The organism is Gymnodinialimonas sp., from assembly GCF_059726805.1.
On sequence record NZ_AP041059.1, the window covers coordinates 1,676,345 to 1,730,127 of the forward strand.

At 64.7% G+C, this 53,783-nt stretch carries 57 protein-coding genes (1 of these 57 cut by a window edge); 28 read left to right on the plus strand and 29 right to left on the minus strand.

Going from position 1 to position 53,783, the window contains the following annotated elements; genetic code table 11:
• From recJ to AC6I9R_RS08285, 6 genes are all read right to left on the minus strand, one after another.
• Nucleotides 1-792 carry the start of a single-stranded-DNA-specific exonuclease RecJ gene (gene recJ / locus AC6I9R_RS08260; protein WP_461425094.1) on the minus strand. 948 nt of this gene lie to the left of the window's left edge, so only the first 792 of its 1,740 coding nucleotides appear in the window; its start codon is at nt 790-792; its stop codon lies off the left edge, out of view.
• Nucleotides 789-1,346: a cysteine hydrolase family protein gene (locus AC6I9R_RS08265; RefSeq protein WP_461425095.1), complete on the minus strand. Its 558-nt coding sequence runs from the start codon at nt 1,344-1,346 to the stop codon at nt 789-791. The genes recJ and AC6I9R_RS08265 overlap by 4 nt, the downstream gene beginning before the upstream one ends.
• Nucleotide 1,347: 1 nt before the next feature.
• Nucleotides 1,348-2,310, minus strand: a complete 963-nt coding sequence (glpX, locus tag AC6I9R_RS08270; protein ID WP_461425096.1) for a class II fructose-bisphosphatase — start codon at nt 2,308-2,310, stop codon at nt 1,348-1,350.
• A gap of 122 nt (nt 2,311-2,432) precedes the next feature.
• Entirely contained in the window at nt 2,433-3,857 is a 1,425-nt protein-coding gene (locus tag AC6I9R_RS08275; protein ID WP_461425097.1) for an alkaline phosphatase D family protein, read from the minus strand.
• Nucleotides 3,858-3,862: 5 nt separating this feature from the next.
• A complete protein-coding gene (locus AC6I9R_RS08280) occupies nt 3,863-5,149 on the minus strand; it encodes a homoserine dehydrogenase (protein WP_461425098.1) in 1,287 nt (428 codons plus the stop codon).
• 93 nt (nt 5,150-5,242) lie between these two features.
• Nucleotides 5,243-5,437 (minus strand): hypothetical protein, encoded by a 195-nt coding sequence (locus AC6I9R_RS08285; protein ID WP_497863089.1) that lies wholly within the window; start codon nt 5,435-5,437, stop codon nt 5,243-5,245.
• A 144-nt stretch (nt 5,438-5,581) separates the two neighbouring features.
• On the opposite strand from AC6I9R_RS08285, the gene AC6I9R_RS08290 reads away from it, so the two are divergent.
• On the plus strand, nt 5,582-6,163 hold the full coding sequence (locus AC6I9R_RS08290) for a TetR/AcrR family transcriptional regulator (protein ID WP_461425100.1): 582 nt from the start codon (nt 5,582-5,584) through the stop codon (nt 6,161-6,163).
• 18 nt (nt 6,164-6,181) lie between these two features.
• Here AC6I9R_RS08290 and AC6I9R_RS08295 read toward each other — a convergent pair whose 3' ends face one another.
• A complete protein-coding gene (locus AC6I9R_RS08295) occupies nt 6,182-7,228 on the minus strand; it encodes a fatty acid desaturase (RefSeq protein WP_461425101.1) in 1,047 nt (348 codons plus the stop codon).
• A gap of 247 nt (nt 7,229-7,475) precedes the next feature.
• Between AC6I9R_RS08295 and AC6I9R_RS08300 the strand changes: the two genes are divergently transcribed.
• The 3 genes from AC6I9R_RS08300 to AC6I9R_RS08310 all read left to right on the plus strand — a co-directional run bounded on the left by AC6I9R_RS08300 (nt 7,476) and on the right by AC6I9R_RS08310 (nt 9,172).
• Nucleotides 7,476-8,075, plus strand: a complete 600-nt coding sequence (locus AC6I9R_RS08300; protein ID WP_461425102.1) for a TetR/AcrR family transcriptional regulator — start codon at nt 7,476-7,478, stop codon at nt 8,073-8,075.
• Between the two features lie 86 nt (nt 8,076-8,161).
• A complete protein-coding gene (locus AC6I9R_RS08305) occupies nt 8,162-8,839 on the plus strand; it encodes a PspA/IM30 family protein (RefSeq protein ID WP_461425103.1) in 678 nt (225 codons plus the stop codon).
• Between the two features lie 57 nt (nt 8,840-8,896).
• Entirely contained in the window at nt 8,897-9,172 is a 276-nt protein-coding gene (locus AC6I9R_RS08310) for a YiaA/YiaB family inner membrane protein (protein ID WP_461425104.1), read from the plus strand.
• Between the two features lie 119 nt (nt 9,173-9,291).
• Here the strand turns inward: AC6I9R_RS08310 and glyA are convergent, their stop codons facing one another.
• Entirely contained in the window at nt 9,292-10,587 is a 1,296-nt protein-coding gene (gene glyA / locus AC6I9R_RS08315; protein WP_461425105.1) for a serine hydroxymethyltransferase, read from the minus strand.
• 191 nt (nt 10,588-10,778) lie between these two features.
• On the opposite strand from glyA, the gene AC6I9R_RS08320 reads away from it, so the two are divergent.
• The 9 genes from AC6I9R_RS08320 to AC6I9R_RS08360 all read left to right on the plus strand — a co-directional run bounded on the left by AC6I9R_RS08320 (nt 10,779) and on the right by AC6I9R_RS08360 (nt 21,368).
• Entirely contained in the window at nt 10,779-11,546 is a 768-nt protein-coding gene (locus AC6I9R_RS08320; RefSeq protein WP_461425106.1) for an NAD kinase, read from the plus strand.
• Between the two features lie 64 nt (nt 11,547-11,610).
• Complete coding sequence (locus AC6I9R_RS08325; protein ID WP_461425107.1) at nt 11,611-13,887, plus strand: NADP-dependent malic enzyme; 2,277 nt, start codon at nt 11,611-11,613, stop codon at nt 13,885-13,887.
• A gap of 127 nt (nt 13,888-14,014) precedes the next feature.
• Nucleotides 14,015-15,538, plus strand: a complete 1,524-nt coding sequence (locus tag AC6I9R_RS08330) for a response regulator (RefSeq protein ID WP_461425108.1) — start codon at nt 14,015-14,017, stop codon at nt 15,536-15,538.
• Nucleotides 15,539-15,604: 66 nt separating this feature from the next.
• A complete protein-coding gene (locus tag AC6I9R_RS08335; RefSeq protein ID WP_461425109.1) occupies nt 15,605-16,003 on the plus strand; it encodes a cytidine deaminase in 399 nt (132 codons plus the stop codon).
• Entirely contained in the window at nt 16,000-17,310 is a 1,311-nt protein-coding gene (locus AC6I9R_RS08340; RefSeq protein WP_461425110.1) for a thymidine phosphorylase, read from the plus strand. Before AC6I9R_RS08335 ends, AC6I9R_RS08340 begins: the two co-directional genes overlap by 4 nt.
• Before the next feature lies 1 nt (nt 17,311).
• Nucleotides 17,312-18,550: a phosphopentomutase gene (locus AC6I9R_RS08345; RefSeq protein ID WP_461425111.1), complete on the plus strand. Its 1,239-nt coding sequence runs from the start codon at nt 17,312-17,314 to the stop codon at nt 18,548-18,550.
• On the plus strand, nt 18,547-19,518 hold the full coding sequence (locus AC6I9R_RS08350; protein WP_461425112.1) for an adenosine deaminase: 972 nt from the start codon (nt 18,547-18,549) through the stop codon (nt 19,516-19,518). The genes AC6I9R_RS08345 and AC6I9R_RS08350 overlap by 4 nt, the downstream gene beginning before the upstream one ends.
• Nucleotides 19,515-20,147 (plus strand): uracil phosphoribosyltransferase, encoded by a 633-nt coding sequence (upp, locus tag AC6I9R_RS08355; RefSeq protein WP_461425113.1) that lies wholly within the window; start codon nt 19,515-19,517, stop codon nt 20,145-20,147. The genes AC6I9R_RS08350 and upp overlap by 4 nt, the downstream gene beginning before the upstream one ends.
• Before the next feature lie 72 nt (nt 20,148-20,219).
• Nucleotides 20,220-21,368 (plus strand): SPOR domain-containing protein, encoded by a 1,149-nt coding sequence (locus AC6I9R_RS08360; protein WP_461425114.1) that lies wholly within the window; start codon nt 20,220-20,222, stop codon nt 21,366-21,368.
• A 67-nt stretch (nt 21,369-21,435) separates the two neighbouring features.
• Here AC6I9R_RS08360 and AC6I9R_RS08365 read toward each other — a convergent pair whose 3' ends face one another.
• Both AC6I9R_RS08365 and AC6I9R_RS08370 read right to left on the minus strand, forming a co-directional pair.
• Entirely contained in the window at nt 21,436-22,455 is a 1,020-nt protein-coding gene (locus tag AC6I9R_RS08365) for a hypothetical protein (RefSeq protein ID WP_461425115.1), read from the minus strand.
• 50 nt (nt 22,456-22,505) lie between these two features.
• Nucleotides 22,506-24,137 (minus strand): AMP-binding protein, encoded by a 1,632-nt coding sequence (locus AC6I9R_RS08370; RefSeq protein WP_461425116.1) that lies wholly within the window; start codon nt 24,135-24,137, stop codon nt 22,506-22,508.
• A gap of 326 nt (nt 24,138-24,463) precedes the next feature.
• Between AC6I9R_RS08370 and AC6I9R_RS08375 the strand changes: the two genes are divergently transcribed.
• On the plus strand, nt 24,464-25,030 hold the full coding sequence (locus tag AC6I9R_RS08375; RefSeq protein WP_461425117.1) for a porin family protein: 567 nt from the start codon (nt 24,464-24,466) through the stop codon (nt 25,028-25,030).
• Nucleotides 25,031-25,193: 163 nt separating this feature from the next.
• Here AC6I9R_RS08375 and AC6I9R_RS08380 read toward each other — a convergent pair whose 3' ends face one another.
• From AC6I9R_RS08380 to AC6I9R_RS08430, 11 genes are all read right to left on the minus strand, one after another.
• Entirely contained in the window at nt 25,194-25,559 is a 366-nt protein-coding gene (locus tag AC6I9R_RS08380; RefSeq protein WP_461425118.1) for a DUF2200 domain-containing protein, read from the minus strand.
• Nucleotides 25,560-25,697: 138 nt separating this feature from the next.
• Nucleotides 25,698-27,899, minus strand: a complete 2,202-nt coding sequence (locus tag AC6I9R_RS08385) for a 3-hydroxyacyl-CoA dehydrogenase NAD-binding domain-containing protein (protein ID WP_461425119.1) — start codon at nt 27,897-27,899, stop codon at nt 25,698-25,700.
• Nucleotides 27,896-28,837 carry a nuclear transport factor 2 family protein gene (locus AC6I9R_RS08390; RefSeq protein WP_461425120.1) on the minus strand — a complete coding sequence of 314 codons (942 nt, stop codon included), beginning with the start codon at nt 28,835-28,837 and terminating at the stop codon, nt 27,896-27,898. The genes AC6I9R_RS08385 and AC6I9R_RS08390 overlap by 4 nt, the downstream gene beginning before the upstream one ends.
• 13 nt (nt 28,838-28,850) lie before the next feature.
• Nucleotides 28,851-29,294, minus strand: a complete 444-nt coding sequence (locus tag AC6I9R_RS08395; RefSeq protein ID WP_461425121.1) for a hypothetical protein — start codon at nt 29,292-29,294, stop codon at nt 28,851-28,853.
• Nucleotides 29,295-29,321: 27 nt separating this feature from the next.
• Nucleotides 29,322-30,533 carry an acetyl-CoA C-acetyltransferase gene (locus AC6I9R_RS08400; RefSeq protein ID WP_461425122.1) on the minus strand — a complete coding sequence of 404 codons (1,212 nt, stop codon included), beginning with the start codon at nt 30,531-30,533 and terminating at the stop codon, nt 29,322-29,324.
• Nucleotides 30,534-30,747: 214 nt separating this feature from the next.
• Nucleotides 30,748-31,368, minus strand: coding sequence for a glutathione S-transferase family protein (locus AC6I9R_RS08405; RefSeq protein WP_461425123.1), 621 nt, complete (start codon nt 31,366-31,368; stop codon nt 30,748-30,750).
• The gene (locus AC6I9R_RS08410; RefSeq protein WP_497863090.1) at nt 31,365-31,994 is read right to left on the minus strand and encodes a hypothetical protein; all 630 of its coding nucleotides are present in this window, start codon (nt 31,992-31,994) and stop codon (nt 31,365-31,367) included. The genes AC6I9R_RS08405 and AC6I9R_RS08410 overlap by 4 nt, the downstream gene beginning before the upstream one ends.
• A gap of 92 nt (nt 31,995-32,086) precedes the next feature.
• Complete coding sequence (locus tag AC6I9R_RS08415; protein WP_461425125.1) at nt 32,087-32,299, minus strand: hypothetical protein; 213 nt, start codon at nt 32,297-32,299, stop codon at nt 32,087-32,089.
• Nucleotides 32,299-32,508, minus strand: coding sequence for a hypothetical protein (locus AC6I9R_RS08420; protein WP_461425126.1), 210 nt, complete (start codon nt 32,506-32,508; stop codon nt 32,299-32,301). Before AC6I9R_RS08420 ends, AC6I9R_RS08415 begins: the two co-directional genes overlap by 1 nt.
• Nucleotides 32,508-34,283 (minus strand): acyl-CoA dehydrogenase C-terminal domain-containing protein, encoded by a 1,776-nt coding sequence (locus tag AC6I9R_RS08425; RefSeq protein WP_461425127.1) that lies wholly within the window; start codon nt 34,281-34,283, stop codon nt 32,508-32,510. The genes AC6I9R_RS08420 and AC6I9R_RS08425 overlap by 1 nt, the downstream gene beginning before the upstream one ends.
• Nucleotides 34,284-34,312: 29 nt before the next feature.
• Nucleotides 34,313-34,702 (minus strand): MerR family transcriptional regulator, encoded by a 390-nt coding sequence (locus tag AC6I9R_RS08430; RefSeq protein ID WP_461425128.1) that lies wholly within the window; start codon nt 34,700-34,702, stop codon nt 34,313-34,315.
• 280 nt (nt 34,703-34,982) lie between these two features.
• On the opposite strand from AC6I9R_RS08430, the gene AC6I9R_RS08435 reads away from it, so the two are divergent.
• Entirely contained in the window at nt 34,983-36,194 is a 1,212-nt protein-coding gene (locus tag AC6I9R_RS08435) for a glycosyltransferase family 61 protein (RefSeq protein WP_461425129.1), read from the plus strand.
• Here the strand turns inward: AC6I9R_RS08435 and AC6I9R_RS08440 are convergent.
• Entirely contained in the window at nt 36,191-36,556 is a 366-nt protein-coding gene (locus AC6I9R_RS08440; RefSeq protein ID WP_461425130.1) for a MerR family transcriptional regulator, read from the minus strand. The two genes, AC6I9R_RS08435 and AC6I9R_RS08440, sit on opposite strands and share 4 nt — an antisense overlap.
• Nucleotides 36,557-36,700: 144 nt before the next feature.
• On the opposite strand from AC6I9R_RS08440, the gene AC6I9R_RS08445 reads away from it, so the two are divergent.
• From AC6I9R_RS08445 to AC6I9R_RS08455, 3 genes are read left to right on the plus strand one after another with little or no spacing between them, the layout of a single operon-like run.
• Nucleotides 36,701-37,192 (plus strand): PaaI family thioesterase, encoded by a 492-nt coding sequence (locus tag AC6I9R_RS08445; RefSeq protein WP_461425131.1) that lies wholly within the window; start codon nt 36,701-36,703, stop codon nt 37,190-37,192.
• A gap of 4 nt (nt 37,193-37,196) precedes the next feature.
• Nucleotides 37,197-37,700 carry a PaaI family thioesterase gene (locus AC6I9R_RS08450; protein ID WP_461425132.1) on the plus strand — a complete coding sequence of 168 codons (504 nt, stop codon included), beginning with the start codon at nt 37,197-37,199 and terminating at the stop codon, nt 37,698-37,700.
• Between the two features lie 6 nt (nt 37,701-37,706).
• Nucleotides 37,707-39,041 carry an MATE family efflux transporter gene (locus tag AC6I9R_RS08455; RefSeq protein WP_461425133.1) on the plus strand — a complete coding sequence of 445 codons (1,335 nt, stop codon included), beginning with the start codon at nt 37,707-37,709 and terminating at the stop codon, nt 39,039-39,041.
• Nucleotides 39,042-39,120: 79 nt separating this feature from the next.
• Here AC6I9R_RS08455 and AC6I9R_RS08460 read toward each other — a convergent pair whose 3' ends face one another.
• Both AC6I9R_RS08460 and AC6I9R_RS08465 read right to left on the minus strand, forming a co-directional pair.
• A complete protein-coding gene (locus AC6I9R_RS08460) occupies nt 39,121-40,179 on the minus strand; it encodes a quinone-dependent dihydroorotate dehydrogenase (protein ID WP_461425134.1) in 1,059 nt (352 codons plus the stop codon).
• Nucleotides 40,180-40,515, minus strand: coding sequence for a DUF952 domain-containing protein (locus AC6I9R_RS08465; RefSeq protein ID WP_461425135.1), 336 nt, complete (start codon nt 40,513-40,515; stop codon nt 40,180-40,182). It abuts the gene before it with no gap.
• Between the two features lie 125 nt (nt 40,516-40,640).
• Between AC6I9R_RS08465 and AC6I9R_RS08470 the strand changes: the two genes are divergently transcribed.
• The 3 genes from AC6I9R_RS08470 to AC6I9R_RS08480 all read left to right on the plus strand — a co-directional run bounded on the left by AC6I9R_RS08470 (nt 40,641) and on the right by AC6I9R_RS08480 (nt 43,284).
• Nucleotides 40,641-42,251 carry a bifunctional metallophosphatase/5'-nucleotidase gene (locus AC6I9R_RS08470; RefSeq protein ID WP_461425136.1) on the plus strand — a complete coding sequence of 537 codons (1,611 nt, stop codon included), beginning with the start codon at nt 40,641-40,643 and terminating at the stop codon, nt 42,249-42,251.
• Nucleotides 42,252-42,431: 180 nt separating this feature from the next.
• Nucleotides 42,432-42,599: a hypothetical protein gene (locus AC6I9R_RS08475; protein ID WP_201178946.1), complete on the plus strand. Its 168-nt coding sequence runs from the start codon at nt 42,432-42,434 to the stop codon at nt 42,597-42,599.
• Between the two features lie 22 nt (nt 42,600-42,621).
• On the plus strand, nt 42,622-43,284 hold the full coding sequence (locus AC6I9R_RS08480; protein ID WP_461425137.1) for an SOS response-associated peptidase: 663 nt from the start codon (nt 42,622-42,624) through the stop codon (nt 43,282-43,284).
• On the opposite strand, the gene AC6I9R_RS08485 is transcribed toward AC6I9R_RS08480, so the two are convergent.
• Genes AC6I9R_RS08485 through AC6I9R_RS08495 form a run of 3 tightly spaced genes read right to left on the minus strand, consistent with a single transcriptional unit; the run spans nt 43,281 to nt 45,202 of the window.
• Nucleotides 43,281-44,231, minus strand: coding sequence for an SLAC1 anion channel family protein (locus AC6I9R_RS08485; protein WP_461425138.1), 951 nt, complete (start codon nt 44,229-44,231; stop codon nt 43,281-43,283). The two genes, AC6I9R_RS08480 and AC6I9R_RS08485, sit on opposite strands and share 4 nt — an antisense overlap.
• Nucleotides 44,228-44,779: a carboxymuconolactone decarboxylase family protein gene (locus AC6I9R_RS08490; RefSeq protein ID WP_461425139.1), complete on the minus strand. Its 552-nt coding sequence runs from the start codon at nt 44,777-44,779 to the stop codon at nt 44,228-44,230. The genes AC6I9R_RS08485 and AC6I9R_RS08490 overlap by 4 nt, the downstream gene beginning before the upstream one ends.
• A gap of 27 nt (nt 44,780-44,806) precedes the next feature.
• Nucleotides 44,807-45,202 (minus strand): cupin domain-containing protein, encoded by a 396-nt coding sequence (locus tag AC6I9R_RS08495; RefSeq protein WP_461425140.1) that lies wholly within the window; start codon nt 45,200-45,202, stop codon nt 44,807-44,809.
• Between the two features lie 80 nt (nt 45,203-45,282).
• Here AC6I9R_RS08495 and AC6I9R_RS08500 point away from each other — a divergent pair, with 80 nt between their 5' ends.
• Nucleotides 45,283-46,467: an FAD binding domain-containing protein gene (locus AC6I9R_RS08500; RefSeq protein ID WP_461425141.1), complete on the plus strand. Its 1,185-nt coding sequence runs from the start codon at nt 45,283-45,285 to the stop codon at nt 46,465-46,467.
• Here AC6I9R_RS08500 and AC6I9R_RS08505 read toward each other — a convergent pair.
• Both AC6I9R_RS08505 and AC6I9R_RS08510 read right to left on the minus strand, forming a co-directional pair.
• Nucleotides 46,464-47,057, minus strand: a complete 594-nt coding sequence (locus AC6I9R_RS08505) for a glutathione S-transferase family protein (RefSeq protein WP_461425142.1) — start codon at nt 47,055-47,057, stop codon at nt 46,464-46,466. The genes AC6I9R_RS08500 and AC6I9R_RS08505 overlap by 4 nt on opposite strands.
• Before the next feature lies 1 nt (nt 47,058).
• Nucleotides 47,059-48,015 (minus strand): cyclase family protein, encoded by a 957-nt coding sequence (locus tag AC6I9R_RS08510; protein WP_461425143.1) that lies wholly within the window; start codon nt 48,013-48,015, stop codon nt 47,059-47,061.
• A gap of 88 nt (nt 48,016-48,103) precedes the next feature.
• Between AC6I9R_RS08510 and AC6I9R_RS08515 the strand changes: the two genes are divergently transcribed.
• The 6 genes from AC6I9R_RS08515 to AC6I9R_RS08540 all read left to right on the plus strand — a co-directional run bounded on the left by AC6I9R_RS08515 (nt 48,104) and on the right by AC6I9R_RS08540 (nt 53,620).
• Nucleotides 48,104-48,589, plus strand: coding sequence for an OsmC-related (seleno)protein (locus AC6I9R_RS08515; protein ID WP_461425144.1), 486 nt, complete (start codon nt 48,104-48,106; stop codon nt 48,587-48,589).
• Nucleotides 48,586-49,224, plus strand: a complete 639-nt coding sequence (locus AC6I9R_RS08520; protein WP_461425145.1) for a TetR/AcrR family transcriptional regulator — start codon at nt 48,586-48,588, stop codon at nt 49,222-49,224. The genes AC6I9R_RS08515 and AC6I9R_RS08520 overlap by 4 nt, the downstream gene beginning before the upstream one ends.
• 85 nt (nt 49,225-49,309) lie before the next feature.
• On the plus strand, nt 49,310-50,131 hold the full coding sequence (locus tag AC6I9R_RS08525) for an FAD binding domain-containing protein (protein ID WP_461425146.1): 822 nt from the start codon (nt 49,310-49,312) through the stop codon (nt 50,129-50,131).
• Nucleotides 50,132-50,134: 3 nt separating this feature from the next.
• Nucleotides 50,135-50,605 carry a (2Fe-2S)-binding protein gene (locus tag AC6I9R_RS08530; RefSeq protein WP_461425147.1) on the plus strand — a complete coding sequence of 157 codons (471 nt, stop codon included), beginning with the start codon at nt 50,135-50,137 and terminating at the stop codon, nt 50,603-50,605.
• Nucleotides 50,602-52,977 (plus strand): xanthine dehydrogenase family protein molybdopterin-binding subunit, encoded by a 2,376-nt coding sequence (locus AC6I9R_RS08535; protein ID WP_461425148.1) that lies wholly within the window; start codon nt 50,602-50,604, stop codon nt 52,975-52,977. Before AC6I9R_RS08530 ends, AC6I9R_RS08535 begins: the two co-directional genes overlap by 4 nt.
• Before the next feature lie 19 nt (nt 52,978-52,996).
• Entirely contained in the window at nt 52,997-53,620 is a 624-nt protein-coding gene (locus AC6I9R_RS08540; protein ID WP_461425149.1) for a glutathione S-transferase family protein, read from the plus strand.
• Nucleotides 53,621-53,783 lie beyond the last annotated feature (163 nt).

Consider the following 53,783-nt stretch of genomic DNA (forward strand, 5'->3'; position numbering starts at 1 on the left):
CCGCGCCATCACTTTCAGGCCTTGCACCACCAGCGCGCGGTTCACGCCGATCAAGGGCGCAACGTCGGCCACTGTCGCCAGCGCCACCAGATCCAGCAAGCCCATCAAATCAGGGCCCTTTTCGCCGGACTCCCGCATCCGGCGGTTGGCGTCGACCAGTACCAGGAACACGACACCTGCGGCGCAGAGATGCCCGTTGGCGCCGTCTTCATCCAACCGGTTGGGGTTCACCACGGCCAGACACTCCGGCAGGTCTGCTGCCGCGAGGTGGTGATCGAGAACCATCACATCCGCGCCCTTGGCGGCCGCGATCGGGCCATGGGACAGGGTCCCGCAGTCGACGCAGATGATCAGGTCGTGGTCTTTCGCCAAAGCGGCCATTGCCTCATCGTTGGGGCCATATCCTTCGTCAATGCGATCAGGGATGTAGAGCGTTGCTTTGCGCCCCAGCGCCCGCAGCCACCAAATCAAAAGCGCCGCCGATGACCCGCCATCGACATCGTAATCGGCGAAGATCGCGATGCGCTCGCCCTTGCGGGCGGCTTCGACCAGCCGGGTGGCGGCGGGGGCCATGTCCTTGAGGGTCATCGGGTCGGGAAGAAGGTCGCGCAGGGAGGGGGCGAGGAAGCTGACGACCTCCTCTGGCTGCACCCCGCGTCGCGCGAGAACGGAAGCTACGGCGGGCTCCACATCGGCGCGTTGGATCAGGGTTTGCGCAAGGCGCTCCACATCGTCGGAGGGGCCGACCCAGCCGCGGCCTGTCAGGGAGGTCTCGACGCCGAGATAGCTCATGGGCCTTCCAACAGGATAGCGTCGGTGGTCAGGGCGCGCGCGAATTCGCCGTGCAGATGACTGATCGCCGTGTCGTGGATGACCTGCGGCGACAGGGGGGCCATGCCGTCTGCCCATGTGGTCGAGGCATTGGCCGCGAAAGCGGCGCAGGCGTCATGGGCCAGCCGCACGCCGAAGCCCAGGTTCGCGGCCATGCGGGTGGTTGTGGAGACGCAGTGGGGCGTGGTCAGGCCGCAGATCACCAGATCCCCGAGGGAGGAATGGGTCAGGTGATCTTCCAGCTCGGTCCCGATGAAGGCGGAGTTCACGGATTTCTCGAACACCGGCTCGCCGTCTTTTGGGGCGACGGCAGCCTTGAATTCCGCGCCGTCGCCGACCAGCGGGCTACCGGGTTCCACGCTGACATGTCGGATGTGGCAGATTGGGGCGGAGGCCTTGCGCCACGCCGCCAGAAGGCGCGCGGCGTTCGCCTCGGCGCCCGGGTTGTTGCGCGCGCCCCAGACAGGGCTGTCAAAGCCCTGCTGGATGTCGATCAGAATGAGCGCCGAGGCCATATCAGCCCTTGGGATTGCGGTAGCTCATCCGCCGCACGGATCCGGTCTTGGAGCGCATCAGGATCGTTTCGGTCGTCAGATGCCCCGGTTCGCGCTTGATGCCCGGCAGGATGGAGCCATCGGTGACGCCGGTCGCGGCAAAGATCACATCCTCTGTCACCATGTCGTCGCGTGAATAGATCCGGTCGAGGTCCGTAATTCCCGCCTTCGCGGCACGGCCCTTCTCGTCATCGTTGCGGAACGTCAGGCGGCCCCACATTTGCCCGCCCATGCACTTCAGTGCGGCGGCGGCCAGAACGCCCTCGGGGGCGCCGCCCGAGCCCATGTACATATCGATGCCCGTCGTCTCGGACTCGGCGCAGTGGATCACGCCCGCGACGTCGCCGTCGGTGATCAGCCGGATCGCCGCGCCTGTGTCGCGCAGCTCGGCAATCATCGCTTCATGGCGGGGGCGGTCCAACACGCAGACGGTGATATCCGCCGTGGTGCATTGTTTGGCCGCGGCCAGCAGGCGCACCCGCTCGGCCGGGCTTTGATCCAGCGACACGATGCCTTCGGGAAACCCCGGGCCAATCGCCAGCTTGTCCATGTAGACGTCGGGCGCGTGCAGCATGGAGCCGCGTGGGCCCATGGCGATCACAGTCAGGGCGTTGGGCATGTCCTTGGCGGTCAGCGTGGTGCCTTCCAGCGGGTCCAATGCGATGTCCACGTCGGGGCCGACGCCGCTGCCGACCTCTTCGCCGATGAACAGCATCGGGGCTTCATCCCGCTCGCCTTCGCCGATGACGACGACGCCTTTGATGTCCAACTTGTTGAGCTGTTCGCGCATGGCGTTGACCGCCGCCTGATCCGCAGCCTTCTCATCCCCGCGCCCGATCCAGAGCGCCGAAGCGATCGCCGCGCGTTCTGACACACGGGCCAAGGCGAGCGAAAGGTTACGGTCGTTGAAGTCGGTCGTGGCCATAAGGATAGTCCCTGAAAGAAATGAAGCGTCTGGTCTCGCCATAGCGGGCGCGGGGCAGGGCGACAAGGCTGGGGGCGCTAACGGGGCCATATCTGTTGGCAGTGGGCGCGCCGCCCTTCGGGTTAAATGGGGAATGCTGGCGAGGGGCCGCTGTGCTCAAAATGCCAGACCGCTTCCCAGGTGTCGCCGCGCCGTTCCAGCACCAGCGCATTGCGCTCGGCCACATAGCGCAGGGCCTGCCCGGGGATGCGCCGGATGCGGATGCGGTGGCCGGGCAGGGGCGCTTCGCCCAGGCGCGAAAGTGCCCCCAGCGTCCGCGCCCAGGCGCGCGGCGGCGGGCGGTGCGTGATGCCTGAGGCGACCAACTGGTGCAGCATTTGCCCATTGCGCGCGGCCATCGTGGCGCGGGTGGCCAGGTGGATCTCGCCCGATAGAATGGTGACGTCCTGCCCCTCTTGCTCCTGCATCTGCATCATTGCGCGCAGCATACGGCGCCAGCTGTCGCGGTGCGCGCGGCTTTGCCATTGGTCGCGCAGGTCGTCCTCGTACTTCTGCATCTTGGGCGTCAGCACCATCAGTGCCTCCAGAACCGACAGGCGTGGCCCGAGCAGGGGGACAGAGGACATCACCAGTGTCCGGCCTTCGAACTCGGCCTTCGCGTGGGCCTCCACATCCGCCCACCCGCCGTCGTCCATCACCTGCCTGCGCGTCCTCTCGGATCGCAGGTCCGGTCCCAGCAGGCGCAGGCCCGGAGCTTCTACCGCCCAGTTGAGGTGATATCCTTCAGGGTCGGCAAAGCGCGGCGGCAAGTCGCCCGACACGGTGCCGTGCTGGAACGCAAGCGCCGCTTCTTTGGCGACCTCGAAAAGTACCTTCCCCACAGCAGAATAGGTGCGCGATCGCGGCAGCGATCCCCATCCGTCGCAGATGTCATGGTCATCCCACTGCGCCAGACTTGGGGCACGGGCCACGAGCCAGGCGTAGTCAGCATGCTGCAACTGCGTGATGTAGCGCTCTGCGAAGCCCTCCCGCAGGTGGGTGCGCAGATCGTCAAGATCATGGGGCAGCGGATCACGGGGCAGCTTCTCGGGCCAATCCTCCGAAAGCGGATGGCCCTTTGTGGCCTCATCGGCATAGACCTGATCGCCGCCGTGCAGCAGCAGCGCAAAGGGCGCTGCGCGGTGTTGTACTGCCAGATGGGCCCACATGGCGTTGCGCTCATCCTCATCGCGGTCCAGGTCGCCGTGCTCTTCGCCGTTGCACGAGGCATAGGCCAGGCGCAGATCCCCGCTGAGGTTGCTTGCGATGTCGAACCTGGTGCCGTCCCACTCATAGGCGGAGGGCGCGTCGGCGGGCAGGGTGAAACGCGCGCGCCACAGTTGTGCTGGGCCGTAGGCGATCAGCGGCTGCACGGGCACGTCAATGCCCGCAATCCGGATCGGTGGGACGGGCTGCCCCGGAGGTGCCACAAACACAGCCGCAAGGTGCATTCGCCCCTCGGCGATTTGGTCGAGGATCAGAAGGGGGCCGAGGGTGCGGTCAACCACCGACGCTACACGTCCTCAATCCGTAGCGCGACCGGCGCGCCCGCGACGACGCCCGTGTCCGGCAGCGCCGCCAGGGCCGCGTCCAGATCGGGTCGTGCGCTTTTGTGGGTGATGATCAGGACCGGCGCGTTGGTGCCGTCATGGTCGTACTGGCGCATCCGATCAATGGAGATGCCGTTTTCGCCCAGGGCCGTCGCGACCTTCGCCAAGGCGCCCGGCTTATCGATCAACTCCATGCGCAGGTAAAAACAAGCCGGGCTTTCCGCATTTGCGGGCGGCGCTGTCGTCAGGCTACCTGCGGGCTGGCCAAAGACCGGCAGCCGCAAGCCGCGCGCGATATCGCAGATGTCGCCGACCACGGCGGAGGCCGTCGGGCCTTCGCCCGCGCCGGGGCCGCGCAGCACGATTTGCTCGACCGCGTCGCCCTCGATCACCACCATATTGGTGCCGCCGACGAGCTGTCCCAAAGGCGACGTCGCTGGGACAAGACAGGGCGTCATGCGCTGCTCCAACCCCCGGCCAGTCATCTGGGCCACGCCCAACAGCTTGATCTTGTAGCCTAAATCCCCCGCGCGCCGGATGTCATCGATGGAGACCGCGCCGATGCCCTCCAGTCGCATGTCGTCGAAAGCGACCTTGTTGCCGAACGCGATGGAGGCCAAAAGCGCCAGCTTGTGGCCCGCGTCGATGCCGCCCACGTCGAGGTTCGGGTCCGCCTCTAGGTATCCCAACCCATCGGCCTCATCGAATGCCTCTTGGTACGAAAGCCCGGCCTCGTCCATCCGCGTCAGGATGTAGTTGCAGGTGCCGTTCATCACGCCCATGACGCGGGTGATGCGGTTGCCCGCGAGCCCCTCGGTCAAGCTTTTGATCACCGGAATGCCGCCCGCCACGGCGGCCTCATACCGAAGGGCCACGCCCTGTTCCTCGGCCAGTTCCGCCAGCGCTTGCCCGTGGTGGGCCAGCAGCGCCTTGTTGGCCGATACCACGTCCTTGCCTGCCGCGAGGGCGGCCTCGGTCGAGGCTTTTGCCGGCCCATCCTCGCCGCCCATCAGCTCCAGAAACACATCAACATCGTCGCGCTTGGCCAAAGCGACCGGGTCATCTTCCCAGGCATAGGCCGATAGGTTCACGCCGCGATCCTTGTCGCGCGACCGCGCGGAGACGGCGGAAATCGTGATGTCGTGACCTGTGCGCGCGGACAGCAGTGCCGCCTGTCGCTGGACGATCTTCACAACGCCGATGCCCACGGTGCCAAGCCCTGCGATGCCAAGTCTGAGAGTGTCGGTCATGGGGGCCTCCGGGCGCATCTGGTTCAATCGCGCCGGGTGTAGCGGCTTCGCCTTAGCGCTGCAACGCGCGCGCGGCGCTAAAGTGCGATCAGGTCACAAAGACATCGCCCGCAGCCAGGCCGCGCGGCGGCGCAGATCCTCGGCGCGGGCCTCCAGACTGCTGCCTTCGGAGGCTGCCGTGCGAACCAAAGGCGCCTCGGCCTGGGCCAGCAGCGGGCCAAGGGGGACAAGGCTGGGAAATCCGGCGGCGCGTGCCTCCGGGCTCAACTCGCCCTGCAGGTCAGGCATGGCGGGGCCACAGGCAAGGGGCAGCAGACAAAGGAGCAGGGCAGCGGATCTCATGGCTCAGGCGTAGCGGATGGGTGGGGGGCAAGTCCAGATGGGACCGTTATCGCAGTTGAATTGAACGCATGTTCATATAATCATCCGGCCATGGCACGCACCCAAGGCAGTCACGCGGGCACCACCGGCCCAAAGGTCCGCGAAACGGCCCTACGCCTTTTCGCGCAGCACGGCTATGCCGCCGTTTCCATGCGCCAGATCGCCCGTGAGGTGGGGGTTCAGGCGGGCGCGCTCTACCTCTATACGCCTGACAAACAAGCGCTTTTGTTCGAGCTGATGCGCGGCCACATGGAGGAACTGCTGGCCGATTGGACGCCGCCGGGCGGCGGCCCGCTGGCCGAGCTAGAGGATTTCGCCCGCCACCATATCCGCTTTCACCTCGACCGGCCCGACCTGGTGTTCATCGCTTATATGGAGCTGCGCAACCTGACGCCCGAGAACTTCGCCGTCATTGAGGGACTGCGCGGCACCTATGAGGCGCGGCTGGAGGACATTTTGCGTGCAGGCGTTGCCGAGGGCGCCTTTGACGTGGCCGATCTGCGGCTGGCGACCATGGGGCTGATCTCGATGCTGACAGGCGTGACGACGTGGTTTCGCGACGGCGGGCGGCTAACGCGCGCCGATGTGGAGACGATTTATTGGGATATGGTGCGCCGGGCTGTCGGCGCCTAAGTGTCTGACGGAAGGCGGTTATTCTGCAGGAACCACGGGCACTCGCTGTTCTTGCGTGCGCGGGAAGGCCACCAGCCGTCCTTGATCTTCGTCCCACAGCTTCAAGGTGAACGAGCGCAGCGCCTCCCGCCAGCCGATGGTCTGCACCTCGTAATGCTGTCTCAGCGCGCGATGGCAGGCGCGCAGGCGGTAGCTAGGTATATTGGCGTTGAAATGGTGGATGTCGTGATAGGTGATGTTGGCCACGGCCAGGTCAAACCACCACCCCAGATCGAGCGCGGAAGATCCCTGCAGCGCCGCGCGTGCGGGGTTCAGGGTCGGCTTGCGGTCCCACCAGGTATCCTCGAAATTATGCTGCAGGTAGACGAGGAACACACCCAGGCAGCCCGCCCAAAAGACGGTGCCCGCATAGATGATCAGGCCCGGAACGCCCGCGACATACCATAGGAAAGTGACCCAGCCCGCGAGGCCGAGGTTATGGGCAACAACTTGAAAAGGTGCGATTTTCGCGGCGTTCTTGGGCCAGCGGTAGGCCAGCGCGTAGGTGTAAAGCCCACCCAGGGGGATCAGGATCAACGGGTTGCGGTAAAGGCGATATCCCAGGCGTTTCCAGAAACCCGCTTCCTGCCATTCGCGCAGTGTCATCGTGAAAATCTCGGTCGTGTCACGCTCTTCCAGATTGCCCAGATGGCTGTGATGCTCATTATGATTGTGCTGCATGACCGCGAATGGGGTGAGGGTAAACACGCTGAGGGCATGTCCCGCGATGGTGTTCAGACGCGAGGTTGAGAACAGCGAATTATGGCCGGTGTCGTGCTGCAACACATAAAGCCGGACCCCGATTGTGGCGTTTACCATGATCAGCGGCACCACGAGCCAGGCGTTGGGCCAGGCCCATATGGTGAGGGCAAGCGTCGCAAAATAAGCAATGAAAGTAAGGATGTAGCTGGCAGCGGCCAGCCTGTCGTCGCGCGCGGTCCAGTCGCGGGTGAAGCGCCTGATCTCGCGCTCCGCCTCGCGGCGGTAATTCGGGGTGATCTCGGGAAGGGACGATGTGGCGTGCATGGGTCCGGTCCAGGTCTCAGATGGTTTGAATTAAGATGTCTCTACTTTGGTAAATGGAGGGGCGTTTCCCGTTGGATGATATTTAGGAAGCCACTTTGGGCCTTCAACGTGTCATGGCGGGAAAAACCGCGCAACGAGGCCGCCTAATTCTTACGCAGTTGCGCAGAATTCGGCGCAAAGGAATTAGGGTTTTCCTCGGGATGCCTGCGCTGATATGGGTTTGAACGGCGTTCAAGGAGGTCCTTCGGTGGCAGGAAAAGTAGAGGCCCGCAAAGCGGCGTTGCGCGAAAAACTGATCGATCTGGCCGAGGCTCAGATCGAGGCAGAGGGGTTGGCGTCCTTGCGCGCGCGCGAACTGGCGCGGCAAGCGGGCTGTGCCGTGGGCGCGATTTACACGCATTTTGAAGACCTTAACGCCCTGACCCTGGAGGTTAACGGGCGCACCTTTACGCGTCTTGGTGCGGCAGTCGGCGCGGTTGTGGATGATGGCGCGGGGCAGGCGCCCAACGCGCGCCTGATCGCGATGTCCCATGCCTATCTGGCGTTCGCGCGCGAGCACCCGAAACTGTGGCGCGCGCTTTTCGACGTAGAGATGCGCAGCGATGGGCCGGTGCCGGAATGGTACGGGCGCGCGATGGCGCAGCTTTTTGCCTATATTACGGAGCCTTTGGCCGAGATCTTCCCGGATTTCGACGCCGCAGGGTTGGACCTGATGACGCGCACGCTGTTCTCTAGCGTGCATGGGATCGTGCTTCTGGGCCTGGAAAACCGCATCTCTGGCGTGCCGGGAGAGCAATTGAAGACGATGATCCGCCTGCTTCTGGAGCAAGTCGGTCAGAAAAAGTGAACGCTGTTCAAAATAGTTCTTGAACAGCGTTCACAGAATCGCCTATATCCAATTTGTGAACGATGTTCATTATTTGGAGAGCTAGGATGTTCAGAACTTTGACGACCCTCGTGAACGGCGCCAATACCCGCGCGGAAGAGCGGGTGAGGGACCACTACAGCATTGAACTTATTGACCAAAAGATCCGCGAGGCAGAGGCGAGCCTGAAGGCGGCGAAGTTTTCGTTGGCCTCGTTGATCCAGCGCGAACGCTCGGAAATGCGCCAGGTTGAGGCGCTGGAAAACCGGGTCACGGACCTGACAAGCCGCGCCAAACTGGCGCTGGCGGATGGGCGCGAAGATATGGCGACGGAGGCCGCGGGCGCGATTGCGCAGCTGGAGAATGAGCTGGCCGTGCGGCGCACCACGGTGGAGCGGCTGGAGACGCGGATCTTGAAGCTGCGCCACTCGGTCGAGGGCGCGAGCCGCCGAATTACCGATCTAAAACAAGGGGCTATCGCCGCGCGAGCGGCGAAGAAAGAGGCCGATATCCAGCGCCATCTGGGCCGCCACGTGTCCCAGGACACGGCGTTCGAGGAGGCGGAAGAACTGATCGCCCGGGTCCTAAACCGCGATGACCCGTTCGAGCAGACGCAGATCCTGCGCGAAATCGACGAGGGGCTGGACCGGTCCGATATGACCGAGCGCCTCAGTGATGCGGGCTACGGCGACCCGCTGAAATCAACCGTCGCCGACGTGATGCAACGCCTGCGCGCGAACACCTGAATTCAATTGGCCTGCCGCGCATTGCGCTACTTGAGGCCGTTCCAAAGGAGAAGACCTATGATTGATCGTCACCACAACACCCTGATTATGAATCTGAATTTCCTGGGCGTCGCCGTCGCCTACGGGCTGCTTGGCATGTCGCTTTGGCTGTCCACCGACGTGCCGCTGGCCACGAAAGGCTATTGGGGGATGGGCATTCTGCTGCTGACCCTGAGCCTGATCAACGTGGTGAAATACCGCTTCGACATGCGCTTCAGCGACGACCGTTTGCGCAAGATCGAGGACGCGAAGAACGAGAAGCTGCTGGAAGAGGCGCTGAAAGAAGAGGTCTGACGGGCACCGTCGAGCGTAAAAGAATGGCCGCTGGGGGAGTTCCTCGGCGGCCATGTCCGTCTGTCGTTAACCATGATCCCAACCCTGGCGGGTATATCAATGGTATATCAATTGCTGTGTCACAGGTTCGCGTAGATCGGGAAACGGTCGCACATCTCCTGCACCTCGGCGCGGACCTTGGCTTCGACCGCCTCATTGCCGTCCTCGCCATGGGCCGCGAGACCGTCGACAACCTCGACAATCCAATCGGCGATCTGGCGGAACTCAACCTCGCCAAATCCGCGCGTCGTTCCGGCGGGGGAGCCGAGCCGCAGGCCGGAGGTGATCATCGGCTTCTCGGTGTCGAAGGGAATGCCGTTCTTGTTGCAGGTGATGTGGGCGCGCCCCAGGGCCTTCTCGGCGGCGTTGCCCTTGACGCCCTTGGGGCGCAGATCGACCAGCATCAAATGCGTGTCGGTGCCGCCGGTAACGATGTTCAAACCGCCCTCAATCAGCTGCGCGGCCAGCGCTTTTGCGTTGGCGATGACCTGGGTTTGGTAGTCCTTGAACTCGGGGCGCAGGGCCTCGCCAAAAGCCACGGCCTTACCGGCGATCACATGCATCAGCGGACCGCCCTGGATGCCGGGGAAGATGGCGGAGTTGCATTTCTTCGCAATCGCCTCGTCATTGGTGACGATCATTCCGCCGCGCGGGCCGCGCAGGGTCTTGTGGGTCGTGGTCGTGGCGACATGGGCGTGGGGGAACGGCGAGGGGTAGTGGCCAGAGGCGACCAAGCCCGCGAAATGCGCCATGTCCACCAGCAGATAGGCGCCCACGGTATCGGCAATCTCGCGCATCTTCGCGAAATCAATCACCCGGGGAATGGCAGAGCCGCCCGCGATGATCATCTTCGGCTTATGCTCCGCGGCAAGGGCCGCGATCTGGTCGTAGTCAATCTCCAGATCGCTTTCGCGCACGCCGTATTGCACCGCGTTGAACCACTTGCCCGACTGGTTGGGCCGCGCGCCGTGGGTGAGGTGCCCGCCGGCGTCAAGCGACATGCCAAGGATCGTATCGCCAGGCTGCAAGAGGGCCGTGAAGACCCCCTGGTTGGCCTGGCTGCCAGAATTCGGCTGGACGTTGGCGAAGTCGCACCCAAACAGCTGCTTGGCGCGATCAATTGCCAATTCCTCTGCGATATCAACATATTGACAGCCGCCGTAGTAGCGGCGGCCCGGATAGCCTTCGGCGTACTTGTTGGTCATCACGCCGCCCTGGGCCTCCATCACGGCGGCAGAGACGATGTTCTCGGACGCGATCAGCTCGATCTCATCGCGCTGGCGGCCAAGTTCTTGGCGGGTGGCGGCGAAAATCTCGGGGTCGCGGGTCTCAAGGCTTTCGGTGAAAAAGCCAGCGTCACGATGTGGGGCGTTCATGGGAAGCTCCTGCCTTGGGGAAACGGTTGCGGGGGATGTAGGCCAGAATGGGCCCTCGGGAAAGCCCGGATTGCGGCGCGATGCCCAGTAAAAGCGGCAAAACCGGTGCCGTTTGGGGCGTAAGCGGGATTGTGTTTCCCATAGGCGCGCGCAAGGGTGGGGCGGTAAGTCATTGATTGAAAGGGGCGTCCATGCCCTCGGCCCGCAACATCGCGTTCCTGGCGTCCGACACGCCGCTGGCCCAAGAGGCCAAGGTGGCGCTGGAGGCGCGTTATGGCGCTTTTGCGCCGGTGGACGCCGATGTGATCGTGGCCTTGGGGGGCGACGGCTTCATGCTGTCGACGCTACACGGCACCCGCGCGTTGCCCGCGCCGGTCTATGGCATGAACCGCGGCACGGTGGGGTTTTTGATGAACGCCTACGCCGAGGAGGGCCTGATCGGACGGCTGGAAGCGGCGGAAGAGGCGGTGATCAACCCGCTGCACATGCGCGCGGAATGCGTCGATGGCAGCGTGGTGGATGCGCTGGCGATCAATGAGGTGAGTTTGCTACGCGCAGGGCCGCAAGCGGCGAAATTGCGGATCTTCGTGGATGGCAAGTTGCGGATGGAGGAATTGGTCTGCGACGGCGCGCTGCTGAGCACGCCTGCGGGCTCCACCGCCTACAATTATTCGGCCCACGGGCCGATCCTGCCGATTGGTTCGGACGTTTTGGCCGTTACAGCAGTCGCGGCGTTCCGGCCCCGGCGCTGGCGCGGCGCGCTGCTGCCGAAATCGGCGCTGGTGCGGATCGAAGTGGTGGACCCAGACAAACGCCCGGTGATGGCAGACGCGGACAGCCGCTCCGTCAAAGGCGTAGCGGCGGTGGAGATCCGGTCCGAGCCGTCCGTTTCGCACCATCTGCTGTTCGATCCGGGCCATGGGTTGGAAGAGCGGTTGCTGCGCGAGCAGTTCCAGTAGCGGGTCCCAGGGGACCATGTTAGAGATTGTTGAGCGTTAAACTAATTTCCGGGAGGGTGTTGGGATGAGTGACGACAAAAAGGACGGTTTGCGCGAGGCCGCACTGTTCTATCACGAGAACCCCCGCCCCGGTAAGCTGGAGATCCGTGCCACCAAGCCGCTCGCCAACGGGCGCGATCTGGCGCGCGCCTATAGCCCTGGCGTGGCCGAGGCGAGCCTTGAGATCAAGGCCGATCCGGCCAATGCGGCGCGCTACACGGCGCGCGGGAACCTCGTCGCCGTGGTGTCAAATGGCACCGCCGTTTTGGGCCTCGGCAATATCGGGGCGCTGGCGTCTAAGCCGGTGATGGAGGGCAAGGCGGTTCTGTTCAAGAAGTTCGCCAACATCGACTGTTTCGACATCGAGGTGAATGAACCGGACCCGGAAAAGCTCGCCGATATCGTCTGCGCGCTGGAGCCGACATTCGGCGCGATCAACCTGGAAGACATCAAGGCGCCCGATTGTTTTATCGTTGAACAATTGTGCCGCGAGCGGATGGGAATTCCGGTTTTTCATGATGATCAGCACGGCACCGCCATTGTCGTCGGAGCGGCGGCGACCAATGCGCTGCGGGTGACGGGCAAGTCCTTTGACGAGATCAAGGTCGTCTCGACCGGCGGCGGGGCGGCGGGGATCGCTTGCCTCAACATGCTGCTGAAACTGGGCGTGCGGCGCGAGAACGTGTTCCTCTGCGATATCGACGGGCTCGTGTATGAGGGGCGCGGCGGTTCCACGCCGCAGAAAGATGCTTATGCACAGGGGACCGAGGCGAAGGGCCTGGGCGATGTGATCGCGGGCGCGGACCTGTTCCTCGGTCTGTCCGGGCCGGGCGTCCTGACGCCCGAGATGGTCGCCAAGATGGCGCCCGCGCCGATCATTTTCGCCCTCGCCAACCCCACCCCCGAGATCCTGCCCGATGATGCGCGTGCCGTGGCGCCCGATGCGATCATCGCCACGGGGCGCAGCGATTTTCCCAATCAAGTCAACAACGTGCTGTGTTTCCCCTTCATCTTCCGCGGCGCACTGGATGTCGGCGCGACCGAGATCAACGACGCCATGCAGATCGCCTGCATCGAAGGCATCGCGGCCATGGCGCGGGCCACAACCTCGGCAGAGGCCGCCGCCGCCTACCAGGGCGAGCAGCTGACCTTCGGGCCCGAGTACCTGATCCCGAAGCCCTTCGACCCGCGCCTGTCGGCGGTGGTCGCCAGCGCCGTGGCCAAGGCGGCAATGGAATCCGGCGTCGCGACGCGGCCCATCGAGGACCTCGACGCCTACCGGGCCAAGCTGAACCAGTCGGTGTTCAAATCAGCGCTTGTGATGCGGCCCGTGTTCGAGGCGGCGGCGACGGCGAAACGGCAGATCGTCTTCGCAGAAGGCGAGGATGAACGCGTGCTGCGCGCGGCCCAGGCGATGGTGGAAGAAACGACGGATATGCCGATCCTGATCGGCCGCCCCGAGGTCATCGACGCGAGGATTGAGCGGGCGGGGCTGGTGATCAGGCCCGGTCGGGACTTTCAATTGGTCAACCCTGAGAACGATCCCCGCTACCGCGATTATTGGGAAACATATCATAGGCTTATGGCCCGCAGTGGCGTGTCGCCGGATCTGGCGCGGGCGATCATGCGCACGAATACGACTGCAATCGGCGCCGTCATGGTGCAACGCGGCGAGGCCGATAGCCTGATTTGCGGGACGTTTGGGCAGTACCTCTGGCACCTCAACTACGTCACACAAATCCTCGGCGGAGAGGGGCACAAGCCGGTGGGCGCATTGAGCCTGATGATCCTGGAGGACGGCCCGCTTTTCATTGCGGACACCCAGGTGCATCCCGTGCCGACGCCCGAGCAGATTGCGGAAACCACGGTTGGCTGCGCGCGCCATGTGCGCCGCTTCGGGGTGGAACCCAAGATTGCGCTGTGTTCCGGCAGCCAGTTCGGCAACCTCGACAGCGCGTCGGGGCGGACGATGCGTGCCGCCCTCGACATGCTCGACAGCGAGGCGCGCGGCTTTGTTTATGAGGGCGAGATGCATGTCGACAGCGCGCTCGATCCTGAGTTGCGCGCCCGCGTGTTCCCCGATTGCCGCCTGGAAGGGGCCGCGAACGCGCTGATCTTCACCTCGACCGACGCGGCGAGTGCAACGCGTAACATCCTGAAAATGAAGGCGAATGCGCTGGAGGTCGGGCCGATCCTGATGGGGATGGGCAACCGCGCACATATCGTGACGCCCTCCATCACGGCGCGGGGCTTGCTGAATATCTCGGCCCTCGCAGGCACGCCCGTCAGCCTTTACGGCTAGCTGTGGAAAAACCTGTGGATAGCTTGTGTATATCTGCATCACACAGTGCCCTGTGACGGGCCCGAGTGTGGCGCGAAGACGCGCGATCTGGTAAGGGTGTAGCCCTACTCCTTCATGTCGGTGCCCCATGTCTGCCGAGGTTTTTCCCCTGTCCCACGATCCGTTTGCAGAGGATGCCAGCCGCCGCCCGTCGCAGGCGTTGCAGCAGTTGTCCCACGACATCCGCTCGGCCATGTCGGACGTTTTGGGTGGCATTCGACTGGTCGAGACGGCGCGACTGGATCCCCAGACACAGACCCAGATCGACCGGGTGCGCGCCGCCGCCGACACGCTGGCGGCGCTGGTCGATGACGCCCTTCTGACCGCCGCCGGTGAGACGTCGGTCGGCAATGAATTTGCCGCCGTCAACGTGGCGGAATGGGTGCGGGCGCTGGACCGCCGCTGGCGCGGGCGTGCCGCGGAGCGGGGGAGCCACTTCGCGATCCGTCCGGACGGTGACTTGCCAGAGCGGCTGAACGTCTCGGCAATCACCCTAGACCGGATCGTGGGCAATCTTGTGGGCAACGCCCTGGTCCATGCGGCTGGCGGCGATGTTGTGGTGGATCTGTCGTGTGATCCTGACAAGGGCTTCGAGATTAGCGTGACGGATCAAGGGCCTGGCTTCCCGCCGCATGTCCTGGGGCCGGACCACGGCCCCTCGGCCAGCAGCACCGGAAGCGGGTTGGGCCTGCAAATCGTGCGCGAGTTAAGCGCCGTATTGCCCGCTCGTCTTACCCTTACGAACCTGGCGCCCGAGGGCCAGGGATGCGCCCGCCTGGTGATCCCGCAAGACAAGGTGGATTGGGTCGCTGGTGGCCCGGCGCCGGTCGCGCCGCCGGATCTGGCGGGCCTGCGTATTTTGGTGGCCGAGGATAACCTGACCAACCAGACCATTCTGCGCCAGATGCTGGCGGCGATGAACGCCGAGACGCTTTTCGTGGCCGATGGCGTGGCGGCGATGGACGCCTTGGGGCGGGAGGAATTTGACATCGGGTTGATCGACATCGAGATGCCGCGGATGTCGGGCCTTGAGGTGATGGAGCAGGTGCGCGCCACACCCGATGCCCGCGCGAAGATGCCCCTGGTGGCGATCACCGCATACGTTTTGCGGGACAACCGGGAAGCGATTTACGCGGCAGGCGCCGACGGGATCATTGGCAAACCGATCGCCTCGAGCGCAGAGTTTGGCCGCACGATCCTGCGTCATGTGGGGCGACCCGCGGGGGAGCCTGACGCCGAAGATGTGCTTATGGGCCAAGGACTTGGGCCACAGATGGACGAGGCCAGGCTGGACCGTCTGCTGGACGCCGCCGGTGGGCCGGGCAGTGCGGAACTGCTCGACCGTGTGGTCGAAGATCTGACCGCGGTGCAGGTCGCGCTGGAGCGCGGGGTGGCAGAGGCCTCCGTCGCCGAGATCCGGGCGCAGACCCATATCCTCATCGCGATTTCTGGGGCTGTCGGGGCCGACCGACTGTGCCAGATGGCAGAGGTGCTCAATATTGCCGCCAAGCGCCAAAAGCTGGACCAACTGGGGCAGACCCATAAGCATCTGAAGCCGGATCTCGCGGACCTGCTGGAGCTGATCGGCAAGCGGCGGGCGACGCTGGGGTAAGGGCGCTTGCGCTGGCGCGCGCAACGTCCCACATTGCCTCGGACACGTCCCGCGAGGAGCCTTCCGATGGCCGACGAAACCTTAATCCAGCACGCGGCCCAAGTGCGTCTGAACGCCCATGCGCCGTATTCGAACTTCAAAGTTGGCTGCGCGATCCGCTCGGTGGAGGGAAACGTCTTTCTGGGCTGTAACGTCGAAAACGTGGCCTATCCTGAGGGCACCTGCGCCGAAGCGGGCGCCATTGCGGCCATGATCGCGGCGGGCGACACGCGCATTGCCGAGGTCGCGGTGATTGCCGACAGCCCCACGCCGGTGCCGCCCTGCGGTGGCTGTCGCCAGAAGCTGGCGGAATTCGCGCAGGGCGACGTCACGGTGACGCTGGCCACAACTCAAGGACCCACGGAGCGCACCGATGTGGCCACGCTTTTGCCGGGCCAGTTCACCGCCGCCCATATGGCGTCATGAGTGACGCGCGCACGATTCTGGCAAAGCTGCGCGATGGCGCGCGGCCGACGGAGGCAGAGTTGTTCTGGTTTGCCGAGGGCCTTGCTACCGGCACCGTCAGCGACGCCCAGGCGGGAGCCTTTGCCATGGCGGTCTGCCAGAAGGGCCTGGGCGACGAAGGACGGGTACAGCTGACCCGCGCCATGCGCGAGACCGGGCGCATCCTGCAATGGCGCCTCGACGGGCCGGTGATCGACAAGCATTCCACCGGCGGCGTGGGCGATTGTGTGTCGCTTCTGCTGGCGCCTGCGCTGGCGGCCTGCGGCGCGTTCGTGCCGATGATCTCGGGGCGCGGTCTGGGCCATACCGGCGGCACGCTCGATAAGCTGGAGGCGATCCCGGGCTATAACACGCAAGTGTCGCCCGACGATTTGCAAGAGATCGTGGCCGACATCGGCTGCGCCATTGTCGGGGCGTCAGACGATATCGCGCCAGCGGACAAACGGCTTTACGCGGTGCGTGATGTGACCGGAACCGTCGCCTCCATCGATCTGATCACGGCCTCGATCTTGTCAAAGAAGTTGGCGGCGGGGCTGGAGGCGCTGGTGCTGGACGTCAAGGTCGGCTCGGGCGCGTTCATGGGCTCGGAAACAGAGGCGCTGGCGCTCGCGCAAGCGCTGGTGGCCACGGCGCAGGGCGCGGGGTGCATGACGACCGCGCTTGTCACGGACATGAACCAGCCCTTGGCAGTTGCAGCGGGGAATGCACTTGAACTCATTGAAGTGATGAAGGTTTTGACCGGCGCGCAGCGCGACACGCCGCTTGAAAAGCTGACCGTGGCGTTGGGCGGAGAGCTGTTGGCCCTGGGCGGATTGGCGGCAGACGCGGCGGATGGCGAGGGGCGCATCATCGGCGTGCTGGAAGACGGCTCTGCGGCAGGTGTCTTCGCGGAAATGGTGGCGGAACTGGGCGGCCCGGTGGATTTCGTCGACCGCTGGCCGGACCGGTTGCCCGCCGCCCCGGTGATGATGGATGTGCATCCGGGCCAAGGCGGCTACGTGACCGCCATCGACACCCGCGCCTTGGGTGAGATCGTGGTGCAACTGGGCGGCGGACGGATGCGGGAGGACGACAGGATCGACCCGGCGGTCGGCCTCTCGGACATCGCGCGGCTGGGGGCGCGGGTGGACGACGCGACGCCGCTGGCGCGTATCCACACCGGCGACGAGGACAAGGGCCGCGCGGTCGCGGCGCGCCTGCGGCGGGCGTTCACCCTGTCCGATACGGCGCTGGAGGTGCCGCCCCTGATCCACGAGAGGATTGCCTGAGATGTCTCGTGCTTTCCTTGTGGTCATGGATTCCGTCGGCATCGGCGGTGCGCCGGATGCGGCGGAGTTCTTTAACGGCGATCTGCCGGACACCGGCGCCAACACCTTGGGCCACATCGCGAAGGCCTGCGCCGAGGGCGCGGCGGAAGAGGGTCGCAGCGGTACGTTGCGGATGCCCACGCTCGACGCCCTGGGCCTCGGGGCCGCGTTGGAACGGGCCAGTGGCGTGACCGTAAAGGGCCTTAGCGCTAAGCCAGACGGGCTCTGGGGCGCGGCGGAAGAGGTTAGCGCGGGCAAGGATACGCCCTCGGGTCACTGGGAACTGGCGGGCCTGCCTGTGCCGTGGGATTGGGGCTACTTCCCTGACAAGACGGACAGTTTCCCCCAGGACGTGTTGGAAGCGGTCCAGCGGTTGGCGGGCACGGACGGCGTTTTGGGCAACGTTCACGCCAGCGGCACCGAGATCATCGCGCGCCTAGGTCAGCAGCATGAGGAGACCGGCTGGCCGATCTGCTACACTTCTGCCGACAGCGTGTTCCAGATCGCCGCCCATGAGGAGAGCTTCGGGCTGGACCGCCTCCTGCGCCTGTGCAAAGACCTCGCGCCGCTGCTCCATGAACGCCGTATCGGTCGGGTGATCGCGCGGCCGTTCACAGGCCCGCCCGGCGCCTACGCGCGCACCGGCAACCGTCGCGATTATGCCATCGAGCCGCCGGGGCCGACGCTTCTGGATGCGGCTGCCGATGCCGGGCGCGAGGTGATTACCATTGGCAAGATCGGCGATATTTTTGCGGGTCGGAACACCGGAACAATGCTCAAAGGCACCGATGCGGTCTTGATGGACCACCTGGCGCAAAGCGTGGAAACGGCACCGGACGGTGCGCTGGTCTTCGCCAATTTCGTGGAGTTCGACAGCCTCTATGGCCACCGCCGCGATGTCTCGGGCTATGCGCGGCATCTGGAGTGGTTTGACGCAGCGATTGCGCCGGTCCTGGCGCGGCTGCGCGCGGATGATCTGATGATCCTGACGGCAGACCATGGCAACGATCCGACGTGGCCCGGCACGGATCACACGCGCGAACGCGTGCCGGTTCTTGCCAAGGGTCCGGTTTCCGGGCAGGGACGCGCGAAGCAATCGGGGCCGAGGGAAATCGGCGTGGTCGGGTTCGCCGATGTCGGTGCCTCGGTGGCGGCCCATCTGGGCCTGCCCTATCGTGGAGCGGGGAAGAGTTTTCTATGAGAGATCTGCCAAAGATCGAGCTGCATCTGCACCTGGAAGGGGCCGCCCCGCCTGCGTTCATCCGGGGCCTCGCCCAGGAAAAGCGCATTGATATCAGCGGGATATTTACCGAGGACGGCGGCTATGCCTACCGCGACTTCAACCACTTTCTTGAGGTCTATGAGGCGGCATGCTCGGTCCTGACAGGCCCGGAAGAATTCGCCCGCCTGACCCGCGCGGTCCTGGAAGAAAGCGCATCGCACGGCATTGTCTACTCCGAGGTCTTCCTGTCGCCCGATTTCTGCGGCGGCTCGGACATCACCTTGTGGCGTGAGTATCTCGCTGCCATCGAAGAGGCGGCGCAAGCCCTGCCCGAGGTCACCCTGCGCGGGATCATCACCTGTATCCGCCATTTCGGGCCCGAGCAGGCCAAGAAGACCGCCGCCTGCGCCGCCGATACCGCTGGCGATTTCATCACCGGCTTCGGCATGGGCGGGGCCGAGGACGTGGGCGCGCCCGGCGATTATGCCTGGGCGTTCGATTGCGCACGCGAGGCCGGGCTGCAGATCACGACCCATGCGGGCGAATGGGGCGGCGCAAAGTCCGTGCGGGACAGCATCGACGCGCTCAACCCGGTTCGGATCGGCCACGGGGTGCAGGCCATTGACGACCCCAGCCTGTGCGATCTGATCGCCGAGCGGGGCATCACGCTGGAGGTCTGCCCAGGTTCTAACGTGTTTCTGGGCGCCTACCCGAGCCTTGATAAACACCCGATTGAGCGTCTGCGCGAACGCGGCGTGAAGGTGACCGTGTCCACCGACGACCCGCCGTTCTTCCGCACGACGATGACGCAAGAATACGAAAATCTGGCCCGGACCTTCGGCTATGACGAAGCCGTTTTCGCCGAGTTGAACCAGACCGCGCTGGACGCGGCGTTCTGCGACGCGGCCACCAAAGAGATGATCCAAAAGAGGTTGAAGACGCCATGAGTGAACACCTTACCGTCGTTGATCACCCGCTTGTGCAGCACAAGCTGACCCTGATGCGCGATGAGGACTGCTCGACCAAGTCGTTCCGGCAACTCTTGCGCGAAATCAGCCACCTGCTGGCCTATGAGGTGACGCGCAACCTGCCGATGACGACGGTGACGGTGAACACTCCGCTGGAACCGATGCAGGCCCCCGCGATCAAGGGCAAGAAGCTGGCGCTGGTGTCGATTCTACGCGCGGGCAACGGGCTTTTGGACGGCATTCTTGAGCTGATCCCCAACGCGCGGGTCGGATTCGTGGGCCTCTACCGCGATCCCGAGACGCTGCAGCCGGTGGAATACTACTACAAAGTGCCCGAAGCCATGGAAGATCGGCTGACGATTGTGGTCGATCCGATGCTGGCCACGGGCAACTCGTCGGCTGCGGCGGTGACGCGGCTGAAAGAGGGCGGCGCGCGCAACATCCGGTTCCTCTGCCTTCTGGCGGCACCAGAAGGTGTGGCGCGGATGAAGGAAGCGCACCCCGATGTGCCGATTGTGACCGCCGCTTTGGACAGCCATTTGAACGATCACGGCTACATCGTTCCGGGCCTGGGCGACGCTGGCGACAGGATGTTCGGAACCAAATAATCGTTTGAGAGCCTTTACTTGGCGGCGCGACTCGCCCAAGATATCCACAAGCGTTTATCTGGGGGATATCGCATGTCTAACAAGCAATGGCACCTTGCCATGGTCTTGAGCCTGTCTGCAGGGCTCGCTCTTCCCGGTGCAACTTATGCACAGGGTGTTCCGGCGGAGACGCCGTCCTCGTCCTACACAGGCGACCAATATGTCGACAGCCGGGGCTGCGTTTTCGTGCGCGTCGGTTTCGGGGCGGCCACCGAATGGGTGCCCCGCGTGGGCCGTGACCGGGATCAGGTCTGCGGCATGGCGCCGACCCAGGGCGTGGCCCAGACCCAGCCGGATTTGGCCGCCACTAGCGGCGTGACCGTCATTGGCGGTGCGGCGCCTGCGCCTGCTGCAGCACCCGCGCCCGCGCCGGTCATCCAAACCGCCCCCGTGGTTGCTGCCGCACCCGCGCCGGTCGTGGTGCCCCAGGTTCAGGTGCAGACCGCGCCGATCACCATCCAGGCGCCCTCGGGTGCCACGGGATGCCCCAACATGCCGGCCGCCCATCAGCCCTACTTCACCGGTGAGGGCGTGCGCTGCGGCCCGCAGGCGAACTTCCCGGGCTATGTCGTCGGCCCTCAGTCGAGCCTTGGGGGCGCCGCCGCCGAGCCGCGCACGGGCACCCCACGCAGCTTCGCGCTCAGCGCCCCGCCGCCGGGCTATGAGCTGGCATGGGACGATGGCCGCCTGAACCCCTATCGCGGCATCGGGACGGCCCAGGGCGAGGCGCAGATGGCGCAGGTCTGGACCAATACCGTTCCCCGCCAGATCGCATCGGTGCCGCTGACCCATGGCACCCAGGTGATCACCCGCCGCCAGGCCGCCGCGGCTGCCCTTGCGGCGCGCAACGCCACGCCGGATCCAACCGCCGTGCCCCGCGCGCCGGTCACGCGCGCCCGCCTTCCGGTGGCCGAGCAACCTGCCGCGCCGTCCAATGAGGTGCGCGTGGGTGCTAACCATCGCCACGTGCTTGCAGGGACCTTCCAGGGCCCGGGTGAGGCGACCAGCGCCTATTCCCGCTTGGCCTCCGCCGGGCTTCCGGCCCGCATCGGACAGGTGCAACGCCAGGGTCAGACGCTTTACGTCGTGATGGCAGGGCCCTACGGCGATCCGCAATCGCTGGGTCGCGCCTTGGTGCAAACCCGGGGTGCCGGGTTCTCGGGCGCGATCACGCGTAACTGAGCCAGGTCAAAGAGTTTCGGAAGAGGGCGCCCCTGTGGCGCCCTTTCTCGTTGGGCCATAAAGCGGCCTAGCTCGAACAGATCTCTTGCAGGCTGACCCAATCCGCGTCGTTCAACACGACTGGCCCCGCGCCGCCGCGCAAGGGGTCGGCCTCGATCAACCCCAGCACCGACTCGCCCGAGACATCGCGGGCAAACGCGTAGTGTTGTGACGAGATTTCCGCCGCCTCGAACCGCGCCAAAAGCGCGCTTTCCGCCACCGGCACCGTGTCGCGCGACAGCAGGCGCGCGGCATGGGCGTGGATCGCCTCATCGGCGATCTCTCCGGTGGTCAGCAGGCGGAAAGTGACGCCCAACCCGGCCTCCGACAGGAAGGTTTCCAGCGGGTCCTGCACGGCGCGTCGGGCGGCTTCGGCCAGCAGGTAGCCGGCCAGCACCTCTGGCGTCTCGAAGTCTTCAGCCAAGGCCGCAGAGGCCGCAATGATGTTGCCGGGCAGGCTGAGGGTATCGGGGATGGTGGTGGGGAACAGCACCAGCTGCGGCGCGTCCTCGGTGCCAAACGCGCGCACCGACAGCCGCATCAGCGCGGTGCGCCCCCCGCGCCCGGTGCAGGGACGGCCCGCGATGTTGGTCATCTGCCCCAGCAACTGCTGGCCAATCTCGACCCGCTTGGCCTCGGGCAGCAGTGATACGGTCTGACGCGTCAGCGCGTCGGGCAACCAGAAGACGCCCAGGCCCACCGCCGCCGCGGTGAAGCCCACGCCCAGGGCAAGGCGCAAGCGGCCCGGACGGGGGCGGGCCTTGGCGATGGCGGTGCGGATGCGTTCAATGGCCTCGACCATATCGGCGTCGGCAATCTCCAACTCTTCATCGCTGTCGCGCGCGGGCGCGTAAAGGGCGGGGGATTTTCCGGGGTTCAGGCGCTCCACGGCGGGCAGGGACCAGTGGCCGATTGCGTCGCCCGAGGCCTGGGACATCACAAGCGTCGCCTCGCCCAACGCCACGACAACCTCGCGCCGCTGGTCCTCGGACCTCTCGCGCCAGAGGCCGAGGGCCTCCAGCCGCTTGTATTCGTTGAGGGCGGTCATCCGCTGCCAATCGCCTCTTAGCGTTCTGCTCGGACCAGCTATAGCACGGGTCAGAGGGCCTTGGCGACGCCGCGCAATTCGAACTTCTGGATCTTGCCGGTGGAGGTTTTGGGGAGCTCCTTGAACACCACGCGTTTGGGCGTCTTGAAACCTGCCAGCCGCTCGCGGGCGAAGGCGATGATCTCGGCCTCCGTGGCCTCTGCGCCCTCTTTCAGTTCAATGAACGCGCAGGGGATCTCACCCCATTTGTGATCGGGCTTGGCCACCACGGCACAAAGCAGCACGGCGGGGTGGTGCATCAGCACGCCTTCAACCTCAACGGACGAGATATTCTCGCCGCCCGAGATGATGATGTCCTTGGCCCGGTCGGCGATCTGAATGTAGCTGTCGGGGTGTTGCACGGCGATGTCGCCGGTGTGGAAATAGCCGCCCTCAAATGCCTCGGCGGTGGCTTTGGGGTTCTTGTAGTAGCCTTTCATGACGACGTTTCCGCGCATCATGATCTCCCCCGTGGCAGAGCTGTCCATCGGGATCTGCTCCATCGTCTCGGGGTCCATGACCGTGATGTGGTGCATGTTCGGCAGCTCCACCCCCTGACGGGCCTTGATGCCCGCGCGCGCCGCTGCATCCAGATCGGACCAATCGCTGTCCTGCCAGACGCATTCGGTGGCGTGGCCGTAGGACTCGGTCAGCCCGTAAACTTGGGTGACGTGGAAACCCATCGTCTCGATCGCCGCGAGGGTGGCGGCGGCGGGCGGCGCCCCGGCGGTGAAGACCTCGACCGTATGGTCGAAGGCGCGGCGGTCGTCGTCCTTGGCGTTGACCAGCATGTTGAGCACAATCGGCGCGCCGCCCATGTGGGTCACGCCCTCGTCCGCGATGGCATTGTAAATCGCCTCTGCCGTCACATCGCGGCAGCAGACCAGCGTGCCACCGACGGCGGGCATCATCCAAGTGTGGCACCAGTTGTTGCAGTGGAACATCGGCACGATGGTCAGGTAGATCGGGAACAGCGTCATCCGCCAGGAAATCGGCGTGCCCATGGTGATCAGATAGGCGCCCCGGTGGTGGTAGACCACGCCCTTGGGCCGCCCGGTGGTGCCGGAGGTATAGTTGAGCGCGATGCTTTCCCACTCATCCTCGGGCATCTGCCAGGGCGCGTCCGGATCGCCCTCGGCCAGCAGATCCTCATAGGTGGTGTAGCGGCCCGTGGCGGGGTGGCCCGCGCCCGGATCGGGCACCTCGATGATGACCGGCGCGGGGCCTTCCATGGTCTGAAGCGCGTCTTCCACGAGGGGCAGGAACTGCGTGTCGGCGAGGATCATCGCGGCCTCGGAATGGTCGAAGATGTAGGCGACGGTGGAGACATCCAGGCGGATGTTGATCGCATTGAGGACCGCCCCGGCGGCGGGCACGCCGAAGTGCGCCTCGGCATGGGCGTAGGTGTTGGGCAGGATGGTGGAGACGACGTCGCCGGGCTGGATGCCGCGCTTGGTCAGCGCCGAGGCGAGGCGGGACACGCGGGCATGGTATTCGGCGTAGGTTTTGCGGTGGGCGCCGTCGATCACGGCGGTGCGGGTGGGAAACACGCGGGCCGCGCGCGACAGGTGGCTGAGCGGTGTCAGCGGCACGAAATTGGCGGGCGTCTTGTCGAGCCCAGTCTCATCTTTCATCCAACCCATTGTGCGATCCTCCCAGAAAACTGGCGAAAGTCTTGCCGCAGGCGGTGGGGAAAGGGAAGGGCGAAAGGACCGCCTGCCCCGAGGGGGAATGAGAGAGCAGGGCAGGCGGCGCGCCGCAGGGTTGCGGCGGGGACATCTATCAACACGGGGCGGGGCGGGGTTTCCGTCGCGGACCGGGCAAAAAAACATGGAATCGGCAAAACTACGCCGATGAGGACACACTGCGGTGCTGCCCGGATCGTCGCGTGTTCACGGCCAATTGTGTTGTGCGGCGCAATCGTGCAGACTTATCCACAATCAAAACGAATAAAACACATGAGGCAAATATGCAGTTCTTCCGCGCTTTCGCGTGCGTGGCCTTGGTGGGTGTCGCTGCCCCGGCTACCGCACAGAGTACCGACTGGACCGGCTTTTACGCCGGGGGCCAGCTTGAGATCGCTTCCGTCGATATCGACAGCACCGCGGGCGTGGCCCTGAATGAGGGCTCTGGCGCCATGGTCGGGGTCTTTGGCGGCTACCGCTTTGATCTGGGTGACGTGGTTCTGGGCGCGACCGGCTCGGCGGTGTTCGGCAATGTCGGGGTGGAGCCTTTGATCCCTGCCGCCACGCCGGATCCGACGCTGGATGTGCTGGTGCGCGCGGGCATCGAGATTGGCTACGATCTGGGGCCGGTCCTGGTCACGGGCGGGGTCGGGCAGACCTTCGGGGTGATGACGAATGCGGCCAATAGCCGACAGTCGGAGTTCGGGTCCTACTTTGCGATCGGGGCGGATTACATGCTGAACGAGGATATCATGATCGGCGCCGATGTGACGCGGACGAACCTGGACAATTTCTCGGGCCAGGATGTGAGCGTGACGTCCTTCGGAATCGGGGCGGCGTATCGGTTCTGATCGGGTGTGCTCAAGCTTGAGCAAAGGCTTAAGCCCCTGATAAATAGGCATTATGTATTCTTATAGAAGAATCTCCACCCCACAACCGTAGTGTCGGGGTGGGGGTTCTTGTGCGGCAAATGGGGTTTGACGGCGGCTTGTCAGCAGGCACGGAGCCGCCGGTTCAGGCCTTTCGCAGGATCGACTCCATACGTTTGCCGCGTGCCAATTCGTCGACCAACTTGTCGAGGTAGCGGCACTTTTGAATGAACTCATCCTCGATCTCTTCGACGCGGGTGCCGCAGATGAGGCCTTTGATCAGACCCGCGTTGAGGTTGAGGGTGGCGCGGTCAAAGAGGGTCTCGAAGGTGGCGTTTTCCTCGATGAGGCCCTGGATCTCCACGTCATCTAGGCCGGTGAGCCAGGTGATGACCCTGTGCAGATCGTCCTTGGTGCGCCCCTTCTTCTCAACCTTGTTGACGTAGAGGGGATAGATCTTCGCGAAGGACATTTTGGCGAAGGTATCGCGGGTGGCGCTTTGTGAGGCCATGGGCTCCTCCGGGGTGGGTGGCTGTTTCATAGCACGGCCCAGGGCGATCCCAAAGAAAACGCCCTGACCCCTTGGGGGGCAGGGCGTGATCCATGCAGACGTGTGGTGCCTTAGGCGGCCTTGCTATTTGCTTTTCACTTATGCCGCATGCGCGGCGGGGCCTTCACCAAACCGGCCATAGAAGCTTTGGCCCTTTTCGGCCATTTCGCGCAGGAGGGCGGGGCAGGCGAAGCGGGGGCCGAATTTGGCTTCCAACTGGTCGCAGCGTTCCGCCGCGTAGGGCGTGCCGAGGATGTCGAGCCAGCTGAAAGGCCCACCGGACCAGGGCGCGAAGCCCCAGCCGAGGATGGCGCCGACATCGCCTTCGCGGATGTCCATGAGCACGCCGTCTTCCAACGCGCGCACGGCCTCTAGCACCTGGGCAAAGAGCAGGCGGTGCTGGACCTCGGTCAGCTCGGGTTGCTCGCCCGCCACGGTGTAGCGCGCGCCGAGACCATCCCAGAGGCCCTGACGTTTTCCTTTGTCGTCATAGGCATAGAAGCCCGCGTTGGCCTTGCGGCCGAGGCGGCCTTCCTCTTCCATCCAGAAGATCAGCTCGTCCGTTGTGTCGTCGTAATCCGGGTCGCCCGCCTTGGTGGCCCGCGCGATCTTGGCGCCGAGGTCGATGGAGGTCTCGTCGGTGAGTTGCAGCGGACCCAGCGGCATGCCGACGAGTTTGGCGGCATTCTCGATCAGCGCAGGCGCGACGCCCTCCTGCAACATGCGCACGCCTTCGTTGACATACGGCAGGATGCAGCGGTTGGCGTAGAAGAAGCGCGCGTCGTCGACGACGATGGGGGTCTTGCGGATCTGGCGGACGAAATCGAGGGCCTTGGCGACGGCGACATCGCCGGTTTGCTTGCCCTTGATGATCTCGACCAGGGCCATCTTGTCCACCGGAGAGAAGAAGTGGATGCCGATGAATTGCTCGGCCCGGCTGGAGGCTTTTGCGAGCATCGTGATCGGCAGAGTGGAGGTGTTGGTGGCGAAGATGCCGGTGTCGAGCATCGCAGCCTCGGCTTTTGCGGTGACTTCGGCCTTCACCTTCGGGTCCTCAAACACCGCTTCGACGATCAGATCGCAGCCTTGTAGCGCGTCGTAGTCGGTCGTGGCGGTGATGCGGGAGAGGACCTGTTCCTTCTTCTCTGCCGTTACCTTTTTGCGGGCCATTCCCTTGTCGAGGATGCCTTCGGCGTGGGCTTTGCCCTTGTCGGCGGAGGCTTGGGCGGCGTCGATCAGCACGACCTCGATCCCTGCGAGGGCCGAGACATAGGCGATGCCAGCGCCCATCATGCCCGCGCCGAGGATGCCGACTTTTTGCACTGTCTGGTCAGGGACTTGCGGGCGGTTGGCGCCCTTCTCCAGCGCTTCCTTGTTGAGGAAGAGGGAGCGGATCATCGCAGACGAGGAGGGGTTCATTAGGATCTGGGTGAAATACCGCGCCTCGATCTTCAGGGCGGTGTCGAAGTCCACGAGCGCGCCTTCGTAGATGGCCGAGAGCAGCGCCTTGGCCGCCGGGTAGACGCCCTTGGTCTTGCCGTGGATCATGGCGGAGGCGCCGACGAAGGTCATGAAACCGGCGGGGTGGTAGGGGGCGCCGCCGGGCATTTTGAAGCCCTTGGCGTCCCAGGGTTTGACGATGTCGGCGGGGGTGGCGGAGAGGACCCAATCCTTGGCGGCTTGCAGGAGGTCGTCGGGGGCGACGACTTCGTCGATGAGGCTCGCGCCTTTGGCTTTCTTGGGGTCGAGCATCCGGCCTTCGAGCAGGACGGGAGCGGCAGCCATGGCGCCGACCATGCGGGAATAGCGGGTGGTGCCGCCCGCGCCGGGGAAGAGGCCCACGAGAATCTCGGGCAGGCCGATCTTGGCCTTGGGATTGTCGGCCATGAAGCGGCGGTGGCAGGACAGCGCGATCTCGGTGCCAATGCCCGCACAGGTGCCGGTGATGGCGCAGGCGATGGGTTTGCCGCCCTTGTTGGTCTTGGGCTCCATGCCGGCGCGTTCGATTTTGCGCAGGATACGGTGGCCGTTCATGGTGAAGTTGAAGAGCCCCTCGGCGGGGTTGTCGCCGGATTCCGCGCGGATCGAGGCCAGGACGTTGAGGTCCATGCCACCCGCGAAGGTGGATTTGCCCGAGGTGATGACGATGCCCTTGACGGCGTCGTCGGCGAGCGCCTGGTCGACGAGTTGTTCGCAGGTGTCAAACGCCTCGCGCGCCAGCACGTTCATCGATTTGCCGGGGACATCCCAGGTGATCACGGCGACGCCCTGGGCGTCGACCTCCATGGTAAAATCGCTCATTTGCGCATCCTTTCTTGGATCTCTCGCATCGTCGGCAGATTGGGCGAGAGCTTGAACTCGGCCTCTGACGGGGTTTGGTGCGACAGGGAATTGGTGACAGAGCTGCATTTCCACTGACCTTGGGTGAAGGTCAGCATCATGCGGCTTTTGACGGGGCCAAAGACGGTCTCATCGCCCTTGGCAAGAACGGTCGTGTGGTAGCCGAAGATCCGGTCATCGGAGAGGAATTCGGCGTAGCGGGCGGTGCGGATCATCCGGTCTGCGCCGGTGATCTGCATGTGTTCGAGCAACATCTCGAAGAAGGCGCGAACGTCGTCGGGGGCCTTGGCGACGTGATCGGTGGCATCGTAGTGGATGTCGTGGGGGAAGGTGTAATGGGCGGCCCAGGTGTCGAAATCCCGGGTATTCACGGCCTCGCTCATGGAATCGATGAACACCTGGTAGATCGGTTCGGCCCGGGCGTGGGTGGCGCTGATGTTGGATTTGGCCGCGGCCCATTTACGCTCGAAACTGCCGGGGGCAGAGCGCAGGAGCGTCAGGGGAAGGCGGTTGTCGGACAGCTCGTGATCGGCCTCGGTCACTTTCCACTCGCCGTCGATGCGGCGCATGATCATGCGGTTGGCGTAGGCGGGCGTGACGGAGGCGGCGTGGCGCAGGACGTATGTCGTGTGCCAGCCCTCGATCGTGTCCTCGCCCAGGTAGCGGGCCTGTTTGACGAGGCGGATGTAGTGGGTGACCTGCAGGCTTTTCAGGGCCTGGACGACGTTGCGGGTGTCGCTGCGCAGGTCGTCGGGGTTTTCCAGCACCATTTCGGCGGTGCTGGTGCGCATGATGAAGGGCATTGCGATGCGGCTCACCAGCCCTTCCACATCGCCCGTGATCAGGGCGGCAGAGGTCACATCCAGCCATTCCTGGTAGATCGTGTGGGGGTCGGGCATGGGGGCGGGGACTTCAATCGGCATTGGAGGCTCCGCTGGACCGGGGCAGCACGTGGGGCCATTTGACGTAGCGCGCCTTGTGCTGAATTTTCGTGGCCCCCCAGATGCCGTCGCGCAGGATGATCTCCATCTCGTTGGAGAACGGGGGGACCACCAGCTTGCCGCCCGAGGACATGAAGCTGTCGTGCTGGCCGACGATATGGGTGTCGCTTTCAAACCGAGCCGCACGCGCGACGCGGGTGTAATCGTCCACGCCCTGGGCGGCGAGGGCGCCGGAAAACCCCTCGAAATGCTGCCGGGCGGCTGCGCGCGTGTCGAATTCCACCGTGTCGTCTTCCGTGATGATGGCGTGGGGCAGGAAGATGCGCCGCACGAACGCGTCTGCGTCACGGCTGATCAAAGCCTCGCCCATATCGTCGAGGAACTCCTGATAGATCGTGATGGCGGATGCGCTCATGGGCTCAACTCTCCTGATCGCTGCCTGTTACACGCGTTCCAGGATGGTGGCTGAGCCCATGCCGGCGGCCACGCAAAGCGTCGCGAGGCCGGTTTCCTTGTCCGCGCGCTCCATCTCATCGAGAAGCGTGCCGAGGATCATCGCGCCGGTGGCCCCCAGGGGGTGGCCCATGGCGATGGCACCGCCGTTCACGTTGACCTTGGCGTGGTCGACGTCAAAGGCCTGAAGGAAGCGCAGGACGACGGCGGCGAAAGCCTCATTCACCTCGAAAAGGTCGATGTCGCCGATGGCCATGCCATTCTCGGCCAGGATCTTCTCGGTCACCGGCACGGGGCCAGTGAGGTTGATCGTGGGATCAGTGCCGATCTTGGCGTTGGCGCGGATGCGGGCGCGGGGTTTCAGGCCCCATTTCTCGCCGAACTCCTTGTTGCCGACCAGAACGGCGGCGGCACCGTCGACGATGCCCGAGGAATTGCCCGCGTGGTGGATATGATTAATCGCCTCCAGATGCGGGTATTTCATCAGGGCCACGGCATCGAAACCGGGCATCGCTTCGCCCATGTCCTTGAAGGCGGGCTTCAAGGCACCGAGGGACTGCATGTCTGTCTGCGGGCGCATGTATTCGTCACGGTCGAGGATCGTGAGGCCGTTCTGGTCCTTCACGGTGATCACCGATTTGCCGAAGCGGTTGTCGGCCCAGGCGGCCGCTGCGCGGTTCTGGGATTCCACGGAATAGGCGTCGACCTCATCGCGGGAGAAGCCGTATTCCGTGGCGATGATATCGGCGGAGATGCCCTGGGGCACGAAGTAGCTGTCCATGGCAAGCTGTGGGTCGACGGCCATCGCGGCACCGTCAGAGCCCATGGCGACGCGGCCCATCATCTCGACCCCGCCTGCGATATAGCCGTCACCGGCGCCGCCGCGCACCTGGTTGGCGGCGAGGTTCACGGCCTCCAGACCGCTCGCACAGAAGCGGTTGATGGCAAGGCCGGGGATGCTCTCATCAAGGTCGGAGGCCAGCACGGCGGCGCGGGCCAGGCAGCCGCCTTGCTCCATCACCTGGGTGACATTGCCCCAGATCACGTCTTCGACGGCGTGGCCTTCCAAGCCGTTCCGCTCCTTCAACGTGTTCAGCGTGAAGGCGGAGAGGCGGGCCGATGTGACCTCATGCAAGGCGCCGTCGCGGCGGCCTTTGCCGCGCGGGGTGCGGATTGCGTCATAGATGTAGGCGTCTGTCATGGGTGGTCTCCGTGTCGCGGGCGCCGCCAGGATAGGGGAAAGGCGCGCCGGTTCTTGTCTGTATATGGGAATGCATCGGGCACGCCCGCAACCGGGGCGTGTGTCACATTGGGGTGTGGGCGGTGATCCGCAAGGGGGATGGCTGACGTGCTATCCGCAGGACGGGGCGCAATCGCAGCTGCCATGGCCAGGGGAAAAGGGGCGGGGGCGTGGGTCATGCGGGGAACGCGCGCGCCATCAGGTCATAGGGGTGCTTCCAGCCGGGCGTGTCGCTGATGCGGGTCAGCCAGGCGTCGATGGCGGGGTAGTCGGCGCGGGTGAAGGTGAAGGGTTCGTCGTAGAAGAGGTATCCGGCGCAGGAGATATCGGCGCAGCTGAGCGCGTCGCCTGCCAGCCAGTCGCGCTGGCTGAGTTCGCCGTCGAGGATCTGGAGCGAGGCCTTCAGGCGGGCGGCGTGGAAGGCGATGACATCGGCGTTGCGCTTTTCCTCGGGCAGGAAGTTCATCAGGAACCGCAGGGGGCCTGCGACGCCAGAGACCTTCTGATTGTCGAAGATCGTCCAGCGCAGGAGGTTGCGGGGCGTGTCGCCGGTCAGCTTGCCCGTCGTTTCCATCACCCAGTGTTGGATGACGGCGGATTGGGTCATGACTTCGCCGTTTGCGTCGAGCACGGGGATCTCCCCCATCGGGTTGAGGGCGCGGAATTCGGGCGTGCGGGTTTCGCCCTTGAAGAAATCCACATGGGCGGCTTGCCAGGGGACGCCCGCGAGTTCCAGGGCCAGGGCGGCCTTGTAGGCGTTGCCGCTTTCGCCAAAGCAATAGAGCGTGTTGGTCATGGGCGGTCCCCTTGGATGTCGGTGATGTTGAGGGTGGTCTCGATGGTCATGTAGCCGCCCGAGAAGCTGTAGAGCACCACCATGGGGCACCAGCGGTCGCCACAGGGGCGGTCCCATTCCGCCACATGGGAGGGCGGGGTCGTTGTGCCCAGGTAGGGAGCGGCGGCGTGGACCAGCGCGAAGGCCCAGGGCACCCAGCCGTCGAGGTAGCTGGCGATGGCGGCTTGCGCGTCTTCCGGCAGGTCGGGCCCCATGTGCCATTCGACCCGGCAGGTCATGCCGGTGGGCTCTGGCGTCAGCCAGATGAACGGGTGGCCGATTTCCTCATCGGCGTCGATGGAGCCGGTCGAGGACAGGACGTGGCTGCCCTGGCCGTCGTTTGGTGCGGTCACGTCGCCGAAGGAATAGGGCAGGGTCTCGTAGGGGGCGAAGCCTTGGGGCGTGATGGCGTCGTGGGGCAGACCGCGTTCGGCGCCGAGGCAGGTGTTGCGGAAGATGCGCATCACCAGGTCGGTGCCGAGGGTTGTGGGTAATGGTTGGGTCGGGGTGCCGTGGCGGTCCGGGGTGAACTCGGCGTAGCCTTCGATATGGGCGAAGATCTCCAACGCGCGGGGGGCGTTGGTCATGGTGGGGGGCTCGCCAAAGACGAAGCCAGACTGCGCCGGGGCGGGCAGGGGGGCGAGCGCGATTAGGAGGAGGGGAGCGGCGGCGGTGCGGATCATCGCTTCCGGTCCTCAAGTTCCGAGTTGAAGATCCGGATGCGGGCGATGAATTTCTCTTCGTTGATCACGCTGCCCCAGTTCTCGAACACGAAGGACAGGAACTCGCCTTCATCCAGGCCCGCTTCTTTGGAGAGGCCGCGCAGCTTACGGTAGGCGTCTTCGGTGGTGGCGATGTTGGTGCGGCGTGTCAGGCGCAGGCGTTTGGGCATCAGGGATCCTCCCGTATGAAACGTGAGGCGATGATGGCCAATAAACCCGCGGTGTTAAAGATCATTGCGACTTCCAGAAGCGTCCGGGTGCGTTCCGAGGCGCTGAGGTGCATTTCCGCGAGCTGGACGGACCACGCCCAGAGGGTCCAGCCGAGGCCCGTGATCAGGATCACGAGCCCCAGCCAAAGGGTCCGTCGCTGCCGGGTCATCAGAAGTGGGCCGCGTCCAGCGCCATGACGTCCGTGCCGCCGGCCTGGATGCGCGTCAGGTGCATCGCGGTCAGGGGCAGGGTGCGGTTCATGTAGAAGCGGCCCGTCGCCAGCTTGGTCTCATGGAAGACCGGGTCCGAGGTGCCGTCGGCCAGCGCCTTAAGCGAGGCCTTGGCCATCATCGCCCACATCAGGCCCAGGCAGGTGTGGCCGAAGAGGTGCATGAAGTCGGTAGAGCCCGAAAGCGCGTTGTTGGGGTTTTTCATGCCTTCGGCCATGAAATACATGCCCGCGGCTTGCAGATCCTTGGAGGCGGCTTTGAGGGGAGCGATGAACTCTTCCATCCCCTCGACCTCTGCATTCTCTTTGCAGAAGCCTTTGACCAGATCGAAGAAGGCCATGACGTGTTTGCCGCCGTCTTGCGCCAGCTTGCGGCCCACGAGATCCAGCGCCTGCACGCCGTTGGCGCCTTCATAGATCATCGCGATGCGGGCATCGCGGACGTATTGGGACATGCCCCATTCTTCGATGTAGCCGTGGCCGCCGAAGACCTGTTGGGCCTGGACGGTCATGTCGAAGCCCTTGTCGGTCAGGAAGCCCTTGATGACGGGCGTCAGCAGCGAGATCAGGCCATCGGCGTCAGCGTCTTCGGCGCGATGCGCCGCGTCGATCAGCGAGGAGCCCCAGAGCAGGAAGGCGCGCCCGCCCTCGGCGAAGCTTTTCTGCTCCATCAGGTTGCGGCGGATGTCGGGGTGGACGATCAGCGGATCGGCGGGGCCGTCGGGGTTTTCATCGCCCGTCACGGCACGGCCTTGCAGGCGGTCCTTGGCGTATTCCAACGCGTTCTGATAGGCGACCTCGGCCTGGGCCAGACCCTGCATGCCGACGCCCAGGCGGGCCTCGTTCATCATGGTGAACATGGCGCGCATGCCCTTGTGCTCTTCGCCCAGAAGATACCCGGTCGCCTCGTCGTAGTTCATGACGCAGGTGGAGTTGCCGTGGATGCCCATCTTCTCTTCGATCTTGCCGCAGGACACGCCATTGCGCGCGCCGAGGCTGCCGTCTTCGTTCACCAGGAACTTCGGGACGATGAACAGTGACACGCCTTTGATCCCCTCAGGCCCGCCGACGATCTTGCCCAACACAAGGTGGACGATGTTGTCGGCCATGTCGTGTTCGCCGGCGGAGATGAAGATCTTCTGGCCCGAGATCTTGTAGGAGCCATCGCCCTGGGGCTCGGCCTTGGTGCGCATCAGGCCCAGGTCGGTGCCGCAATGGGGCTCCGTCAGGTTCATGGTGCCGGTCCAGTCGCAAGAGATCATCTTGGGCAGATAGGTGTCCTTCTGCTGATCCGTGCCGTGGGCCAGGATCGCGGAGGCCGCACCATGGGTCAGGCCGTGGTACATGGTGAAGGCCTGGTTGGCGGCTGAGAACATCTCACCGGTCGCGGTGTTCATCACGTAGGGCAGGCCCATGCCGCCGTATTGTTCAGGCATGTCGATGCCGGGCCAGCCGCCTTCGCGCGTCTCGTCAAAGGCCGCCTTGAAGCCTGTGGGCGTGCGCACGACGCCGTTGTCCATCACGCAACCCTCGGTATCGCCGACGGCGTTGAGCGGCGTCAGAACTTCAGCGGCAATCTTGCCCGCCTCGCCCAGGATCGCGGCGGTGAAGTCGCGGTCCAGATCGCCGTAGCCGGGCGTCGCCTGCGCAGAGACGTTCAGCACATCATGCAGCAGGAATTGCATGTCTTTCGTGGGCGGGGTGTAGCTCGGCATCTGGGGTCTCTCCGGCGGTGGTGTTGGGGTTAGGCTGCGGACACGCGGCCTGTGAGCATATCGGCCACAAGGCTCATCTGGTTGCGCAGCTCGTCGATTGCTTCATCCAGCTCGGCGCGTTGGCGTTCCATGTCGCTGAGGCGATCACGGGCGATGGAAAGTGTGCTGACCAGCTGCGTCTCCTGGCTGTCGCCGACATAGTAGAGGTCCAGCAACTGGCGGATTTCTTCCAGCGAGAAGCCAAAGCGCTTGCCGCGCAGGATCAGCTTCAGGCGCGCGCGGTCGCGGCGGGTGAACAGGCGGCGCTGGCCTTCCCGGATCGGGTAGAGGAGTTCCTTGGATTCGTAGAAGCGCAGGGTGCGCGGCGTGACGTCGAAGGCGTCACACATCTCGCGGATGGTCATGGTTTCAGTGGTCATGGCTAGGGTCTCACTATGATCAAACATTCAACATTGCCCCCATGTGCGAGTCGTTGGCTTACCGTACAAGCAGTGATTACGCTTACGTAACTTCGACGTTGCGTCATTTCGGGGCTGACGAAAGGTTAAGTAAGTTGACGCTAGGTCACGCGCAACTTTTGCAAAGCGCTTTGGGCCCTTCATCTGTTGGCGTCTTGCTGCCGGGCAGGGTGCGGGGTAGCTTTCGCCCGCGCGGCCCGGGGGGCGGCGCAGGCGAAGGGACCATAGCGTTGAATGCGGCATGTTGAGTGAGGCGGCCAAGCGGGCCCTGGCCCTGACCGCAGAGGTGGTGGGCGACGTGCCGCCGGGATATTTCCTGTTCCTGGCCCCGATCAACTGGCTACGCGGCGAGATGGCGGGCATCGCGCCGCATCCGTTCAACCGCCCCTCTCTGGTGTTGCCGCTGATCGCGGATCAGCCGCGCTGGGCGCATCTGGCGGACCTGCAAGAGGCCGATCTATGTGTGGAGTTGGCGGATGTCGACCGCCCCGTTGGCCTGCTGCCTGACAGCCTGCGGGATCCGTTTGCGGCGGCGCCCAAGATCTCGCGGCTCTACTTGGGCGGGGCGTGGCCGCCGCGCAAATTGCAGCTGCACACCTACCGCGACGTGTTGTTCGCCCATCGCGGCGATCGGTTCTGCATCTTGCAGGGCACGAAGGTTGATGCGCAAAGCACCGCCTTGCCGGGGCCTGCCATGGCGCGCCGCTGGGCGGCGGACCAGGTCGTGCCGGTCAAGACCATGGCCTATTGCGGCGATTGTCATAGCCCCGCCAACCCGGCCCATGGGATCGCCGATCACCTGACCCGCGCGTTGATCCTGCGCGACACGGTGGGGATCGCACCCGAGGCGATTTACCAGCCCGGCTCTCCTGCGTCCGCCGCAGAGGCGATGCAGGCATCGCTGGACCCGCGGTTCCCCATCGCGCAGCCTGACACGATTTACCAGGTCGAAGAGCTGATCCTGTGCAGTGACGCGCTGGGGGCCAGCAGCCATGCCCATCCGTTCCACTATTGTGATCCGCATATCCTGGCGCAGATGGCCGCCGCCGCCGGGCGGGTGGCCGAGCGCGGCACCGGGCGGGGGCCGAAGGTCTACCTGTCGCGAAGCACGGCGGCGCGGCGCAGATTGACCAATGAGGCCGAGCTGCAAGCGGCGTTGGAGGCGCGGGGTTTCGTGTGCCTGCACATGGAAACGCTGAGCGACGCCGATCGCCTGGCGACCCTGGCGCAGGCCGACTGCGTCGTGGCCCCGCACGGGGCGGCCTTGACCTGGCTGATCGGTGCGCGGCCGGGCACGCGGCTGGTCGAGGTGTTCAACCCGCAGAAAGGCACGATGACCTTCGCGATGATCGCGGCGCGGCGCGAGCTGGCCTATACGCCGGTGTTTGGCCGCCCCGTGGCCGGGGAAGAGGCCTGGCGGGTGGAGATCGAGGATGTGCTGGAGGCGCTTTAGGTTGCCACCGAGGCGTCGCGCAGGGACTTCAGCTCGGCGATGATTTCGTCCAGCTCGGTGCGGCGCGCGCGTAGCTCTTCCAGCTGGGCGTCGGCCTTGGCGATCCAGACATCGCGCTGGCCTTCCCAGCCCTCGCCCCGGTCATAGATCTCCAGCCATTGGCGGATGTCTTCGAGCGAGAAGCCGAAGCGGCGTCCGCGCAGGATCAGGGTCATGCGCGCGACCTCGCGCGGGCCATAGAACCGCGCGCGGCCTTCGCGGGTAGGGGACAGAAGCTCGATATACTCATAATGGCGCAGGGTGCGCGGGGTCACGTCGAAGCGCGCGCACATCTGTTTGAAATCGAGGCGGGCCTCTGACATGTCCTTGCGTCCTGCTTCCTGAACCATCGCGTTACGTAACGTCACTTTAGTATGCCGCGTGTTGGCGGGGATGTTAAGTAAAACCCCTTGCGTCCCCCCTGCGGCGGCGCGACACCTAGGGGGCGCTGTCGCAAGAGGGGTCCCATGGCGGATAAGACACAAACGGATGGCATGGCGAGGGCCGTGCGGCGGTTCATGGAAGAACTGCCGTTTTCCAAGGCCTTGCAGATGGAAATGGAAGAGATGGGCGATGGCCACGCGGTGATCTCCATGCCCTATTCCGAAGCGCTCGTGGGCGATCCGGCGACGGGTGTGATCCATGGTGGCGCGGTCTCGGCCCTGATGGACACCTGCGGCGGCGCGGCGGTGATGAGCCATCCCGCCGCCAAATCGGCCACCGCGACGCTTGATCTGCGCATTGACTACATGCGCCCCGCCAGCCCCGGTGACCGGATCACAGCGCGGGCCCATTGCTATCACGTGACCCGCTCGGTCGCGTTCATTCGGGCCGAGGCGTTTGATGCCGATATGGAGCGCCCGGTTGCGGCAGCGACCGGTGCGTTTACCGTGGCCGGTGCCACGGACATAAAAGATGTGGCGGATGCCGCACAGTCAAAAGACGCGGCGGGGGGCTGAGGGGATGGTGCGTCGGCCCCCGGAACCCGTCGAGGTTATCAAGGAACGCCGCGACCGCGCGCTGCAGGCGTTGATCGCGGGCGTGCCCTATATCGCGACCATGGGGATCACCTTTGACCGGCGCGGCGATGAGCTGACAGCGGTGCTGAATTACCACGACAAGCTGATCGGCAACCCGATGCTGCCGGCGATCCACGGCGGGGCCACGGCCTCGTTCCTGGAGGTCGCGGCGATCATGGAGTTGGGGTTTCATCTGCTGTGGGACGAGATCGAGACGGGTCGGCTGGATGCCGACACGCTGACGCCCGAGACACTGCCGCGCATGCCCAAGACGATTGATTTTACCGTCGACTACCTGCGCACCGGGCTGCCGCGTGATGCCTATGCGCGGGCGCGGGTGAACCGATCCGGGCGGCGCTACGCCAGCGTCCATGTGGAGGCCTGGCAGGACAACCGCCAACGGCTTTTCGCCCAGGGCACGGGACATTTCCTGATGCCTGACCGGTAGCGCGCGATGCAAACGCCAGCGGACGCCAGCACGCCCCCCAGACCCCTGACCCACAAGCGCGTTCTGAAGATCGCGCTTCCCATCGTCGTCTCGAACGCGACGGTGCCGCTTCTGGGCATCGTCGATGTCGGCGTGGTGGGGCAGATGGGCGAGGCCGCGCCGATTGGGGCCGTGGGCATCGGCGCGATCATATTGTCGAGCGTGTTCTGGATCTTCGGTTTCCTGCGCATGGGCACGGTGGGCCTTGTGGGCCAGGCGGAGGGGGCGGGGGACCGGGCGGAGGTCTCGGCCATTCTGACACGCGCGCTGATGATTGCGGGCGTCGGCGGCACGCTGTTGATCGCGCTTTATCCGGTGATCATCTGGGCGGCATTCTCGTGGGAGCCCACAACGCCCGAGGTCGAGGCGCTGGCCAAGGAGTATCTGTTCATCCGGATCTGGACCGCGCCCTTTGCGATTGCGGTCTTTGCGCTGACCGGATGGCTGATCGCCCAGGAACGCACGGGGGCGGTCTTTGCGGTTCAGTTGATCATGAACAGCCTGAACATCGCGATGAATTTCCTGTTCGTGCTGGGATTTGGCTGGGGCGTTGAAGGCGTGGCGCTCTCCTCGGCGCTGGCCGAGATCGTCGGGGCGGGGGTGGGCCTGTGGTTTTGCCGCAGCGCCTTCGCGCGGCCCGCCTGGCGCGATTGGCCGCGGGTCTTTGAGCGCGCGCGGCTGGTGAAAATGGCGCTTTTGAACGTCGATATCCTGATCCGATCGGCGCTGTTGGTGGCGATGTTCACCTCTTTCACCTTTCTGGGCGCGCAATTCGGCGATGTGACGCTGGCGGCCAATGAGGTGCTGATCCAGTTCCTCTATCTGACGGCCTACGCCATGGACGGTTTCGCCTTCGCCGCCGAGACGCTGATCGCACGCGCCTATGGTCGGCGCGACCCCGGCCGCGTGCGGCGGTCCGCGGTGCTGACGTCACTCTGGGGGTTGGGGATTTGCGGCGCGATGGGGGCGGCGTTCTGGCTCGGCGGGCCGTGGTTGATTGATCTGCTGGCCAAGGACACGGAGGTGCAGGCGGCGGCGCGGGTGTTCCTGCCGTGGATGGCGCTTGCGCCCCTGGTGGGCTGTGCGGCCTGGATGCTGGACGGGATTTTCATCGGCGCAGCACGGGGGCGCGACATGCGCAACATGATGATCCTGAGCGCCTGCATCTATGTGGGGGCGGCCTTGGTGCTGATCCCGGCGTTCGGCAACCACGGGGTTTGGGCGGCGCTGTTGACGTCGTTTGCCGCGCGCGGCGTCACCTTGGGCGCACGCTACCCGGCGTTGGAGCGCGGGGCGGGCTGAGGTTTTTTGAGTTTTTTTGGCAAGATGAAAGGGAGGGGTCTGTGCGGTATTTTGGCCCGGCGTCCTAGCCGAGGCGGAGTTACAGCCAGTCCTCCGTGCCCGTGCCGACCGCGTCCGAGACATTCGCGAAGCCGTCGCGTTGCAGGCGGGCATCGACGCCTTTGACGATCTTGGTGACCATCGAGAGGCCACCATAGACGAGCCCGGTATAGAGCTGCACCGCAGAGGCGCCCGCCAGGATCTTGGCATAGGCCTGTTCCGCCGAGGCCACGCCGCCGACGCCGATAAGGGGCAGGTTGCCCTCAGTCAGATGGTGCAGGCGCGCGAGCGCGCGGGTTGATTTCTCGAACAGGGGCTGGCCGGAGAGGCCGCCTGCCTCACCCGCGTGGCGGCTTTTGAGGCCGTCGCGGTCCAGCGTGGTGTTGGTGGCGATGATGCCCTGCAACGGGCTGTCCAGCGCGACCTCGGCGATGTCGGCCAGCTCGGCCTCTGACAGATCGGGGGCGATCTTGAGGAACAGGGCGACGGTTGCGCCGTTGGGGGTATCGGTGCGGGCGGCATCGACCTGCTCGATTATTTGGCGAAGCGCCGCTTTGCCTTGCAGATCGCGCAATTTCTCGGTGTTGGGGGAGGACACGTTGATGGTGGCGAAATCGATGAATGGCGCGCAGGTGAGGAAGACCTGGGCGAAATCCGCCTCGCGGTCCGCGCTGTCTTTGTTGGCGCCGAGGTTGAGGCCCACGGGGATGCGGCGCGGGAAGTCTTCCAGGCGCGCGGCGATGGCGTCGGCGCCGTCATTGTTGAAGCCGAAACGGTTGATCGCGGCTTGGTCCTCGCTCAGCCGGAACAGACGGGGCTTGGGGTTGCCGGGCTGGGCGCGGGGCGTCGCGGCGCCCACCTCGATGAAGCCAAAGCCCGCCTGTTGCAGGGGGCCCATAACCTCGGCGTTCTTGTCGAAACCCGCGGCGAGGCCGATGGGATTGGGCAGGGCCATGCCCGCCAGATCCGTGGCGAGGCGGGTCGAGGTATAGGCGCCACCCGTGGGCCCAAAGCCGTTTTGCAGGGCCTTGAGGGCAAGGCCGTGGGCCCGCTCTGGATCCAGGCGGCGCAGGAGGGGGAGGCCGAGTTTCTCCAGCATCTACATGTCTTTCGGGAACACATGGGCCCCGCCCGCAAAGGGCAGCGGCGCGTGCCAGAGCACGTCGGCGCGGCGCAGGGGCCCGTAGAGGTGGGGGAAAAGCGCGCCGCCGCGCGAGGCCTCCCACTTCAGGGCGGGGCCGAGGGCATCGGCGTCCAGGGCGGCGAGAATCAGACCGTCGACTTCGGCGAAATATTTCGCCGCCGTCTCTGCCGCCTGCGCGGCGGTGGAGAAATGCACATAGCCGTCGGCCATGTCGATGGGCGCGCCCGGGGTCTCTCCGGCGGCTTCCAGCGCGGCCCATTCCTCCGCGCGCAATATCTTGTAAATCAGCATGGGGTCATTTCCCCCGCACGCGCCGTGGCGTCAAGTGTCATGCGGGCGACATCTAGCGGCTTTACTTGGGCGCGAGGCGACGCCAAGCTGGTGTCAGTTCAACGATAACCTTGGGGAGATTACTTATGCTTGCTCGTATTCTGGGCTCCACTGCGATGATCGCAGGCCTATCCATGGCAGCGCCTGTCAGCGCTGACACGACGCTGCATCTGTTGCATATCAACGACCTTCACAGCCGCATCCAGCCGATCAACCGCTTCGATTCGACGTGTAACGCCGAAGACGACGCGGCGGGCGAGTGCTTTGGCGGCGTGGCGCGGATTGCCACGGCGATCAACACCCTGCGCGGCGAGCTGGAGGCCGAGGGCGAGAACGTGCTGGTGATGGACGCGGGCGACCAGTTCCAGGGTTCGCTGATGTTCACCACCTACCAGGGCGACGCGGCGGCTGAGTTCATGGAGGCCATCGGGTTCGACGTCATGGCGTCGGGCAACCACGAGTGGAACAATGGCCCCGAGGGTTTCGCGCGGTTCCTGGAGCAGGTGAGCTTCCCGGTGATCGCGGGCAACCTTGATGTCAGCGCAGAGCCTGCGGTGGCGGATCTGCTGCTGGATCACGTGGTGCTGGATGTCGACGGCACCCAGGTGGGCGTGATCAGCGCGCTGGCCGTGGATACGGTCGAGACCTCCTCGCCCGGTGAGAACGTGATCTTCGAAGACGAGATCGCGGCGCTGCAGGCCGATGTTGACGCGCTGACCGAGGCAGGCGTCGGCATCATCATCGCGCTGACCCACGTGGGTACGCCCGATGACATCCGCATTGCCGAAGCCGTGAGTGGCATCGACGTGATCGTGGGCGGGCATTCGCACACGCTGTTCAGCGCCAGCGATCCGGACCGCGACCAGCCCTATCCGCTGTGGATCTCCAACCCCGAGGGCACCATGGTGCCGATCGTGCAGGCCTATGCCTATTCGAAATACCTGGGCCATCTGGAGGTGACCTTTGACGACGCGGGCGAGGTGATCTTCGCCCAGGGCGACACGATGCTGCTGGATGCTTCTGTGACGCCGGACGCCGATATCGCGGCCCGTGTGGCCGAGCTAGGCGGTCCGATTGAAGAGACGATGGCCAATGTCATCGGCGAGACTGCCGAGATGATCGAAGGCGACCGGTCGGTCTGCCGGGTCATGGAATGCTCCATGGGCAACCTGGTGGCCGACGCCATGCTGGAGCGGGTGCGCGAGCAGGGCATCCAGATCGCGATCCAGAACGGCGGCGGCCTGCGGGCCTCCATCGACGGCGGCGAGGTCACGATGGGGGAGATCTTCACCGTCCTGCCGTTCCAGAACGCCCTGTCGACGTTCCAGCTGACCGGGGCGGACGTGATGGCCGCGCTGGAGAACGGCGTGAGCGAGGTTGAGGACGGCGCGGGTCGCTTCCCCCAGGTCTCGGGCATGCGCTACACCTGGAACCCCGCCGCCGATCCCGGCAGCCGCATCGTTTCGGCCGAGCTGGAAACGGCAGATGGCTGGGTCGCGATTGACGCGGAAGAAGTCTACGGCGTTGTGTCCAACGACTTCATGCGCGGCGGCGGCGATGGCTATTCCATGTTCGCCGAGAACGGCATGAACGCCTATGACTTCGGCCCCGGTCTGGAGCAGGTGGTGGCCGACTACGTCGGCGCCAACAGCCCCTATATGCCCTACACCGACGGGCGGATTGCCGAGGCGGAGTAATCCGCTAAAAGCCTGAATTTTAAGCGAATTGAACCGGCGCGAGGCAATCTTGCGCCGGTTTTTTTGTGCCATGCAAAACGTGCAAGGCGGGTCTTCCGAAATCGGGGCTGGTGAAAAATGTTGGCGCTAACATATTGGGGTCAAGACAACGGAAGCCACATCAAGCACAGGAGTTGCACCATGGCCTCGATCTTCACGAACCTGCGCGTCGCCGCTCAAAAACGCGCCGCTTACAACCGCACCGTCGCCGAGATTTCCGCGATGCCCACGCGCCTTGCCGTGGAAGATCTGGGCATCTTCCCGGGCGACGCCCATGAGATTGCCTACCGGACCGTTTACGGCAAGTAAGCAACAGGGTTTAATGGGGCCCATGTGTGGCCGCATGACCATGACCCATCCCAATGACGCGATGGCGCAGCTGTTTGGGGCTGCGCCGTCCAACGACCTTCCCCAGCCGCCCAATTACAACATCTGCCCCACCAATGCGGTGGGGGTTGTGACCGCCTCTGACGCCGGGCGGGCGCTGCGCCCGATGCGCTGGGGCTTTATCCCCCATTGGTACAAGAAGCCCAACGGCGGCCCGCTGCTGATCAACGCACGGGCCGAGACGATTGCCGAAAAGCCCGCCTTCCGCGCCGCCGCGCGCGACCGTCGCTGCCTGATTGCCGCGACGGGGTTCTATGAATGGACCAAGGGTGAGGATGACGCGCGGCTGCCGTGGTATTTCTCACGCCCCGGTGGCGCGCCGCTGGTTTTTGCGGGGATTTGGCAGATGTGGGGCCGAGAGGAGCCGCAGGCGACCTGCGCCATTGTCACGACCGGCGCGTCGGATTGGATGTCGGAGACTCACCACCGAGAGCCTGTCGTGCTGGCAGAAGAGGATTGGGCAGCCTGGCTGGGAGAGACCGATGCCAAGGCCGCGCCGCTGATGCGGGCCGCAGCCGAGGGCACATACCAGCGTTGGCGGGTTGAACGAACGGTAAACTCCAACCGGGCGTCCGGCGCGGAGTTGATTGAGCCCTTGGCCGCCTAGTCCGGCTGGAACAGCGCGCCTGAGATTGCCGCGCGCGTGGTCCGTACGGCAAGGACCGCGATGGCGAGGGTCAGGCCCGCAAGCAGCACGTAGCCGATGCCTTGGTGAAGGGCGGAGTCCGCCAGCGCGGCGAAGCGGAAGCTCGCCACGGTAAGCGCGGCCAAAGGGAATGAGAGCGCCCAGAAGGACAGGGCGAAGGGCAGCTTCAGGAGCGCAGGCAGTTGCAGCGCCACGAGGGCGGCGAAGAAGTAGCCGAGGCTGATGAACAGATATGCCGCCGGGTCGATTGCGCCCCCGTTGAACCCCACCCAGCCGAGGAATGCCAGGGCCGGGGGGGCGATGAGGATCACGATCGTTGGCTGCAGCTTTCCCGGTAAAGGGTCGTGGAAAATCAAGCGGTTGAACACCAGTGTCAGCAGCACGATCCAGAACAGCAGGCCGACAGCGAAGAAATACCAGCTGAGCCCCGGATACCCCAGCGCCTGGCCGCCCAGGGGCGCCATCAGGTTGCCGACGGCGGGGATGAACCATGCTGGTGACAGCTGCCCCGGCCCAAACGCGCGGTGGCTGATCCAGGCAGAGATGACGATCAAGGTCAGCACGCCCTGGGCCGCCGCGCCGACGAGCCAGATTGGCCGTGCAACCTGGGGCGAGAGGTCCAGAAGGAACGTCGCCATCAGCAGAACGGCGATGCTGGTTGCCGGGAAGAACGCCAGCTTGATCGGATGCGACCACTCGGCCTTGAGGGCTGCGGGGTGGCGGGCGGCCTTGAGGGCCAGCGCGATGAAGAGGACCGCCAACACCAGGCAGCCGAGCCCGCCGATGAGAAGGGAAGCGGTGCGAAGCCCGCCTGCGGCCAGAGCCAGCGACAGGCCGAACACGCCCATCGGAACGGTGAAAAAGCTGATCGGCAGATGCGCCAGTTTGCTGTCGGGGGCTTGGGTCATGGCGACGGATCCTTGAGGGGGCGGGCCGCGAGTTCATCGGCCACGGCGCGGTCAAGGGGCGTGTGATAGGTGTTCACGATGAACGCAAGGGTGGAATAGAAGCCCACCGTCGCAAAGAGATCGAGCACGCCCTGCGCGCCTGTGAGCGCGGTGAGATCCGCCAGCGTCTCGGGCGACAGGCGGGCTGCATCGGTCACTTCGTCAACGGCTAGGGCAATCGTGGCATCCTCTGGCGCCATCGCGGTCAGAGGGCCGCGGAGCGACGCGATCCGGGCATCGTCAAAGCCAATCGCGCGGGCGCGCGAGACGTGGTGATCCCATTCGTAGGTCGAGTTCAGTCGCGTCGCGGCCCGCAGGATCACCACCTCGGACCGGGCGGGGCCCAGGCTGCTGTCGAGGACCACATGCTGGCGCAGATCGGCCCAGGCTCGGACTAGCGCCGGGTGATGGGCCATGGTGCGGTAGACGTTCAGGCGGCCCGCGAAGGTGTCCACAAGGTCCGATAACGCTTCGGGCCAGGCAGGGACGGGAAGGGGCTGGAGGGTCATCGAAGGGCTTTCCCGGGGGCCGCGTGCCTAAAGCGGCGCATTGGCGCTGTCGAGGTATTCGACGGTGGTGAAACAAAGCACCGTATCGCCAATGTTTTCAAGATCATGGGTCATGCTTTCGCCTTGCTTGAAGGTAAAATGCTTGGTCGTGCCGACGGCATAGTCGACCTCTGCCACAGTGCCATCGGCATAGCGAGAGCGCGCGCGGCCGGGGGTTGTGGCGGTCCAGAAGTAGTCTAGCACATGGGTGTGGAACGGCAGCCGCTCTCCGGGTTGCATCTCGATCAGCCAGACCCGCGCGCGGGGGCTTTCGCTGACCATGACGGAGCCCACGGCGCCGTTGGTGCCGGCGCTTTCCAGCTCGGCGATGAACTCGGGCGTCCAGTGGGGTCCCGTGAAGACGTCTTGGTGGATTTGTGTCATTTAATGGCTCCTCCATGCTCGCTTTTTATTTATAGAGTGATAAATAAGAACTTGGAAGACATGAAGACGGGAGTGGGAATTTGGCAGGCACGGCAGCAGTGATCGGGGGCTCCATCGGCGGGCTGTTTGCGGCGGCGGCCCTGCGCGGGGCCGGGTGGCAGGTGCAGGTCTATGAGCGCGTTGGCGTGCCGCTGTCGGGGCGCGGGGCGGGGATCGTGACGCATCCGCAGCTGCTGGAGGCGCTGGCGGCGGTGGGGGCGGATACCTCGGACCTGGGGGTGCAGGTCAATGACCGCGTGGCCTTTGACCGCGACGGCGCGCGGGTGACCACGGTGCCCTATCCGCAGATCGTCACGTCCTGGGACCGGATGTATCAGACCCTGCGCAAACTGATCCCGGACGATGCGTATCATCTGGGAGAGGTGCTGTCTGACTACGCGGAGGATGCGGATGGCGTTTCCCTGACGTTTGAAAGCGGCGCGGAGGCTTGTGTGGACGTGCTGGTGGGCGCCGATGGTTTCCGGTCCGCGGTGCGCGCAAAGATGTTGCCGCAGGTCCAGCCTGCCTATTCCGGCTACGTCGTCTGGCGGGCCCTGGCGCAGGAGGCGGATCTGTCGCCCGAGATGCACGCGCGCATCTTCGACGTTTTCGGCATGTTCATGCCCCAGGGCACGCAGATCGTGGGCTATCCGATTGCGGGCGAAAACAATGACCTGCGCCCCGGCCACCGGCGCTATAATTTCGTGTGGTACTTTCCGGAAACTGACTTGGAGGACATGCTGACCGACGCGACGGGCCAGACCCACGCGATTTCCATCCCGCCGCCGCTCGTGCGCGACGACGTGCTGGAGCGGATGGAAAAGACCGCCGCGCGGGTTCTGCCGGATGTGTTCCGCCATGTGCTGAGCAAGAGCGAACGGCCGTTCTTCACGCCGATCTATGACCACCTGTCGCCCACCTTTGCGCGCGGTCGCGTGGCGCTCTCGGGCGATGCCGCCTGTGTGGCGCGGCCCCATGTGGGGATGGGGGTGACGAAGGCCGCGCAAGACGCGCTGGCGCTCGCGCGGCATCTGAACGGCGATGTGGTGGCGGGCTTGCAGGCCTATTCGGACGAGCGGGTGCCGGCCTCTCGCCTGGCCTATGAGCGGTCGCAAATGCTGGGGCGGCACATGATGCAGGGGCCGATGCAGGGCGACCCGATGGATGGGCGGCACAATCCGAATTTGGATGAAATCATACGGCTGACGGCGGTGGCGGATTTCTAGTAGCGCAACTCGTCGTAGTTGGTCATCACGATGTCTTGGTAGGCCGCGCGCGCCTGAAGCTGCGCGTACCACCGCGCGACCTGCGGGCTGAGCGGATCGCAAAGGTCGCAGGCGCGGTAGAACATGGCGCCTGCCGCGATGTCGGCCATCCCGAAGCTGTCACCGCCGAGCCATTGGGTCTTATCCAACTGCCATTCCAGCGCCGGAACTGCGGCGAGGAAATCGGCGACCAGCGCGTCGGCGTCCAGCGTGCGGTTTTCGGGCGCGGTGCGCACGACCTCGTAGAACAGGCGCAGGAAGGCCGGTTGCAGGGTGGAAGTCGTGTATTCCATCCATTGGTCCGTGAGAGACGATACGCCTCCGGCCAGATGCCGCAGGATCGCGTGGCTTTCCCATAGGCTCAGGTCGCCGTCTTGCAGGACGGGCACGCGGGGGACGGGGGACATGGCGGCGAAAGCCGCAGTGTCCGTGCCGCCGTATTTGCCGCCGATGATGTTGTGGGTGAAGGCCGTGCCGCTTTCCGCCAGCGCCCAGAGCACTTTCTGCACGTTGACCGAGGAGGGGCGGCCCCAGAGGGTAATTTGCCCCATGTTACTTGATCGCCTGCGGGTTAATCGGAGAGCCTGCCGCGCCGGGGATATGCAGGGGCGGGGCGGTGAAGAGGAACTCGTAAACGCCGTCCTCGGCGCAATCCTCGCCGAGTTCTTTCAGGTAGAAGATCTCGCCCATGGAGATGCCGATGGCGGGGATCACGACCCAATGCCAGGGCTGATTGGCCTCGTCCGTCTCATTCGGGCGCACCTCGCAGCCCCAGGTGTCGGCGCAGATGGCAGCGATGTCGTGGGACTTGATCCAGCGGGCGGTCTCGAAACTGAGGCCCGGCGCGTCGCCGCCTGCGTAGCCAGTCCAATCCTCTGCCTTTAGGCAGCGTTCCTGGTGCCCCGTGCGCACGATCACGAAATCACCCTTGCGGATTTCGACGCCTTGGGCGGCGGCGCAGCCGTCCAGATCGGCGTTAGTGATGCCGTAGCCGTCGTCGAGGCTGTCGACACCTTTCCACCGCGCGATATCCAGCAAGACCCCGCGCCCGACCATCTTGTCGCGCACGTGTTCGATGCCAAGGCGCTTGGCCCCATTCACCGTCACATCGGTGGCCGGGTAGCCGTTATACATCTGATCATCCAGGAAAATATGGCACAGCGCGTCCCATTGGGTGGAGCCCTGACAGGGCAGGTTGATCGCGTCATCGGCGTAGCGCAGGTAGGCCTTGCCGTCGCCGTCCTGTTCCCCCGTCACCGCATCGGTGCCGGTGGCCAGCATCTGGTGGATCATGTTCCAGCGCCCGCCGAACAGCCCGCTTTGGATCTTCTCTTTCAGGTCCAAACCCAGCGCAAAAGTCTTTCCCTTCTTCACCAGCCCTGCGGCCGCCACGATGTCTTCGGGCGAGACATTGTTGAGCGTGCCGATCTGGTCGTCGTCCCCCCAACGGCCCCAATTCGACAGCTCGCGCGCGGTGTCGTAGATCTCCTGACGGGTCAGCTTGGCCATGGTGTCCTCCCAAACAGCATATTCTTAATGATCAACTGATAAATAGATGCTAGCCTCGCCCGCAGACACACGCAACAGGGACGTGACCATGGCAGAGACCAAGACTTTTGACGTGATCTTTGAGGGCAAGGGCGTGGCGACCGGCAAGATGCGCAACGACATCTCGGTCGAGTGGCCGATGATGAAGGAAAGCTTCGAGCTGGCCACGGACGAGGGCCCGTTTCACGGCGGCGATGGCACCGCGCCGCCGCCTTTGGCGCTGTTCACCGCGGCGCTGACGGGCTGCCTGATGACCCAGATCCGGGCCTTTGCGAAGCGGCTGAAGATCGATGTGCGCGGCGTTGAAGTGAACGCGCGCCTGCATTGGAAGGGCGACCAGATCGGCAATGAGCCCTATGTGACGGCGCCTGTCAGCTTCTCGCTCGATGTGGATATGGACTGTGACGCCCCGCCCGAGCGGCAGCATGAGCTGCTGGATGCCGCCAAAAAGGGCTGTTTTCTGGAACAAAGCCTTGCGGAGGGCGTGATCGTGGGGCACCGCTTGAAGCTTGGAAATGAATGGGTCGATGCGTGAATGACGAAACACCGCCGCAGCCCCGGCGCCGCATGGCGTCGGAAGAGCGGCGCAAGGAATTTCTGAACAAGGCGATCGAATTCTTCGCGCAGGAGGGGTTCGAATCCTCGACCCGCGAGTTGGCCAAGCGGCTGGGGGTCACGCAACCGCTGCTCTACCGCTACTTCCCGTCCAAGGATGATCTGATCGCGGAAGTCTACGACGCGGTGTATGTGAAGCGTTGGCAGGACGAATGGGGGGATCTTCTGGCAGATCGCTCGCGCCCCCTGCGCGCGCGGCTGCTGGAATTCTACAACGCCTATACCGAGGTCGTTTTTCACAACGATTGGATGCGCATTTTTCTGTTTTCGGGCCTCAAGGGCGTCGACATCAACCGCCGCTACATGGGGCTGGTGCGGGCGCGGATCCTGGAACCGATCCTGGCCGAGATCCGCCATGACGCGGGCCTGGAAGACCTGGTGCCCACCGATGAAGAGGTGGAGGCCGCGTGGATCATGCACGGCGGTATTTTCTACTACGGCGTGCGCACGCTGATCTATGAGGTCTCGATCCTCAACAACAAAAGCTTCGTGATCGAGACGGCGATTGACGCCTTCCTGGGGCAGATTGATGCCGTGCGGGAGGCCGCGGCGTAGCGGCCTTGCCAGAAAGACCTTGCGAGTTATTTATAGATCGATAAATTAGGTCGAGCGGGGCGGGAGACCCGCGCGGGGGGATCACATGAAAGCTGCCGATTTTCTGTATGAACGCCCGGGGTCGCTGGAGGATGCGCTGGCCCTGCTGGCCGACGCGGATCGCGATGCCGCGCCGCTGGCGGGCGGGCAAAGTCTGATGCCGATGATGAATTTCCGCCTCGCGGCGCCGGGCACTTTGGTTGATCTGTCGGACTTGGACGGCTTGCGCGGGATCGAGGTCGTGGACGGGGCCCTGCGGATCGGCGCGATGACGCGGTATGTCGACCTGGCGCGCTCGGATCTGGTGGCGCAACACGCGCCGCTGATCGCGATGGCGCTGCCCCAAATCGCCCACGCCGCCGTGCGCAACCGGGGCACCATCGGCGGCAGCGTGGCGCTGGCGGACCCGGCGGCAGAGATGCCGGCGCTGCTACTGGCGCTCGATGCCGTGATCACGGTGCAATCGGCCGAGGGGTCGAAGGACCACGCCGCAGCCGATTTCTTCCTCGGCATGTATGAGACGGCGCTGGAAGAGGGGGAGCTTGTGACCGCGATCACGATCCCGCCCCAGGGCGACCGCCGGTTCGGGTTTTATGAGCTTGCCCGCCGCCACGGCGATTATGCCATGGCAGGTGTCGCGGTCTCGTCCTCAGCCTCCGGCACGGACCACCGCGTTGCCTATTTCAGCATTTCAGACCGCGCGCTTCGCGCGACGGCGGTTGAGGCGGTTTTGGACGCGGGCGGACCTGTTGACGATGCGATTGCGGCCCTCGAAGACTTGCCATTCGCCAGCGACCTCAACGCGGGAGAGGCGACCAAGCGACACCTCTCGGGCGTCGTCCTGAAACGCGCATTGGGGGGGCTCTAGGCCATGTCTGAGAGCAAGATGATCACGGTCACGGTAAATGGCGAAAGCGCGAGTGCTGCCGTGCCTGTGCGCCAGAACCTGGTGGATTTTCTGCGCAATACCATGGGCTTGACCGGCAGCCACGTCGGCTGCGAGCACGGTGTTTGCGGCGCCTGCACGTTGGAAGTGGACGGCGCCATGGTGCGCGGTTGCCTGATGTTGGCGGTACAGGCCGACGGCGCGGAAATCACGACCATCGAAGGCTACGGCGACCGCGCCAGCGCCCTGCGCGCGGCCTTCGTGGACCGCAACGCTCTGCAATGCGGCTACTGCACGCCGGGGATGCTGGCCAGCGCCTTGGAATACGTCGAAGGCGGCGGCGCGGCGGACCGTTCGGCCATTCGAGAGCATCTTTCCGGCAATTACTGCCGCTGCACCGGATATCAGGCCATCGTCGATGCAGTCTGCGACGTGATCGAAGGAGACAGCGCATGAGCGGCCCCCTGACGATCTTCGACAAGCCCAATGCCTATATCGGTAAGCCCGTCGACCGCCCGGATGCCAAGCGCCTGTTGCAAGGGCGCGGCAAGTTCGTGGATGACATCCAACTGCCGCGCATGGTCCACGCGGCCTTCGTGCGCTCGCCCGTTGCCCATGGGCGGATCGTGTCGGTTGATCTGGACGACGCGCGCGATGTGCCGGGCGTGGTGGCGATCTACACGGGCGCGGATCTGGCCGAGCATGTGGAGCCATATGTGGGCGTCCTGTCTCACCTCGCGGGCCTTCGGTCTGCGCCGCAGATGCCCCTGTCCGTTGATACGGTACGCTGGACCGGGGAGCCTGTCGTCATGGTCGTCGCCACGTCGCGCGCGGTGGCAGAGGACGCGGCGGCGCTGATCTATGTGGACATCGAAGAGCTGCCGGTGACCACCGATATGGAGCGTGCGCTTGATGCGGATGCGCCCGTCATCCACCCCGATTTCGGGTCGAACCTGGCCTGGGAACGCACTGTTGAGGCGGGGGACCCGGACGCCGCCTTGGCCCGCGAAGACGTGACGGTGGTGGAGCGGACCTTCCGCTTTGGCCGCCACACCGGCGTGACGCTGGAGACCCGGGCCAGCGTGGTGGAGTATGACCCGTCGGAAGATCTTCTGACGTGCCATTATTCGGGCCAAGCCCCTCATATGATGCAATATATCTTTGCGCGTCACCTGGGGTTGGCGGAAGAGAATGTGCGCGTGATCTCCAACGATGTGGGCGGGTCTTTCGGGATCAAGATCCACACCTACGGCGACGACATCGCCACGGCGGCGGCGGCGAAACTGCTGGGGCGTCCGGTGAAATTCGTGGCGGATCGGTTGGAAAGTTTCCTGACCGATATCCATGCGCGTGACCACGTGGTCCACGGGCGGATCGCGGTGACGGCTGACGGAGAGATTGCGGCGCTCGCATTTGACGACATTACCGGCATCGGGCCGTACTCCATGTATCCCCGCACCTCTGCGATTGAGGCCAATCAGGTGCTGAACCTGACGGGGGCGCCTTACGCTTTGGAGAACTACCGCGCCAACGCCAAGGTCGTGTTTCAGAACAAGAACCTGATGTGCCAATACCGTGCCGTCGGTCACCCGATTGCCATGGCCGTGGCCGATGGCTTGCTGGAGGATGCGGCGGCAGAGATTGGCATGGATGTGGTGGAGATCCGGCGGCGCAATCTTGTAAAAGATGATGCCTACCCCTGCGTTTCGGCGACGGGGATGAAGCTGGACGATCTTTCGCACCACAAGACGCTGGATCTGCTGGTGGAAACGATGGGCTACGACGCCAAGCGGGCGGAACACGCCAAGCTGCGCGCGCAGGGCATCTACCGGGGTCTTGGTCTGGTGAGCATGATCGAAGTCACGAACCCGAGCCCGATGTTCTACGGCATCGGCGGCGCGCCGATCGCGAGCCAGGACGGTGCTACGATCCGGCTGGACGCGGGCGGTGCGATCCATGTCAGCAGCTCCGTGACGGAGCAGGGGCAGGGGACGAATACAATCCTCGCGCAGGTCGCGGCGGGGGTGTTTGGCGTTGATATGGACCGGGTGAAGGTCACGACGGGCGACACCAAGACGACGCCTTACGGCGGCGGCACCTGGGCCTCACGCGGGGCGGGTATCGGCGGGGAGGCGACGCTGCAGGCGGCTTTTGCGTTGAAGGAACAGGTACTGGACGTGGCGGGTGTGATCCTGCAGACCAAGCCTGAAGCCCTTGATATTGCAGATGGAAACGTCACGGACGTCGACGGGACGATCCGTATGAGCCTGAGCGACCTGGCCCGCACCGTCTACTATCGTGGGAATGAACTGCCGTCCGACATGTCGCCGGAACTCGTCGCGACGCGCCACTACCGCGTTACCGATTTCCCGTTTGTCTTCACCAATGCCGCCATGGCGGCAGAGGTGGAGGTCGACCCGGAAACTGGCTTTGTGACGGTCCTGCACGTCTGGGCCGTGGAGGATTGTGGCCGCGTCATCAACCCCAAGCTGGTCGATGAACAGATCCGCGGCGGCGTGGTCCAGGGCATCGGCGGCGCGTTCTATGAGGAATGCATTTATTCCGAGGATGGCCAGTTGGAAAACGCCACAATGGCCGATTACCTCGTGCCCATGGCCTTCGAGATGCCCGACGTCACCGTCGCCCATGTGGAGACGCCCACGAAAACCTCCGTCCTTGGCGCCAAGGGCGCCGGAGAGGCCGGGACCGGTGGCGCCCCCGCGGCGCTGATGAACGCCGTCAACGACGCCTTGCGCCCGCTTGGGGCGAAGATCCACCAAATGCCCATGACGCCGGAACGCATCCTCAAAGCGCTCGGCACCGTTTAACCCAAACCAGAGAGACCCCATGACAACGCTTTGCTACGCCAAAAAGACCTGCTCCATCGGTATCCACGTTCTGATGGAGGAGATCGGCAAGCCCTATGATCTGAAGATCGTCGATTTCTCCAAGAAAGAGCAGAAAGAGCCGGAGTATCTGGCGATCAACCCCAAGGGGAAAGTGGCGGCGCTGGTGCGCGATGACGGCTCGGTCATCACGGAGTTCACCGCCATCGCCATGGCTCTGGCGTTTGAGAACCCCGAAGCGAACCTGATGCTCACGGATCCGGAAGGTTTGGTGCGCACGGTCGAGGCGATGGATTTCGCCATCGGGACCATTCACATGTTGTCCTGGCGCATGTTCCGCCGCCCCGATGCTTATTCCGACATCCCCGAGGCGGTCGAACAGCTGAAAGTGCGCGGCAAAGACGCGATGATGGCCGGGTTTGACGTGGTGGATAAGGACCTGGAAGGGCGCGAGTGGCTGGTCGGCGACAGCTTCAGCGCTGCCGACGCCGCCCTTTACTACAACGAATACTGGGCCGTCGAAGTGGGCGGGTGGGAGCTGCCGCCGAACGTAAACGCACATTACGAGCGGATGAAGCAGCGCCCGTCGGTAAAGGCGTCGCGCGCGCTTGAAGGGGTTGACTGACGGCCTGCACCTGGGCGGGTCCGATGCCGCCCGTGTCAGTCCTTGCCATGACCCGGGCGGGCTTTTCGCAGCGCCCGCTTGGCGCGCAGGCTGCGCCAATTTCAGGCGCCTCGGTCAGTCACACGCCGTTGGGATGTTGCGCCAGCCTAGGCACAACCCATTG

What these genes read in the sequence shown, in the direction of transcription:
- AC6I9R_RS08265 (WP_461425095.1), bottom strand. Translation starts at nt 1,346, where the DNA reads ATGGCCTCGGCGCTCATTCTGATCGACATCCAGCAGGGCTTTGACAGC.
- glpX (WP_461425096.1), bottom strand. Translation starts at nt 2,310, where the DNA reads ATGGCCACGACCGACTTCAACGACCGTAACCTTTCGCTCGCCTTGGCC.
- AC6I9R_RS08280 (WP_461425098.1), bottom strand. Translation starts at nt 5,149, where the DNA reads ATGACCGACACTCTCAGACTTGGCATCGCAGGGCTTGGCACCGTGGGC.
- AC6I9R_RS08285 (WP_497863089.1), bottom strand. Translation starts at nt 5,437, where the DNA reads ATGCCTGACCTGCAGGGCGAGTTGAGCCCGGAGGCACGCGCCGCCGGA.
- AC6I9R_RS08290 (WP_461425100.1), top strand. Translation starts at nt 5,582, where the DNA reads ATGGCACGCACCCAAGGCAGTCACGCGGGCACCACCGGCCCAAAGGTC.
- AC6I9R_RS08295 (WP_461425101.1), bottom strand. Translation starts at nt 7,228, where the DNA reads ATGCACGCCACATCGTCCCTTCCCGAGATCACCCCGAATTACCGCCGC.
- AC6I9R_RS08305 (WP_461425103.1), top strand. Translation starts at nt 8,162, where the DNA reads ATGTTCAGAACTTTGACGACCCTCGTGAACGGCGCCAATACCCGCGCG.
- AC6I9R_RS08310 (WP_461425104.1), top strand. Translation starts at nt 8,897, where the DNA reads ATGATTGATCGTCACCACAACACCCTGATTATGAATCTGAATTTCCTG.
- glyA (WP_461425105.1), bottom strand. Translation starts at nt 10,587, where the DNA reads ATGAACGCCCCACATCGTGACGCTGGCTTTTTCACCGAAAGCCTTGAG.
- AC6I9R_RS08320 (WP_461425106.1), top strand. Translation starts at nt 10,779, where the DNA reads ATGCCCTCGGCCCGCAACATCGCGTTCCTGGCGTCCGACACGCCGCTG.
- AC6I9R_RS08325 (WP_461425107.1), top strand. Translation starts at nt 11,611, where the DNA reads ATGAGTGACGACAAAAAGGACGGTTTGCGCGAGGCCGCACTGTTCTAT.
- AC6I9R_RS08330 (WP_461425108.1), top strand. Translation starts at nt 14,015, where the DNA reads ATGTCTGCCGAGGTTTTTCCCCTGTCCCACGATCCGTTTGCAGAGGAT.
- AC6I9R_RS08335 (WP_461425109.1), top strand. Translation starts at nt 15,605, where the DNA reads ATGGCCGACGAAACCTTAATCCAGCACGCGGCCCAAGTGCGTCTGAAC.
- AC6I9R_RS08340 (WP_461425110.1), top strand. Translation starts at nt 16,000, where the DNA reads ATGAGTGACGCGCGCACGATTCTGGCAAAGCTGCGCGATGGCGCGCGG.
- AC6I9R_RS08345 (WP_461425111.1), top strand. Translation starts at nt 17,312, where the DNA reads ATGTCTCGTGCTTTCCTTGTGGTCATGGATTCCGTCGGCATCGGCGGT.
- AC6I9R_RS08350 (WP_461425112.1), top strand. Translation starts at nt 18,547, where the DNA reads ATGAGAGATCTGCCAAAGATCGAGCTGCATCTGCACCTGGAAGGGGCC.
- upp (WP_461425113.1), top strand. Translation starts at nt 19,515, where the DNA reads ATGAGTGAACACCTTACCGTCGTTGATCACCCGCTTGTGCAGCACAAG.
- AC6I9R_RS08360 (WP_461425114.1), top strand. Translation starts at nt 20,220, where the DNA reads ATGTCTAACAAGCAATGGCACCTTGCCATGGTCTTGAGCCTGTCTGCA.
- AC6I9R_RS08365 (WP_461425115.1), bottom strand. Translation starts at nt 22,455, where the DNA reads ATGACCGCCCTCAACGAATACAAGCGGCTGGAGGCCCTCGGCCTCTGG.
- AC6I9R_RS08370 (WP_461425116.1), bottom strand. Translation starts at nt 24,137, where the DNA reads ATGGGTTGGATGAAAGATGAGACTGGGCTCGACAAGACGCCCGCCAAT.
- AC6I9R_RS08375 (WP_461425117.1), top strand. Translation starts at nt 24,464, where the DNA reads ATGCAGTTCTTCCGCGCTTTCGCGTGCGTGGCCTTGGTGGGTGTCGCT.
- AC6I9R_RS08380 (WP_461425118.1), bottom strand. Translation starts at nt 25,559, where the DNA reads ATGGCCTCACAAAGCGCCACCCGCGATACCTTCGCCAAAATGTCCTTC.
- AC6I9R_RS08385 (WP_461425119.1), bottom strand. Translation starts at nt 27,899, where the DNA reads ATGAGCGATTTTACCATGGAGGTCGACGCCCAGGGCGTCGCCGTGATC.
- AC6I9R_RS08390 (WP_461425120.1), bottom strand. Translation starts at nt 28,837, where the DNA reads ATGCCCGACCCCCACACGATCTACCAGGAATGGCTGGATGTGACCTCT.
- AC6I9R_RS08395 (WP_461425121.1), bottom strand. Translation starts at nt 29,294, where the DNA reads ATGAGCGCATCCGCCATCACGATCTATCAGGAGTTCCTCGACGATATG.
- AC6I9R_RS08400 (WP_461425122.1), bottom strand. Translation starts at nt 30,533, where the DNA reads ATGACAGACGCCTACATCTATGACGCAATCCGCACCCCGCGCGGCAAA.
- AC6I9R_RS08405 (WP_461425123.1), bottom strand. Translation starts at nt 31,368, where the DNA reads ATGACCAACACGCTCTATTGCTTTGGCGAAAGCGGCAACGCCTACAAG.
- AC6I9R_RS08410 (WP_497863090.1), bottom strand. Translation starts at nt 31,994, where the DNA reads ATGACCAACGCCCCCCGCGCGTTGGAGATCTTCGCCCATATCGAAGGC.
- AC6I9R_RS08415 (WP_461425125.1), bottom strand. Translation starts at nt 32,299, where the DNA reads ATGCCCAAACGCCTGCGCCTGACACGCCGCACCAACATCGCCACCACC.
- AC6I9R_RS08420 (WP_461425126.1), bottom strand. Translation starts at nt 32,508, where the DNA reads ATGACCCGGCAGCGACGGACCCTTTGGCTGGGGCTCGTGATCCTGATC.
- AC6I9R_RS08425 (WP_461425127.1), bottom strand. Translation starts at nt 34,283, where the DNA reads ATGCCGAGCTACACCCCGCCCACGAAAGACATGCAATTCCTGCTGCAT.
- AC6I9R_RS08430 (WP_461425128.1), bottom strand. Translation starts at nt 34,702, where the DNA reads ATGACCACTGAAACCATGACCATCCGCGAGATGTGTGACGCCTTCGAC.
- AC6I9R_RS08435 (WP_461425129.1), top strand. Translation starts at nt 34,983, where the DNA reads ATGTTGAGTGAGGCGGCCAAGCGGGCCCTGGCCCTGACCGCAGAGGTG.
- AC6I9R_RS08440 (WP_461425130.1), bottom strand. Translation starts at nt 36,556, where the DNA reads ATGTCAGAGGCCCGCCTCGATTTCAAACAGATGTGCGCGCGCTTCGAC.
- AC6I9R_RS08445 (WP_461425131.1), top strand. Translation starts at nt 36,701, where the DNA reads ATGGCGGATAAGACACAAACGGATGGCATGGCGAGGGCCGTGCGGCGG.
- AC6I9R_RS08450 (WP_461425132.1), top strand. Translation starts at nt 37,197, where the DNA reads ATGGTGCGTCGGCCCCCGGAACCCGTCGAGGTTATCAAGGAACGCCGC.
- AC6I9R_RS08455 (WP_461425133.1), top strand. Translation starts at nt 37,707, where the DNA reads ATGCAAACGCCAGCGGACGCCAGCACGCCCCCCAGACCCCTGACCCAC.
- AC6I9R_RS08460 (WP_461425134.1), bottom strand. Translation starts at nt 40,179, where the DNA reads ATGCTGGAGAAACTCGGCCTCCCCCTCCTGCGCCGCCTGGATCCAGAG.
- AC6I9R_RS08465 (WP_461425135.1), bottom strand. Translation starts at nt 40,515, where the DNA reads ATGCTGATTTACAAGATATTGCGCGCGGAGGAATGGGCCGCGCTGGAA.
- AC6I9R_RS08470 (WP_461425136.1), top strand. Translation starts at nt 40,641, where the DNA reads ATGCTTGCTCGTATTCTGGGCTCCACTGCGATGATCGCAGGCCTATCC.
- AC6I9R_RS08475 (WP_201178946.1), top strand. Translation starts at nt 42,432, where the DNA reads ATGGCCTCGATCTTCACGAACCTGCGCGTCGCCGCTCAAAAACGCGCC.
- AC6I9R_RS08480 (WP_461425137.1), top strand. Translation starts at nt 42,622, where the DNA reads ATGTGTGGCCGCATGACCATGACCCATCCCAATGACGCGATGGCGCAG.
- AC6I9R_RS08485 (WP_461425138.1), bottom strand. Translation starts at nt 44,231, where the DNA reads ATGACCCAAGCCCCCGACAGCAAACTGGCGCATCTGCCGATCAGCTTT.
- AC6I9R_RS08490 (WP_461425139.1), bottom strand. Translation starts at nt 44,779, where the DNA reads ATGACCCTCCAGCCCCTTCCCGTCCCTGCCTGGCCCGAAGCGTTATCG.
- AC6I9R_RS08495 (WP_461425140.1), bottom strand. Translation starts at nt 45,202, where the DNA reads ATGACACAAATCCACCAAGACGTCTTCACGGGACCCCACTGGACGCCC.
- AC6I9R_RS08505 (WP_461425142.1), bottom strand. Translation starts at nt 47,057, where the DNA reads ATGGGGCAAATTACCCTCTGGGGCCGCCCCTCCTCGGTCAACGTGCAG.
- AC6I9R_RS08510 (WP_461425143.1), bottom strand. Translation starts at nt 48,015, where the DNA reads ATGGCCAAGCTGACCCGTCAGGAGATCTACGACACCGCGCGCGAGCTG.
- AC6I9R_RS08515 (WP_461425144.1), top strand. Translation starts at nt 48,104, where the DNA reads ATGGCAGAGACCAAGACTTTTGACGTGATCTTTGAGGGCAAGGGCGTG.
- AC6I9R_RS08525 (WP_461425146.1), top strand. Translation starts at nt 49,310, where the DNA reads ATGAAAGCTGCCGATTTTCTGTATGAACGCCCGGGGTCGCTGGAGGAT.
- AC6I9R_RS08530 (WP_461425147.1), top strand. Translation starts at nt 50,135, where the DNA reads ATGTCTGAGAGCAAGATGATCACGGTCACGGTAAATGGCGAAAGCGCG.
- AC6I9R_RS08535 (WP_461425148.1), top strand. Translation starts at nt 50,602, where the DNA reads ATGAGCGGCCCCCTGACGATCTTCGACAAGCCCAATGCCTATATCGGT.
- AC6I9R_RS08540 (WP_461425149.1), top strand. Translation starts at nt 52,997, where the DNA reads ATGACAACGCTTTGCTACGCCAAAAAGACCTGCTCCATCGGTATCCAC.